Here is a 55,486-nt window from a genome sequence, read left to right as displayed (position 1 = left end):
AGTGCCGGGCCACATTCTGCGAAAGCGGTTCAAGTTGCCCAGGGAATCGATCGCGCCGATCGAGGCGGCGTTGCGGCTCGGGCGCATGTCGGCTCGTGGCGCCGACCGGGCGATCCGGGTCGCCTGGACGGTCTGTGATCTGCGCGAGGGCGAGATGCCCACCGTGCAGGACGTGATGGCATCGTTGAACTTTCGACAGCGAGGTGCGCAATGAGTGGGGTGCGTGCGGTCGGTGCCGGGGTGGATCTGGACGGCGAACCGGACGAACGACGGCTCGCCTGGGTATATCTGTCGCGGGTGGTGCAGGGGCCGTGCGCACCGCTGTCGGCACTGATCGCCTCGGTCGGGGTGTGTGAGGCCGCCCGTGCTGTTCGCGAGCACGAGCTGCCTGCCGCCTTGCGCGGACCCACTGCCTCGCGGCATGAAATCGACTCAGCGGCAAAGGATCTGGAAGCCATCGACCGCCTGGGTGGGCGGGTCATCACGCCCGATGACGAAGAATGGCCAGGCTGGCGGATGCTCGGACTCGACCAGCTCGACACCGAACGCGATCGTGAGGCGGCGGTCCCGCTGGTGCTGTGGGCGCGGGGTCCGCTCTCGCTGCATGCCGCATCCGAACGTGCTGTCGCGGTGGTCGGGTCGCGGTGCAGCAGCGGATACGGGCTGCAGGTGGCGAGCGAGATCGCCTGCGACCTGTCCGGCCGGGGCTGGACGATTGTTTCCGGCGCCGCCTTCGGTATCGATGCCGCGGCGCATCGGGCGGCACTGGCCGTCGGTGGGCGGACAGTGGCGGTCCTCGCCTGCGGCGTCGATCGCCCGTATCCGGCCCAACACGACAGACTGCTGGCCGCCATCGCCGAGAGTGGTCTCGTCGTCAGCGAATATCCGCCGGGCCTCTCGGCCCAGAAACACCAGTTCCTGGCCAGGAACCGATTGATCGCGACCCTGGGTGACGGTGTCCTGGTCGTCGAAGCGGGTCTGCGCAGTGGTGCCCGCAACACCGTGAAATGGGCACGCAGGCTCGGCAGGCCGGCCATGGCGGTGCCAGGACCGGTCGGATCGGCATCGTCCGCAGGCTGTCACCGAATGATCAGAGATGGCGAGGCACTCCTGGTTACCCGCGCCGAGGACATCATCGACGAGGCAGGCCCCCTCCGACTTCCCGTCGCCGAGGGCACAACCACCGACCCGGCCGCCCACCTGCGCGGCGCCGAAGCCGAAATCTACGCGGCTCTACCCGTCATCGGCTCCCGTCTACCTCGGGAACTGTCCCAACAATCGGGTCTGGACCTGGCCACCGTCCGCGCGGTCCTACCGAGTCTGGAACTGGCCGACCTGGTCGGCTGCGACTCCGACGGGTGGTTTCGGACGTCGAGTCGTCGGGCGAGTTGAGGTGCTGCCGGCGAGCGGGCGAGGTGGGTACGTCCGCGTTCTGGCGAGAGCGGGCCTGCTGCTACTCGGCACGATTCGAGCAGGTTCGTGACTGGCGGCTCGGGGTCGGCGGCGGCGTGGTGGGTTGCGTGGGGGACGGGGAAGGGTGACGGTTGGGACATGGATGTGTTGCCTGATGATCTGACCGCTTTGCTCACCGAGTTCGGGCGGCATCTGCGGTTGGGGCGGAACAGGTCGGCGCATACGGTGCGGGCGTATCTGGGGGATGTGCGGTCGTTGCTGGAGCATCTGTACGCGCGGTCGGCGGATTCGGCGGTGCGGGAGTTGGATCTGCCGTTGCTGCGGTCGTGGTTGGCGGAGCTCGCGGCGGCGGGAGTGGCGCGGACGACGCTGGCTCGACGGGCCTCGGCGGCAAGGACTTTCACCGCGTGGCTCACCGAAACCGGGCGACTCGAGGTCGACCCGGGTTTGCGCCTGCAGGCCCCGAAAGCGCATCGGGTACTGCCCGCGGTGCTCGGGCGCAATCAAGCCGAGCAGGCCATGGATGCGGCGGAATCCGGGGCGGCACAGCAGGATCCGATGGCGCTACGCGATCGGCTGATCGTGGAGCTGTTGTACGCCACCGGAATCCGCGTCAGCGAGCTGTGCGGTCTCGATATCGACGACATCGACCGGGAGCGGCGCCTCGTGCGTGTGCTCGGCAAGGGCAACAAGGAACGCTCGGTGCCCTTCGGCGGCCCCGCCGACACCGCCCTCGACGCTTGGTTGCGCGCGGGTCGCCCGTCCCTGGTCAACGACCACTCCGGCCGCGCCCTGCTCCTCGGTCAACGCGGCCGCCGCCTCGACCAGCGCCAAGCCCGCACCGTCGTCCACGACGTGATCGCCGCGATCCCCGGCGCCCCCGACATGGGCCCCCACGGCCTACGCCATACCGCCGCCACCCACCTGCTCGAAGGCGGCGCCGATCTGCGCGTCGTCCAGGAACTCCTCGGCCACGCCAGCATGGCAACCACTCAGCTCTACACCCATGTCTCCGTCGAACGCCTCAAACGCGTCCATGACCAGGCCCACCCCCGCGCGTGAACCCGGTAAGAGCCATCAGCTCGTCGGGTTCGCGCCGAGCTCACCCGGGCGTACATCGTGACTTCGAATGATTCGCGACCAGCACGATCAGGTGCCGGGTCGCCTCGCACGAGCCTGTAGTCGGACCACGGCGGACCGAGCGCAGCTCGGTGAGCGAGAGACGCGTGGCGCGGTGACATTGATCGGTAAGCCTCTTCCGCAGTGTGCGACTGTGCCGTCGAGACCGAGGAGATAGGACCGGCGGCGCCGCGCTTATGGCGGTCGCGGTCGGATCGGTCGATCTGGCGCATGATGGGACCAGGAGGTGGTGGTCGTGACGTTGCCCGAGGTCGGGGCCGAATCCGGGGACGGCGAGGAGGAGGTCGACTATCGGTTCACCCTCGCCAACGAACGCACGTTCCTCGCGTGGATCAGGACCGCGCTCGGTCTGCTCGCGGGTGGTGTCGCGGTGCATACCCTCGTGCAGCCGACCCGGCTGGCCGGATTCGCCGGACCCATCTCGATGATCTGCGTGGTCCTGTCGCTGGTCGTCGCCGTCATCGCCTTCTGGCACTGGCGCCGGGTGAACCACGCGATGCGCGCTGGGGGACCACTGCCGGGCACGCTCCTGGTGCCCGGCCTGTCGGTCGGTGTCGCGGTGGTCGCCGCACTCGCCTGTCTGGCGGTGGTGCTGTCGTGACCGCACCGAGTCTGGCCATGGAGCGCACCGCGCTGGCCTGGCGGCGCACCTCTCTCGCCGCGACGGTGTGCGCCCTGCTCTTCGCGCACGAGGCAACCACCGACAGTCGGCGGATGGTGGTGCTTCCACTCGCCGCCGCCACCGTTGCCCTGCTGCTGGCCTGCGTCGGCTGGTTGCGCGGCCACGCGCTCGACCGCGGCCACGCGGGCATCAGTGACCGACCTGTCGCGACCACCACCGTCGCCGTCGCGATCCTCGCGTTCATCGCCGTTCTCAGTGTGCTGTTCAACGGGTAGCGCGGAGCACGCCGCCGCATCACCCGTCCTGATTCCTCCCGTGCGTCGTGGTCCAACAGACGATCGGGATGTGTGGCGCGTCTACCACCGAACGCGAATTCGGTCGACGCTCCGCGGCACCGGAAATAGTGTGGAGGTCGTGACTTCCCTGCGTGAGCGGCTGCGTGCCGCGCTGAAGCCCGCGATGAAGGCCCGCGACCGTGACGCGGTCTCGGCGATCCGCTCGGCCATGGCGGCGATCGACAACGCGGAGGCAGTCGATGCCGGTGAGGTGAAAGCCGGTGCGCTGGAAGACAGTCCGGTCGGCCTCGGTGCGGCGGAGGTCAGTCGCCGCGACCTCACCGACGTCGAGATCGAAGCGATCGTTCGTCATGAGATCGACGAAAGACGCGTCGCGGCAACCGAATACGACCGACTGGGCGCGGTCGATCGCCGTGATCGGTTGACCGCCGAGGCAGACACGCTGACCGCACTGCTCTGACGGCCGGCGGCGTCAGTCGTTGGTGGGCAAGGTGTTCAGGTAGCGGTGGGTGAACCAGCGCTGGATCAACCGGACGACGGGGCCGCCGAGCCGGACATACCAGGTGCCCGGCTTGGAGAACGCGGTGATCAGGCCGTAGACGGTGTCGTCGGTCGGGTCGTACTCGACGGCGAACAATTCCTCGCCGACCTCGGGATGCCCGGGCAGCGTGCCGTATGCGAAGCCTCGCCGGTCGGGTTCGTCGAGGACGTAGACGACGCGGCAGGGCGCGTTGAAGGTCAGTGGTCCGATCTGGAGTGCGACCGTCAATTCGGTTCCGGGCTGCGCTGTTTCGGTATCGGAGTCGCGGAAGGTGCCGACGTCCTTCTGAATTCCGAAGTCGAGGATGTGTGAAGCCACGCGGTCGAACAGGTCGCGGCCGTGGCCGAGTGGCCGACGATTGCGGAACTTGTGGTAGCCGACGGGCATCGTGGTGCGGGTGGCACCGACCTCGGCGTAGGTGAAGGGCGCTGATTCCTTGGACACGTCTCGATTGTCGTCTCTGGGCGGTCGGTTCAGGGCCCAGGTGGTGGAGTGGTTCGTCACGTTATGTCTCCAGTGGTTTCAGGCGGACCGGCACCTCGTGCAGGAGTCCGAGCGGGTCGACGTATTCGCGCCGGTTGTGAGCGCCGGTTTCGCGGCGAGCGCCCCAGTGCAGGCAGGCGGCGGCCGGACACCCCTCGTGTCCGGCCAGCAGCGTGCCGATCGGCGTACCCCTGCTCACCCGGCTTCCCACCTCGACCTTCGCCTCGACCGGTTCATAGGTGGTGCGCAAGCCGCCCGGATGATCGACGGACACCACCGGTTTGCCCGCCACTTTCCCTGCGAACACCACGATGCCCTCGCCCGCCGCCAACACGGACTGCCCGGCGACACCCGCCAGATCCACCCCGCGATGCCCCGGGAGCCAATTCCGCTCCGGCTTGTCGAACCGGCGTTCCACCGCGGGCCGCGGCCGCAACGGCCAACCGAACGCCCCCGACTCCGCCGCGTCGGCAGGCGCCGCGTCGGCAGGCACCGCCCCGCTGAGCACGATCGCCACCAAGCACACGACACCCAGCACCCGACCGAGAGTCGCCCGCACCCTGCGCGCCGCGCGCCGCGATCTCGAGGGCTTGCTCGAATACTGCTCGCGATCGAGCATGCCCGGCCACACCACGGTTGCGGGCCCGGGGCGACTCACCTGATCTACGGAAGGCAGCTCCAGTGATGGTCGGGACAAGCGCGGATCGGACCGGCCGACGCGCGTCGGCCACGGTCTGGCGTCGAGCTGGTGCAGGTCGGGTCGTTGGGTGTATGCCGGCGACGGTCTGGTGTCGGGCTGGTGGGTGCGTGTCGGCCACAGCCTGGTGCCGGGCTGAGGGCGAGTTGCGCGCGGAGAACGACTCACCGCGTGGCGACCGGCCGTGAACCTGGTGGACACCGCGCCCTCAGCGGTGGGGTCGGGGCGTAGGAACGCGTTGCTGAGCGGCCACGGACTGCAACATCTCCCGTAGGACAGCGGGCAACTCCGCCGCCGACCCGGTCCCGCCCCCGGCCCGCACCACGATCGCGATCTCCGACCGAGCCCCCGCACTCTGATCCACGCCCTGAGGTCGGCCGGGCACTGAACCGAGGTCATGGGTCGTGATCTGAACCGGCACGGGCGCGGGAACGAGCTCACGCCGCGGCACCGTCACGGGCACGACGGCTGGTGTCCGGCCGCAAGAGCCCGCAGGACCGACACCGGATGCGCGATCAGGCGACGGTTCCCTCGCGCCGTCCTGCGTCGACCCGATCGAAAGCTGCACAGAAATCGCGACACGTGAACCGGTAGGTGGGGCCTGATCGCCTGTTGCGCGAGGTCCGTCTTGGGGGTTCGGCGGCGCTGACGGCACCGTGCCCGGGGCAGCCGCACGTTGCGGTGGCACACTCGGATCGGTGCTCCGTCGCGTCGGCGGGTGGGCGAGCACCACCCCACCGTCGGCGCATTTCGGCACCGGCTCGGCGGGCCGAGCGACCGCGGGAGACGCCCCCGAATCGGCCGGATTCGGATGCGCGGCCGCCGGTGCGGCAGCCACTCCCGCCGCGCAGAGCAGCGGGAACGTGGTGATCAGGGTGCGTGTCAGTGTGTTCATGCCCCCACTCTGGGCGTCGCATAACCCCAGTGGGACAACGATTTCGGGATTGTGGACAACTTTCCCATATGTGGATATCTCCTACTTCATCCACGAAATGGGCGGTCGATGCGCAGGGGCGATTTCGGCCCTGGCCCCTCTCCGCGTAGACTGAACAAGCGGTTTGTGCTCAGCAGCCATTGCGTGTGCACAGCACGGACCGACTTCGCGCGCCACCCGTGCTCGTCCATCCGGTCGTCGCTCGCAATGCAGACGGTCCGCGAGGGCATGTCAGCGCGAGTTCTCCGACGGATGAACAGGGAAATCGTCGGCTGGTCCCGGATTCTTCGAATCGGGTCCGGCGGTTTCGGTGGCGCCAGGGCAGTCGATCGCCGATCGGCTGCGTCAACCGGCAACGAAAGAGAGATACGAAGGCTATGCCTGTCGTAACTATGAAGCAGCTGCTCGACAGCGGCGCGCACTTCGGCCACCAGACTCGTCGGTGGAACCCGAAGATGAAGCGGTTCATCTTCACCGACCGCAACGGCATCTACATCATCGACCTGCAGCAGACGCTGACCTTCATCGACAAGGCCTACGAGTTCGTCAAGGAGACTGTCGCCCACGGTGGCACCGTCCTCTTCGTCGGTACCAAGAAGCAGGCCCAGGAGTCGATCGCTTCCGAGGCGCTGCGCGTCGGAATGCCCTACGTCAACCAGCGTTGGCTGGGTGGCATGCTCACCAACTTCTCCACCGTGCACAAGCGCCTGCAGCGCCTCAAAGAACTCGAGGCCATGGAGCAGACCGGTGGCTTCGAGGGTCGCACCAAGAAGGAAATCCTCATGCTCACGCGTGAGATGACCAAGCTGGATCGCACCCTCGGTGGTATCCGTGACATGGCCAAGGTTCCCTCGGCCATCTGGATCGTCGATACCAACAAGGAGCACATCGCCGTCGGCGAGGCGCGCAAGCTGAACATCCCGGTCATCGCGATCCTGGATACCAACTGCGACCCCGACCTGGTCGACTACCCGATCCCGGGTAACGACGACGCGATCCGTTCCGCCGCACTGCTCACCAAGGTCGTCGCTTCCGCGGTGGCCGAGGGCGTGCAGGCCCGCGCGGGCCAGGCTTCCGGCGACGCGAAGCCCGAAGCCGGCGCAGGCGAGCCGCTGGCCGAGTGGGAGCAGGAGCTCCTGTCTTCGGCGACCCCGGCCGCTGAGGTCGTCGAGGCTGTCGAAGCCGCCGAGACCCCGATCGAGACCCCGGCTGAGGCCGAGGCCGAGGTCAAGGCCGACCCGGCACAGCACACCCCGGCCGACTTCTGAGCTGACCGGTAGCTTTACGTTCACCTTGCCGGCCCTTCTGAATTCAGAAGCGGTCGGCAAGGTGGTGTTAACACCCAAGCACCCCACACACGAGGAGGGTCGCCACATATGGCGAACTACACCGCTGCTGATGTGAAGCGGCTCCGGGAGCTCACCGGCTCCGGCATGATGGACTGCAAGAACGCGCTGGCCGATTCCGACGGCGATTTCGACAAGGCCGTCGAGGTGCTGCGCATCAAGGGCGCCAAGGACGTCGGCAAGCGTGCCGAGCGTGCGACCGCCGAGGGTCTGGTCATCGCCAAGGATGGCGTCATGGTCGAGATCAACTGCGAGACCGACTTCGTCGCCAAGAACGCCGAGTTCCAGCAGCTCGCCGAGGCCATCGTGACCGCGGCTGCCGCGGCCAAGCCGGCCGACCTGGACGCTCTCAAGGCGCTCAAGCTGACCGACGGCACCGTTGACGACGCCGTGCAGGCGCTGTCGGCCAAGATCGGCGAGAAGCTGGAACTGCGTCGCGTCGTGTCCTTCGACGGCCCGGTCGCCACCTACCTGCACAAGCGTGCCTCGGACCTGCCGCCCGCCGTCGGCGTGCTGGTGGAGTACGAGGGCACCGGCGACGCCGCTGCCGATGCCGCGCGTGCCGCCGGCATGCAGGTCGCCGCGCTCAAGGCCAAGTACCTGACCCGCGAGGAGGTGCCCGCCGACGTCGTCGACGCCGAGCGTCGCATCGCCGAGGAAACCGCGCGCGAAGAGGGCAAGCCCGAAGCCGCGCTGTCGAAGATCACCGAAGGCCGTGTCAACGGCTTCTTCAAGGACGTCGTGCTGCTCGAGCAGGCCGCCGTCACCGACTCCAAGAAGACTGTCAAGAAGCTTCTGGAAGAGGCGGGCGTGAACGTGAAGCGTTTCGCTCGTTTCGAGGTCGGCCAGGCCTGATCCGCCTGACATGACGAAAAGCCTCTTCGGCGCGGTGTGATGCCGCGCTGGAGGGGCTTTCCTCGTGCACCGAGGTGACCCCACTTCTGGGTGACCGCAACCTGATAGGGCAGGATGGATGCCGCCTGCTCGCCCCACTCTCGACCTCGCCGAAGGAGACCGACACCCATGACGGACCCGGGTAACGACCGCCCTGGATACAACCGGGTGCTGCTCAAGCTGGGTGGGGAGATGTTCGGCGGCGGCGGTGTCGGCCTCGACCCCGATGTGGTGCAGACGGTGGCCGAGCAGATCGCCGAGATCGTCGAGACCGGCGTGCAGGTGGCCGTGGTGATCGGCGGCGGCAACTTCTTCCGCGGCGCCGAGCTCGAAGAACGCGGCATGGAGCGGGCACGCTCCGACTACATGGGCATGCTGGGCACCGTGATGAACAGCCTCGCCCTCCAAGACTTCTTGCAGCAGCAGGGCATCGACACTCGCGTGCAGACCGCCATCACGATGGGCCAGGTCGCCGAGCCCTACCTGCCGCTGCGCGCCAAGCGCCACCTGGAGAAGGGACGCGTCGTGATCTTCGGTGCGGGCATGGGCATGCCCTACTTCTCCACCGATACCACCGCCGCCCAGCGTGCGTTGGAGATCGGCGCCGAGGTGGTGTTGATGGCCAAGGCGGTCGACGGCGTGTTCGACGCCGATCCGCGCGTCGACCCCAACGCGAGCATGTTCACCGAGATCACCCACAAGGAAGTGATCGAAAAGGGCCTGAAGGTGGCCGATGCCACCGCTTTCAGTCTCTGCATGGACAACCAGATGCCGATGCTGGTGTTCAATTTGTTGATCGAGGGCAATATTGCCCGTGCGGTCGCCGGTGAACCCATCGGCACCCTGGTTCGGTCGTGACCCCGCATTCGCGGACGATGACGATGACGATGCTGTGGAGGATTCGGTCGTGATTGATGAAGCGCTCTTCGATGCCGAAGAGAAGATGGACAAGGCCGTCACGGTGGCGAAGGACGACCTGGGCAGCATTCGCACCGGTCGCGCCAACCCGGGCATGTTCACCCGCGTGCTGATCGAGTACTACGGCTCGCTCACCCCGATCACCCAGGTGTCGAGCATCACCGTGCCCGAGCCGCGCATGGTCGTGATCAAGCCCTACGAGCAGAGCTCGCTCGGCCTGATCGAGAACGCCATCCGCAACTCCGACCTCGGCGTGAACCCGACCAACAACGGGGACATCCTGCGCATCTCGGTGCCGCAGCTCACCGAGGAACGTCGCCGCGAGATGGTCAAGATGGCCAAGAGCAAGGGCGAGGACGCCAAGGTCTCGATTCGCAACGTCCGCCGCAAGGCGATGGACGAACTGGGTCGCATCCAGAAGGATGGCGAAGCGGGTGAGGACGAGGTCGGGCGCGCCGAGAAGGAGCTCGACAAGACCACCGCCAAGTACGTGGCCCAGGTCGACGAGCTGGTCAAGCACAAGGAAGCCGAACTGCTCGAGGTCTGAGCGCCAGATATCGCCAGTCCCGCTCGTGCGGGGGATGAACGGAACGACGAGTTGAGCGACGGGACAATCGTGGCCGAAGACGCCGCCGCCACCGGGGCGGCACCGGATCCCACGCCGGATGTGGAGGAGACTGCTGCCGCGCCGCAGGAGCCACCTGTTCCGACCTCACGGGCGGGGCGCAACCTGCCCGCGGCCTTGGCGGTCGGGCTGACGCTCGGCTTGTCGCTGATCGCGATCCTGCTCTTCGTCCCGAAGGTGTTCATCGCGGTCGCGGGGCTCGGCGTCGGGGTGGCGACCTGGGAGGTCACCAAGCGGCTGCGCGAGGCCGACGTGCTGGTGCCGCGGATTCCGCTGCTGGTCGGCGGCCAGGCGGTGTTCTGGCTCGGCTGGCCGTGGGGAGCGAGCGGGGTGCTCGGCGCGTTCGCCGCCACCGCGCTGGTGTGTATGGTGTGGCGCCTGTTCGACCACGGCCTCGGTACCGCACCGAAGAACTTTCTGCGTGACACCGCGATCGCGCTGTTCACCCTCACCTGGATCCCGCTGCTGGCCGCGTTCTCGACGCTGCTGCTGCTCGAACCCGACGGCAACCTGCGGGTGCTCACCTTCATGATCCTGGTGGTGTGCTCCGATGTCGGCGGCTATGTCGCCGGTGTGCTGTTCGGCAGGCATCCGATGGTGCCCGCGATCAGCCCGAAGAAGTCGTGGGAGGGGTTCTGCGGTTCGCTGGTGTTCAGCGTGATCGGCGGTCTGCTGACCGTCACGCTGCTGCTCGAGGCGAATTCGATGATCGGTGTGGTGCTCGGTGTCGGCCTGGTGGCCGTGGCGACCATCGGTGACCTGATCGAGTCGCAGGTCAAGCGCGAACTCGGCATCAAGGACATGGGCACGTTGCTGCCCGGGCACGGCGGGATCATGGACCGCCTCGACTCCATGCTGCCCTCAGCGTTCGTGTCCTGGCTGGTCCTCAGCGCGCTGATCTAGAGCGACTTCTTCGCCGCGTGGCGTAACTGCAGGATCCGGACCCCGCCGACCAGCGCCATCACCAGCGCGCCCGCGATCACCGACAGCAGTACGGTGATGCCAAGTGGCAGCTCGAAACTCCAGAACAGCAGCTCGGTGCGGACCTTGTCGAGGTTCTGGATGATGAAGACCAGCAGGACGATGCCGAGCAGGGCTGCGGCGATCAGGGCGATCCAGGTGTAGCCGGTGCGCGATCCGTGCACGGCGTCGTGCGTGACCGGTGCGGTCTTCGCGGGTTCGACCGCCTTGCTGTGCTTGTCGGTGTGTTCGGTGGTCGGCGGGTCGTGTTCGGCCGGTGACGCACCGGATTCCGCGTGTGTGCTCATAGTCCGATCATTGCCGACTGCTATCGCTCGCGCACGCAACTTCTCGATAATGTCGCCCGGCGTGGCGGGCCCGACGTGGCGTTTGGGACAATGGTGAAACTATGGCCACCTCCCTGCCCCTCGTGTTCGATGCCCCGCGCCGCGGTATGCCGCCGCGCCACCTCGCCGATCTCGATTCGGACGAACGCAAGGCCGCGGTGCAGGAGCTGGGTTTGCCGAAGTTCCGGGCCGATCAGCTGGCCCGCCAGTACTACGGCCGCCTGCAAGCCGATCCGGCGCTGATGACCGACCTGCCCGCCGACGTGCGTGACAAGGTTGCGGAAACCCTGTTCCCGCCGCTGCTGTCGGTGGTCCGCAACATCGCCTGCGACGAGGGTGACACCCGCAAAACGCTGTGGAAGGCCCACGACGGCACGCTGCTGGAAAGCGTGCTCATGCGCTACCCCGACCGCAACACACTGTGCATCTCCAGCCAGGCCGGCTGCGGTATGGCGTGTCCGTTCTGCGCGACCGGGCAGGCCGGGCTCACCCGCAACCTGTCGACCGCGGAGATCGTCGACCAGGTCCGCGCGGCCGCGGCCGATCTGCGCGACGGTGAGGTGCACGGCGGTCCCGGTCGGCTGTCCAACATCGTGTTCATGGGGATGGGTGAGCCCCTGGCGAACTACAAGCGTGTGGTGAACGCGGTGCGCCGGATCACCTCGCCCGCGCCCGACGGTCTCGGCATCTCGCAGCGCTCGGTGACGGTCTCGACCGTCGGCCTCGCGCCCGCGATCCGCAAGCTGGCCGACGAGAATATGTCGGTGCGCCTGGCGGTCTCGCTGCACACCCCCGACGACGAACTGCGCGACACCCTGGTCCCGGTGAACAACCGCTGGTCCATCGCCGAAGTACTCGACGCCGCACGCTATTACGCCGACAAGTCCGGTCGACGCGTGTCGATCGAGTACGCGCTCATCCGCGACATCAACGACCAGCCGTGGCGCGCGGACATGCTCGGCAAGAAGCTGCACAAGGCCCTCGGCCCACTCGTACACGTGAACCTGATCCCGTTGAACCCGACCCCGGGCAGCGAGTGGGATGCCAGCCCGAAGCCGGTCGAGAAGGAGTTCGTGCGCCGCGTGATCGCCCAGGGTGTGTCGTGCACGGTGCGTGACACTCGCGGCCAGGAAATCGCGGCAGCTTGCGGTCAACTCGCGGCCGAGGGCTAGGGACAGCCGGACCCTCATTGGCTTGGAGCCCGCTGTGAGTGGCTCTCGCGAACGGCCGGTTTGCTTGACCAGGCCACTGAGACGTAGCACAAGCACCTATAGCTGTCGACGCTCCGCGATTTGGCGTATCTGGACGAGGCTGGACGATGAGGCCTGCATCGGCGACGTCCCTTCGGGATCGTCTTCCCGCATCTACACGTGCCAATTTGGTTGCAGATCAATAGGATTGCGCCATGACACCACAACGTCAGATCGATTGGGCGTCCTTCGATGTGAACGTCAACATCTCCGCACCCGTGGTCGGCCATTACAACGATCCGGGGCTGATGCAGTGGACTGGGACTGCCACGTACACAGTCAGTTCCGTCGATGACATCCCAGCCGACGACGCACCGCTTGGCCTCTCTGTAGTTCACACTGACGAACGTGGCGAACCAGAGAAGCGATGGACGGTGCTGAGGATGCACGGTCTGCTGGTTGATCCGTACATCGTCGAGAGCGGCATCGTTGACCTTCTTGACGGCCTGTCGCAGGACTACTCGCATTTCGCACTTCTGTTCGGCGGCGACAATCGCTTCCATCCTGACCTAGATGAGATCATCGAAGGCGTGAACTCCGCAGCCGTCCTGATCGACCGGGTCTACATGGCGGAGACCTGGCGGGGTCGTGGCGGAGTGGGTCGCCTACTTATCAGTCGCATTCTTCGGCTCTTCGCTGAATCTGCCGGTGTGGTGGCCACTCATCCTTTCCCGATCGAGCTGTTGAAGGAGCGGGACGATCAGACTGGCCTGACCGAGCATCCGCGCTTCGAGGAAGAGCTGGCGAAGGTACGACGGACTTGGGAATCTCTGGGGTTTGAGCGGTATACCCCGCAGTGCTGGGTATTGGACCCCGCCATGCGGACGCACATGGATTCGGTAGCGCGACTTGAGAAGACGCTGTTCGTCGATACATAGCCAGGTCTGCCAACGCAGACGAGTCGTCGTAGTGCGTCGCTACTCGATGAAGGGCTGCGCCAGCGCGACTTGGTCGGGATATTCGGGTACGCGGGCATCGGGAGTCTCATCCTCGCGCAAGTGCCGGAACTGACGGTGAATGCTCTGCATACGATGACGGAGAAGGGCGAGGCCGAATACGGCGGATACACCGTAAGCCTGTTCAAGAATGCGACCAAGACGGAGCATCTCGCCAAGATGACTATCGAGGCTCTCGCCTAAAAGGGATGACCCGTAAGTTGTTGAGCAGCAACGGGTATCGTGTCGCCGGTGGTGGTCTCGGCGTCTAATTCGGTGATGGTCGAGTTGTTCTCCGTATTGTTCGCCCGTCTGATCACGTGGTTGCGGCGCGAGGGAGCTGACCGGCCGTTGCAAGGCCGGTAGAAACTGACACCACTCAGCGGGCAGCACCGACAGATCGCGCCGATTGCCTCAGCCGACGCAGGAACGCCGGCTTGTCGGCCTTGGCATGCACTGCGGCCTATGGCCGGGAAACTACGATCGAAATACCAATCCGAAGCCGCTCAGGCCAGCACTTCAGCCCCGAGAAGGATCGAGGCTAGGCCGACTCGGCATTGGGTTTGGGCGGGAAGCGGGTCTCCTTCCATAGCTGTACCAGCTGCTCCGCCTGATCTGCGGTGATTACGCCGCAGTTGCAACCGAGTTGAAGGAGCTCGTCAATACGATCGCCTGCGAGGTCATCCTCGATGACTCGAATTTTGTCGGAATGGTTCTGGTACCCACTGTGGCCGTAGAGAAGGTCGGCAGGTTCGACCCTAACTTGTTCGCCGGCCATATAGTGAGCACCGCTATCGATGACTACCTGAACATACTTTCGCCCGAAACCTGCCACGGCGCCGTGCTTACCGCGCCCTAAATGGGCGCGACCTGCAATCGCCCCAACCAGCGTAACTGGGTCTCCGATCGCAAGGTTGCGACCATCCGCATCGAGCCACAAAGTTGGCGACCTCCGACTGGTTGCTGGTTCGAGCCTATTCTTCTTGGATTGTAGCGGCGGATGCCTTGCGGTCTAGGCACCGATTGCCGTCAGCACTCTCTTCCTCCGGGCACCGCTTGCAGTATTGAGAGCTTTATGTCAGCCCCAGATGACCGTGCTGCGACGTTGTGCACTTGGCCGTTTCGGTCAGGGGCAGAGCTGGTCGACCTCGTTGAGGACGACAGCCTCTTGGATACCGTCCTTGACCGAGGAATAGGAAATGCCGCCGTTTCGTTTCCGCTGGATGCCGGATAGCGTCGCGGTCATGGGAGGCCGAGATGCATTGCTGTCACCTCGGTTTCGGATCCTGAACTTACCCCAACTGTAATAGCGTCTACTCGAATAGGATCTCGGTGAGTCCCGGATCGCTTCTAATCCATTGCCACCGAGGTGCATCGCCGAGGATCAGTAGCACGGTGTCGTGGTAGTTGAATGGGTCGGATTGCAGCCGACGCAATTTCTGTAGGTCATCCTGTATATCTTTAGCGGATTTCTTGATTTCCACTGCCAGCAGATTCGACTCATTGGTGCCGCGGACATGGATCACTAGGTCTGGTCTCTCGCCGACCAAGCCGTTACCGCAGATCATCTTCGGTCTTGTGCCCTTGCGGTTGTACTCTGGATCTACGCGCAGCCTGCTACCCGGCCGTTCGACTGAATTGGCGAGGCGTAGACCAATTCGGGAGCCGAGAGTTTGCTCGTGGACATTGGAGTCGATGAGTTCTCGATCGTCCCGATACAGTGCCAACACTGCGCTGTAGAGGTGTCTGTAGACATCCTCGTGCGTCGGGTAGCCAGCTTGGATGCGTTTCCTGTCACGGGACTCCACGGTTGATCGAAGTGCGTCGCCTGATGAACTCATGGATTTTGAAGATCCTGTCGCCAGATTGCGAATCGGCGGCGCATGGCAGTGGTGAATTCTGATGGCACGTCGTACTCAGCGAAGGCGTCGTCGGTAATCTGGGTGAGTGCGCCAAGTGCGTCTGCGAAGAGGTGGTCATCGAAACCACTGTCGGCGTTCTTGGCTAAGTCGAGCAGTCGGTTGTGGTTGTATCGGCCGCTGGTGATCGCGGCGTCGATGTCGAGGAAGTCGCGGGGTAGAGCTCGCCCGAACAGTGCACACATTTTGTTGGCTACGGCGTCATCGGGGTGAAGGACTGGCCCGACGTCGAGCAGGACCGGAGGGTGGGCTCGCCAGTCGGCCGACATCTCAAGTTTGTCGGGTTCTAGGTTGGGTTCTTTCGCGGAATGAACCAGCAGGCGGGCGAAGGTTTCGCCGGTCATCGCGGTAGTCACGACATATCCATGTTCTTCGAGAGCGGCGACTACGGCTTTGACAGCGCCGGGGAAGTCGGCTCTGCGATGCCAATCGGTGAAGAGGTCGACGTCGCCGCTCGGCCGGTTGCCCATGCCATGGGCTCGGATCGCGTAGCCGCCGGCCAACGCGAATCCGTGATCACCCGCGACGGACAGTGCAATTTCCGTGAGTCGACGGTGGCGTGGTTCCACGCGTCTACGCCGACGCCAGGCGGCTGAGTTCAGCAAGTTCAGGGAAGCTGACTTCCCAGGCGCACCTGGTTGCCGCAGGCAGCCAGATGTATGACCAAAGTTGTTTGAGCACCGCTTGATTGAGGTAGGTATGAAGATCGCTCGGACTCATGGCCTCGTTGATAACCGCGCGGTAGAGATCGACGATTCGACCTGGCCGGTCCAGGTCGTAGTCGGCGTTACCCGACCAATCGAGATGACTGGGAAGGTGCACGATCCCGCTGGTAGGGCCCTTGAGGAACCGCAGATTCTCCGGGATCACGACAGGCTTGCTGTACTTCCTGTCTGGCATTGCCTGCTCCTCGTCTTGTCAGTCGGCCGTTCGCATAAGCCTACCGTGCGCGAAGGCTGTTGAGCAGGGATGCGGCTGGTCAGAGCGTTTGTAAAACGAGGGGCATGGGCGAGCCCCTCGCGAACTACAAGCGCGTGGTGAACGCGGTGCGCCGGATCACCTCGCCCGCGCCCGACGGTCTCGGCATCTCGCAGCGCTCGGTGACGGTCTCGACCGTCGGCCTCGCACCCGCGATCCGCAAGCTGGCCGACGAGAATATGTCGGTGCGCCTGGCGGTCTCGCTGCACACCCCCGACGACGAACTGCGCGACACCCTGGTCCCGGTGAACAATCGCTGGTCCATCGCCAAAGTACTCGACGCCGCACGGTATTACGCCGACAAGTCCGGGCGCCGCGTCTCGATCGAGTACGCGCTCATCCGCGACATCAACGACCAGCCGTGGCGCGCGGACATGCTCGGCAAGAAGCTGCACAAGGCCCTCGGCCCACTCGTACACGTGAACCTGATCCCGTTGAACCCGACTCCGGGCAGCGAGTGGGACGCCAGCCCGAAGCCGGTCGAGAAGGAGTTCGTGCGCCGCGTGATCGCCCAGGGCGTGTCGTGCACGGCGCGTGACACCCGCGGCCAGGAGATCGCCGCCGCCTGCGGTCAGCTCGCCGCAGAGGGCTAGCTCGACTCTCAGACGATGCTGGTCGGCGTGACGAAATCGTCGTAGGGGAGTGGGCCTTCGACGAAGGCGTTGACGGACATGACGTTGAGGGTGATGTCGCCGCCGTGGTTGTCGAGGAAGGCGATGTCGGAGGCGTCGCGGCCGGTGGCGATGCGGACGAGGCTCGAGCGTGGTGCCAGGCCGGTCGGGTCGTAGGCTCGCCATCTGCCGTCGATGTAGGCCTCGCAGACGGCGTGGAAGTCCATCGGCACGCAGCCCGGCGCGTACACCGCTGCGACCCGGGCGGGTACGCCGACCGCGCGTAGGAGCGCGACCATCAGGTGGGAGAAGTCACGGCAGACGCCGGTGCCCGAGAGCAGGGTTTCCACCGCGCCGTCGATGGGCGTGCTGCTGCCGGGGACATAGGTGATCCGTCGGCCGATCCACGCCGCGACACGGTTGGCTACCTCGGGATCGGCTATGCCGTAACCGAATTCGGCCGCCGCGAAGCCGAGCAGCTTGTCCGACTCCGCGTAGCGGCTTGGCCGTCGATACAGCGCGAGGTCGTAGTCGGAGTGCGGTTCGATGAAGGCGATGCCGCGCACGGTCGCCTGATAGTCGATCCGCAGGGTGCCCGCGCGCACGTCGAGGACGTGGATCCTGGACCCGTGCGACCCGATGATCTCGCGAGGGGTGAGGAACTGCCCGTCCAGCGAGCAGGTCAGGGACTCGGACAGGTCCTGTCCGGGCGTGCGGGCCACCGCGATCTGACACTGCAGCACCGCATCGGCATGGACCGCGACCTCCAAGTGGGCGGAAACGTCACGTTTCACGCGACTACAGTGACAGGCGAACGTTGCCCGCGCGAACCGAATGGCTGCGGCTCAGACGTTATCGTCGCGGGACCGGATCGACGCCCGCGTTCGAGATCGTTGACTATGGCGCGCGAAACAGCCTCTGTCACAGTCACTCTCGAGCTCGAAGCGGGCAATGCCTCGCTGATGATCCTCGGCAAGATGCTCGGCCCCACCGGTGTCCCACCGTTCGAAGTCAAACGGCGCTACGACGCCGCCACCGCGGACAATCGCGGCGAGATCATCCCCGCCGTCATCACGATCGACGCCCGCAAACGCTGGACGATGAGGCTCAAAACCCCACCCACCGCGTCGCTGATCCGCAGGGCCGTCGGTCAGCCCGGCTCGCCACAACCCGGCCACAAACCGGTCGGGTCGATCAGCCGGGAGCAATTGCGCCGCATCGCAATTCGAAAACTGCCCGACCTGAACACCACCGATGTGGAGGCGGCGATGCGCATCGTGGCGGGCACCGCGCGGTCGATGGGCGTGCGGGTCGAGATCTGACCGCGGCGTGGCGAACTCAGGGGGCACGGTGTCGGGCCATTCGCGCTGCCGTCGTCTGTAGGCGTTAGGTTTGTCGGGGTCGGCATTCGCAGTCGGCCGGGGACCGATTCGACCGGACAACGGGGGACCATGCTGACGACGGGTGATGTCTTCGCCGGGTACGCGATCGAGCGTCAGCTCGGACGCGGCGGGATGGGATCGGTGTATCTGGCCCGCCATCCGCGCCTCCCACGGCAGACCGCGCTCAAGCTGCTGAACCCGGAGCTGTTCGCCGACAACGAGATTCGGGCGAGGTTCGAACGGGAGGCCGACCTCGCCGCGCAACTCGAGCACCCGAATATCGTCACGGTGTACGACCGCGGCGTCGACGACGGGCGCCTCTGGATCAGCATGCAGTTCGTCGACGGCGTCGACGCGGCCACCATCGAACACCCCGTCCCCGCCGACCGCACCCTGAACATCATCGAGGCCACCGCGGCAGCCCTGGACCACGCCCACCGCAACGGTGTCCTGCACCGCGACGTGAAGCCGGCCAACATCCTGCTCGCCGACACCGACGGCAAAGAACGAGTCCTGCTGACCGACTTCGGCATCGCCCGCCCCCGAGACGACGTCCACCACCTCACCCAGACGGGCTCGTTCACCGCGACCCTCGCCTACGCCGCCCCCGAACAACTCACCGGCGCCCACCTGGACCATCGCGTCGATCAGTACGCCCTGGCCTGCACCCTGTTCTCGCTGTTGGCCGGCGTGGCCCCGTTCCAGGCGACGAACCCCGTGCAGGTCATCCAGGGACACCTCCAGTCGCCGCCACCGTCACTGCGCGCCCGCAGGCCGGATCTCCCCGCGGCCCTCGACGCTGTCCTCGCCCGGGCCATGGCCAAACGCGCCGCCGACCGCTTCGACTCCTGTGCGGAGTTCGCTGCCGCCGCGCGACGGGCGCTGAGCGGAACCGGTGCGCAGCCCACTGTGTTCGCCGGGCAGTCGATGCCGCAGTTCCCGCAACCGAATCACTACCTGCCACACCATGCTGTGCCCCAACCGTCTTCGGGTTATGCGCCGCCCGTGTACGCCGCCCCCGCATCGCCGTACCGAGGTCGCCCGATGCCGGTGCGGCGAGGCAGCCGAGCGCCGATCGTCCTGCTTGTCGTGCTGGCACTGGTTCTCGGGCTCGGGTACTGGGTGTGGCAGGACGAGCAATCCGCGCTGGCCGACTTTCTGCAGCGATCACGGGGATACAAGGACTTGGACGCCCTGCACGAGGCCTTCCCGCAGATGACGCCCGCCGGCTACAGCTACGGGCGCGGCTTCGGGGGCCGAAACTGCTCGGCCACGGTGAAACCGCTCGGCTACGGCGATCCGTGGACGAAGACGTTCGACGGCTACGAGGCGAGTCGTAGCTGCTCCGACGAGAAAATGGTCGATACCCACTACGTGTTCTACACCTATCCGACGGCTGAGGCCGCCGCCGCGGTTGTCGCCCGGTTCCGTCGGGAAACGAAGGACCACGGCCAGGCGACGAGCGGTACTCGCACCGACGACCGCAGGGAACAGTCCGCCGATGGCCGGTACAACGGTTCGGCGATCATCTCGACGTTCGCCGAACCGGCCAGGGCCCGCTGGGTGCTGTTGTTCTATCGCGGTTCCGGCAGCAGTCCACACCCCGGCTTCACGGTGGAGGCGAACATGCCGATTCTGATCGCTGATGTGGCGAGCTTTCCGCTGGGCTGAGTTCACCCCCTCGCCGATGCGCGCGACGCCGCGACCGGCGCTTTGGTAGGGTCCACCCGTCGGACGACGAGCGAGATTCGGGGGTCAGAGAGATGGTTTCTGACGGGACGGTGTTCGCCGGCTACACGATCGACCGGCAGTTGGGTCAGGGTGGGATGGGGTCGGTGTATCTGGCCCGGCATCCACGCCTGCCCCGGTGGACCGCGCTGAAACTGCTGAATCGGGAGTTGTTCTCCGACAAGGAGATCCGCGCCAGGTTCGAGCGGGAAGCCGATCTGGTCGCCCAGCTCGATCACCCCAATATCGTGACCGTTTTCGATCGCGGGATCGAGGGCGATCAGCTGTGGATCAGCATGCAGTACATCGACGGGATCGATGCCTCCTCGCTGGATCCACACAGCCTGCCGCCGGACCGGGCGCTGCAGATCATCGGTGAGACCGCCGCCGCACTCGACTACGCGCACCGCGCGGGTGTGCTGCACCGTGACGTCAAGCCCGCCAACATCCTGCTGGCGCGTTCCAGCAGCCAGGAGCGGGTGTATCTCACCGACTTCGGCATCGCCCGCCTGCGCGACGACTCGGGCCACCTGACCGAAACCGGTTCGTTCACCGCGACTCTCGCCTACGCCGCGCCCGAGCAGCTCACCGGCGCCGCGCTGGATCACCGCGCCGACCAGTACTCCCTGGCCTGCACGCTGTTCACGCTGCTGACCGGCCACGCACCCTACGAATCGACCAGCCCGGCCGCGGTGATCACCGGCCATCTGCAATCGCCTCCGCCGCCGGTGAGTCCGCGCCGCGCCGGTCTGCCGCCGGTGCTCGACGCCGTGATGGCCCGTGCGCTCGCCAAGCGACCCGCCGACCGGTTCACCTCGTGTGAGGAGTTCGTCGAAGCCGCCCAGCGGGCCGTGCGCACCGGAACCACGGGTGCCCGCCCGCTCGCCAGGCCCACCTCCGGCGCGCACGCCCAGCCGTACGTCGGCATGTCGCCGATGCGTCCGGTGAGTTCGGCGGCAACGCCCATCCCGGCGTACAACCCGGTGCCGATGCCGCCGCGGATGCCGCAGCCGCAGTACGCGCCGCAGCCGCAGTACTGGCAGCAACCCGCTCCCGTTCCGCCTCCGCAACGCGGCGGCTGGGGGTCGGCGTTGGGCACCTACGCGGTGTTCCTGATCGTGGTGGTCGTGATCGCCGGAATGATCGCGCTGCTGGCCAACCTCTGATCGACCCGATCGGCGAGTGCCATATTCTGGTCAGAATGAGCGACTTCGACGTCACCGCCGCCGACACCATCGACCTCGACCGGTTGCGTCGTTTCGTCGCCGTCGCCGAGGAGCTGCACTTCGCGCGCGCCGCCAAGGCCCTGCGGATCCCGCGGCAAGCACTGAGCGCCACCGTGATCGAGTTGGAGGAAGAACTCGGCACCCGTGTGTTCGTCCCCGGCGCCTCGCCCACCCAGCTCACCGACGACGGCACCGCCCTGCTCGTGCGTGCCAGGGACCTGATCCGCGCGCAGGACCAGGCCGAGCGTGAGCAGAAGCCCGACGCGCCCGCGAGCCTGCGGGTGGGTTTCGTGCCCGGGGTGACGGTGTCGAAGTGGGCGCGGATCTGGGGCGATCGACTGCCGGACCATCCGCTCGAGGTCGTCGGCGTGGCGCAGGGTGAGCAGGAGTCGGTGCTGCGCGAGGGCCGGGTCGACCTGTGTTTCGTGCGGCTGCCCATCGACCGGACCGCGACGAACGCGATCCCGCTGTGGCAGGAGACGCCGGTCGCGGTCGTCCAGAAGGACGACGCGCTGTCGCTGCTCGACTCGATCACCCCCGCGGATCTGGCCGACGAAACGATCCAGGACACCGCCGATCTCGATCAGGCCGTCGACACCCTCGCCATGGTCGCCGCCGTCGGTGGCGCCGCGATCATGCCGCAGTCGATCGCTCGCCTGCACCACCGCCGCGACCTGGTCTACCGCCCGATCAGCGACACCGAGTTCACCGAGATCGCCCTGGCCTGGCCTGCCGGAACCGACACCGATCTGCTCGAGGAGTTCGTCGGTATCGTGCGCGGACGCTCGGCCAACAGCTCACGCGGCGGTGTGGCGGAACCGGAACAGCGCACCGCGGCGCCCGCGCGTAAACCGGCGGCGAAGAAGCCCGCGGCGAAGAAGCCTGCGCCGAAGAAGCCGGTCGCGCGCGGCCGCAAACCCGCCCGACGCGGCCGCTGACACACGAAAACGCCTGCGGCACAAGTAATTGCCGCAGGCGTTGACGTTCGAAAAGCTACTTCGGCATCCGCCGGGTGAGCGAGTCGACGATCAGGATGAGAGCCAGCAGACCGGCAAGGCCGACAAGGAACAGGTCCTCGACGTGGCCCTGGTGGTTGCCGATTGTCATGCCGAGCAGAGCCACGACGACGAACCATCCCGCGATGCGGAAGGTCTTGCGCGACTCACCGCTCCAGCCCCATGCTGCCGAGGGCACCTCGGCGGGGTCGACGCTGGTGGCGACGGCACGCTCGGTGCTGGCTTTATCGAGGTCCGTGGCTGCCACGATCGCTCCTAAGGGCTCGAGTTCTGGTTGGGCGAGTGAGCATATCGTGGCATACGACCGTCCGTCGTAGCCAGCAGCCCTGCCACAATGGGCCCGTGTCCCACCCCGCAACGCGTGCCGCGCACGACAGTTCCCCGTCCACCGATCGGGTGAAGGTGCTGCTTCTGGGCAGTACCGGTTCGATCGGTACCCAGGCGCTCGAGGTGATCGCCGCCAATCCCGACCGTTTCGAGGTGGTCGGCCTGGCGGCGCGCGGCGGCAATCCCGCCCTGCTCGCCGCGCAGATGGCCGCCACCGGCACCCGCAATGTCGCCGTCGCCGATCCCGCCGCCGCGCAGGCGCTCGATCTCGAACTCGGCGGGCCGGACGCGGCCACCGAGTTGGTCCGGCGCACCGAAGCCGATGTCGTTCTCAATGCGCTGGTCGGTTCGCTCGGCCTCGAACCCACGCTGGCCACCCTGCAGGCAGGTACCCGACTGGCGCTGGCGAACAAGGAATCGCTGGTGGCGGGCGGTTCGCTGGTGACGAGGGCAGCCGCACCCGGTCAGATCGTGCCCGTCGACTCCGAGCACTCCGCGCTGGCCCAGTGCCTGCGCGGTGGTCGCGCCGACGAGGTGGACCGCCTCGTGCTCACCGCCTCGGGCGGCCCGTTCCGCGGCTGGACCACCGAGATGCTCGAATCCGTGAACCCCGCCGAGGCCAAAACCCACCCGACCTGGTCGATGGGCCCGATGAACACCCTGAACTCGGCCTCGCTGGTCAACAAGGGCCTGGAACTGATCGAAACCCACCTGCTCTTCGGTGTGCCCTACGACCGCATCGACGTCACCGTCCACCCGCAGTCGATCGTCCACTCGATGGTCACCTTCACCGACGGCTCGACCCTCGCCCAGGCCAGCCCCCCGGACATGAAACTCCCTATCGCCCTGGCTCTGGGCTGGCCCGACCGCATCCCCGGCGCGGCCGCCGCCTGCGACTTCGGCACCGCCGCCACCTGGACCTTCGAACCGGTCGACGACGAGGTCTTCCCCGCCGTCCGCCTGGCCCGGCAGGCAGGCGAAGCGGGCGGCAGCGTCACCGCGGTCTACAACGCCGCCAACGAGGTCGCCGTCCAGGCCTTCCTCGACGGCAAGATCACTTTCCCCACGATTGTGCGCACCGTCACCCGTGCGGTAGAGGCCGCCGACCGGTGGCACGCCGAACCCGATACCCTGGACGACGTCCTAGCGGCCGACCGCTGGGCACGGGAGTATGCCGCGAAGATCATCGCGTCCTGACTCGCTCGTTCGGCCGCCAACAAACACGGCAGGGAGAACATGGTTTTCGCGCTTGGGTTCGCTCTGTTCGCTCTTGGTATCACGATCTCGATCGCGCTGCACGAGTGCGGGCACATGTGGGCCGCGCAGGCCACCGGCATGAAGGTGCGCCGCTACTTCATCGGCTTCGGGCCAAAGGTGTTCTCGGTCCGTCGCGGTGAGACCGAGTACGGGCTCAAGGCGCTGCCGCTCGGTGGTTTCTGCGATATCGCGGGCATGACGGCGCTCGACGAGCTCGAGCCCGAGGAAGTCGACCGGGCGATGTACCGGCAGTCGACCTGGAAGCGCCTGGTCGTGATGTTCGGCGGCATCGGCATGAACTTCGCGCTCGGGTTCATCCTGCTGGTCGTGCTGGCGATCGGCTGGGGTCTGCCGCAGCTCGAGCAGCCGCCTGCCACCGCCATGGGCACCATGGGCTGTGTCGCGCAGGAGACCCCGGAGAAGACCCTCGCCCCCTGCACCGGCGAAGGGCCCGCCCAGCGCGCCGGTTTGCAGCGCGGTGACGTGGTGAAGGCCGTGAACGGCGTCGAGGTGACCACCTGGGCGCAGTTCCAGGCCGAAACCCAGAAGCAGACCGGCACCTTCACCTACACGATCGACCGTGACGGTCAGACGCTCACGGTCCCGGTCACCCCGGAGCGGGTCGTGCGCTCGCCCAAGGAAGGTCCGAGCCGTGAGGTGAGCGCGGTCGGTGTCGGCCCCGACTACGCCGAGCCGCAGCAGTACGGCCCGATCGCCGCGATCCCGGCCACCATCTCGTTCACCGGCGACTTCTTCATCGAAACAGTGAAGTCCCTGGCCAAGATGCCGCAGAAGGTCTCGGCGCTGTGGGAGGCCGTCACCGGCGGCGAGCGCGACCCGGAGACCCCGGTCAGCGTCTACGGTGCCAGCCGCCTCGGTGGCGAGACCGCCGAGCGTGGCCTGTGGGGCATGTTCATCCTGATCCTGGCCAGCCTGAACTTCTTCCTCGGCGCGTTCAACCTGCTGCCGTTGCTGCCACTGGACGGCGGTCACATCGCCGTCGTGCTCTACGAGAAGGCCCGCAACATGATCCGCGGCTGGCTCGGCAAGACCCCTGCCGGCCCGGTCGACTACCTCAAGCTCCTGCCGCTGACGTATGTGGCGGTAGTGATCGGTGGTGCGTTCATGCTGCTCACCTTGGCCGCCGACATCGTCAATCCGATCACCCTGCGGTAATCTCGGCGGCTGGCGCCGCGGGTTTTCGGCCTCGTAACCCCGAATCCGAGGGGCGATACTGCGCCTGCGGCGTTCCGTCTCGCCCCTCGGATCCGGGGCGGCCGAAAACTGCACGGTATCCACTGTCGTGCCCCTCACAGGGCGCCCGGTCACCTTGCGCGACTAAGCTCGGCAACAACAAGCCCGGTCATTCCGCGAACCGTACGAAAGAAGGCAGCCGACCGTGACCAGCACCATCGGATTGGGGATGCCCGCCGCCCCCGCTGCTGTTCTCGCACCCCGGCGCAAGACCCGCCAGCTCATGGTCGGCAATGTCGGCGTCGGTAGCGATTCGCCCATCTCGGTGCAGTCGATGACCACCACCAAGACCCACGACATCAACGCCACCCTGCAGCAGATCGCCGAGCTCACCGCCTCGGGCTGCGACATCGTGCGGGTGGCCTGTCCGCGTCAGGAAGACGCCGACGCGCTCGCCACGATCGCGAAGAAGTCACAGATCCCGGTGATCGCCGACATCCACTTCCAGCCGCGCTACATCTTCGCCGCGATCGACGCGGGCTGCGCCGCGGTGCGCGTGAACCCGGGCAACATCAAGGAATTCGACGGCCGCGTCGGCGAGGTCGCCAAGGCCGCCGGTGCCGCAGGCATCCCGATTCGCATCGGCGTGAATGCCGGATCGCTGGACAAGCGAATGCTGGAGAAGTACGGCAAGGCCACTCCCGAGGCGCTGGTGGAGTCCGCGCTGTGGGAGGCGAGCCTGTTCGAAGAGCACGGCTTCGGCGACATCAAGATCTCGGTCAAGCACAACGACCCGGTGATCATGGTCGAGGCCTACCGCCAGCTCGCCGCGCAGAGCGACTACCCGCTGCACCTCGGCGTCACCGAGGCGGGCCCGGCGTTCCAGGGCACGATCAAGTCCGCGGTGGCCTTCGGCGCACTGCTCAGCGAAGGCATCGGCGACACGATCCGCGTCTCGCTGTCTGCCCCGCCCGCCGAGGAGATCAAGGTCGGCGGGCAGATCCTGCAGTCGCTGAACCTGCGCCCGCGCAAGCTAGAGATCGTGTCCTGCCCGTCGTGTGGCCGCGCCCAGGTGGACGTGTACACCCTCGCCGACGCCGTCGCCGCAGGTCTGGACGGTCTGGAAGTGCCGCTGCGCGTCGCCGTCATGGGCTGTGTCGTGAACGGACCCGGCGAGGCCCGCGAGGCTGACCTCGGTGTCGCCTCCGGCAACGGCAAGGGCCAGATCTTCGTCAAGGGCGAGGTCATCAAGACCGTGCCCGAGCACATGATCGTCGAGACCCTGATCGAAGAGGCCATGCGCATCGCCGAGGAAATGGGCGAGCAGCCCGGCGGCGAGCCGGTCGTCACCGTCAGCTGAGACGGCGGGCCGGAGGCGGCAGCGCAGCGTAACCACGTAGACCCTCGCGAAGCTGACAATCAACGCAGTCAGCTGAACCGACCCCCACTCACGGTCAGGCGTCGGATTCGGCGGACCCGTACCGCTCGGCGTGCTTTCGTGGCAGGCTGGTGCCGTGCGGAGTCTGCTGGAGCCGACGCGACGGTCGAAGACCGCTCCCGCGCGTCCGGTGGCCGTGCGAGATCTCGGTGAAGTGCTGCGCGTCCTCGACGCCGACCCGGTCGCCTCGTGCATGATCGCCGCCCGCGTGCAGGAATTCGGGCTCGATACGCGTACCGGTGTCGGTGAGCTGTGGAGCCGTGGCGGACCGGCCGACTCCCTGTGTTTCTCCGGCGCGAACCTGGTGCCGTTACGCGGTGACCAGCAGGCATTACGCGCGTTCGCCGACCGGGCAGGCCGCTGGCCACGGGTATGTTCCTCGGTGGTGGGCAGGCAGGAACTCGCCCTCCCGCTGTGGGAGATGCTGCTCCCAGCCTGGGGTCCGGCCAGGGAGTTACGTGCCGACCAACCCCTGCTCGCACTCGCCCAACCGGCCGCCGCGCGCGCCGACGGGGGAGTGCGCCGGGTCCGGCCCGACGAGATCGACCGGTACCTGAGCGCCGCGATCGCCATGTTCATCGAAGAGGTCGGCATCGACCCGCGCACCGGCGACGGCGGCCGCGGCTACCGGCGCCGGATCAAGAGTCTCATCGAATCCGGCAGGGCCTGGGCACGTTTCGAAGACGGCGAGGTGATCTTCAAAGCCGAGATCGGGGCGCTGTCGCGACGCACCGGCCAGATCCAGGGCGTCTGGGTACATCCGGAGCATCGAGGCGCGGGCGTCGGCACCGCGGGCACCGCGTCGGTCGCCAATGCTGTTGTGGCAACAGGCCGTACGGCGAGCCTCTACGTCAACGACTACAACAGCATCGCCCGCCGCGCCTACAGCCGAGTCGGATTCCGCCAGATCGCCACCTTCGCAACTGTCCTGGTGGACTGAAACTTTGGCGCGTGGCGCCGAGGTCAGCGGGCTGTTCGCCGCTACCATCGGTGCCGATGAGGACACGGATGCTCACCACGTGCGCGGTGGCCGCCCTCGCCGTCGCGGCGACCGCCTGTTCTTCCGGTGCCCAAGGCCCGGTGCCCGCCGCCGACGCCTTCGCCACGGCGTTCGCCGACCACGACCTCGCCGCGGCGGCAGCGCTCACCACCGCGCCCGAGAAGGCAACGGCGGCACTGACTTCGACGTGGGAGGCGTTACAGGCGGAGAAGTTGTCGATCCGCACGGGCGACGCGCGCGTGAACGGTGACACCGCGACCGTCGACTACACCTACGAGTGGACCCTGCCCAAGGGCCGCCAGTGGACCTACTCCGGCGAATTGCAGATGGGCCGCAGCGACGGACGCTGGCTGGTCCGCTGGAACTCCGCCGACATCCACCCCGAACTCGGCGACACCCAGAGCATGGAACTACGCACCCGCCCGGCCCCACGCGCCAGGGTGAACGAGTCGGCGGGCAGCGACGTGCTGGTTCCCGGCAAGGTCTCGCGCGTGAAGTTCACCGTGGCAGACGCCCCCGACCCGAACCGCGTGGCGGGTGCGCTCGCCGGCGCGCTGAGCCGCATCGACCCCGTCGCCTACACCCCGCAGTCGATCCTCACCGCCGCCCGCAAAACCGAGGGCGCGCACACCGTGATCCTGCTCAACGAGTACGAGGCCGAAACCATCGGCGGCGAACTGATCGGCCTGCCCGGTGTGACCCTGACCCAGGAGTGGGACATGGTGCCCACCGATCGCAAGTTCGCGCCCGATCTGCTCACCCAGGTGCGTAAGACGGTGATCGCCGAGGTCGACGGCAAGGCGGGCTGGAGCGTAGTCACCCGCAATGCCGACGGCGCCGATCTCGCGGTGCTGCACGAGGAAGCGGCCGAACCCGCGCCGTCGTTCGCGCTGAGCATCGACCGATTCGTCCAGAACTCCGCCCAGCACGCCGTCGACCTGCGCACCGAGCAGGCGATGATGGTGGTGATCCGCCCGTCGACCGGTGCGATTCTCGCGGTGGCCCAGAACAAGTTCGCCGACCGCGACGGCCCGGTGGCCACCAGCGGTCAGTACCCGCCGGGCTCGATCTTCAAAACGGTCACGGCCTCGGCGGCGATGGCGTCCGGGCTGGCCACGCCCGACACCGTGCTCGCCTGTCCGAGCAGCACCATCATCGGCGAACGCACCATCCCCAACTACAACATGTTCTCCGTCGGTGAGGTGCCGATGGCCACCGCCTACGAACGCTCGTGCAACACCACTTTCGCGAGGCTGGCCAGCAAACTCGAACCCGACGCGCTCACCCAAGCCGCAGCGCGCCTCGGCATCGGCCAGGACTACAAGGTCGAAGGTCTACCGACAATGTCCGGCTCGGTGCCGAAAGCCGAGGGCCTCGTTCAGCGCGCTGAAGACGGCATCGGACAGGGACGTGTGGTGGTGAGCCCGTTCGGGATGGCGGTGATGGCCGCGACGGTCGCCCACGGTGCCGCGCCGGTGCCGTATCTGATCGCGGGCAGGCCCACCGAGATCACCGGCGAGCGGCCCGCGATCGCGCCGGAGGTGGTCGAGGGGCTGCGGTCGATGATGCGCATGGTGGTCACCGGCGGCACGGCCGAACGCATCAGGGATCAGGGCGAGGTCTACGGCAAGACCGGGGAAGCCGAGGTCGACGGTGGATCGCACTCGTGGTTCGTCGGCTATCGCGGGGATATCGCGTTCGCGACCTTGCTGGTGAAGGGTGGCAGCTCCGACAACGCGGTCGCCACCACCCGGGATATGTTCGCCGCCTTACCCGCAGGCTACTGAGTCGCCAGCAGACCGCGCACCACCGCGAGCGAGGTGCTCTCGGTGTGGGAGGACGCCGTGTCGTGCAGCACGTTGTAGCTGACTACCGGCTCGGGTGCGGCGCCCATGGCCGCGCCGTCGAGGATGTCGATGGCGGCGGCGCCGCCGAGAATCATCCCCGCAGTGGTCAAGATCAGAGTGGAACGCCTCATATTTCGTCTCCCTCATTCAGGGTTTCGACGTGTTGGCGGGGTCTAACGATTGGCCGAGGATTAGCTGATGCATAACCGTAGAACGGCAGTTACTACGGCAACAGGCGACGGCAGTAAGCGACACACAATTGTTGCCCTATGTGCGGGCGTGTTCGAACACAACCGCTACCGCACCGTGATGAAAAGGTGAACTACCGGTTTTGCTCGCGTAAATGTGCTGATCAGAGGTGATGTTCGGGTAAATTGCCGAATTACACGTGACTCAGCCGCGTTGCAGAGTTGCGGCGAGATGATGCTGCAAAGATTCGCCGACGGCGGCCATCCGCAGCGTGTAGTCGATCACGTCGCCGGTCACATGGAACGAGCGGCCGACCGCGGTAACCGGCTTTGCCGATTCGCTCAGACCGATATTCGTCGAGTTGAATTCCAGCCGAATTCCGTCGACCGTTTCGGTGATCGTGCCTTCGCAGATCTCGGTGATTCCGGTCGGGTGGGCGAGAATCAGTTCGACCCGGCCGGGCGCCGGGCTGCGCAGGTAACCGGTCTCCGCGTGCAGCGGCCGACCGTCGGAGCCGGCCTTGGTCCGCTGCTTGTAGGTGAGGAACGGCCGACCGAGGTGCCCGAAGGTGACCTCCTCGACGTAGTCGAAGGATTCGATGGTCGGATATTCGCCGTGCCCCCGTCCGCGCCAGGTACCGAGTAGCGGTGCCAGAGCGGCGATGTCGGGATGCGGGGCGATGTCGGGGGAGGGTTCGACCACGGCCGACAGCTTAGACCCGTGGTTCGGAGTGCCGGTCACGGCACACCACCGCAGCAGCCACGATAAGGTCAGCCTCGCCTGAACGCCGTGCGGCGGAAGGTCGAAAGGACTACAGAACGTGAACGGACATGTGAGGGGTGCCCGCGGGGTGCGGTCCGGGCTGGTGCGCGGTGCGGTACTCGGTGCGGCAGTGTTGCTCGCCGCAGCGTGCTCGAACACCGAGCCCTCGACCGAGGTAGCCGCGCTGGACGGCAACCGTTACAGCCAGACCAACCTGGCCGCCGACAAGGACTCCTATCACGCCCAGTTCACGCTGCCCGGCATGGTCAACGCCTGGGGCTTGGCCGATCGGCCGAAGGGGGCGGGCGGGCACTTCTGGGTCGGCGCGGGCGGCAAGTCGTTCCAGTTCCTCGGTGATGTGCAGGAGTCGTCGGACCCCAAGCTGCAGAAGCTGACTCAGGACCAGCTCAAGCTCGTCGGCATTCCCGGCGCCGATGCCGACACCTCCGACAAGAGCATCGGCAAGGCCACCGGCGTCGTGTTCAACCCGGCGCCGATCACCTCGGACCTGTTCGTGGTGCGCGACCAGTGGGTCGATGTGGACGGCATGCCGATCCCGCTCGGCGGTTCCGCGCGCTTCATCTTCGCCACCGATTCGGGCAAGATCTCGGCCTGGACCGAGCAGGCCCCCGACGGCGCGATCGTGCGCCGCGACGGCGGCGCGAACCAGGTGTTCGACGGTTCCGCGCAGGGCATGGCCTTCTTCGGCATCGCGTTGGCCCCCGCGGGCGACAAGCTCCTCGCCGCCGATTTCGGCACCGACCCGCAGGTTCGCACCTTCGACAAGAACTGGCAGCCGGTCGCCACCACCGGTTTCGCCAACCCGTTCGCTACCGGCGAGGTGATCGACGCGTCCTCGCCGGAGAAGGGCAAGAAGGCAAAGCCCGGCGACCCGGCACCGTTCAACATCACCACGCTCGGCAGCCGAGTGTTCGTGTCCTACGCCGTCACCGCCCCCGACGAGAAGGACCAGAAGGCCTTCGACAAGGGCGAAGAAGTCTCCCTCGACGCCGACCAGGACAAGGCCTCCGACGGCAAGCCGGACAAGGGCAAGGTCGCCGAGTTCGACGCCGCGGGCAAACTGGTGCGCATCATCGACGACGGCGGCAGGCTCAACGCGCCATGGGGTGTGGCGATCGCGCCGTCGAACTTCGGCGCGCTCTCGGGCAAGCTGCTGATCGGCAACTTCGGTGGCCTCGGCCGCGTCCTCGCCTACGACGACACCACCGGCACCTTCGTCGACTACCTGCGCGACGGTGAGTCGAAGCCGGTCGAGATCGAGGGTCTGTGGGCCTTGATGTTCGGCAACGGCGAAAGCCTTGGCGACACGAACGCCCTGTACTTCACGGCAGGTCCGGAGGACGAAAAAGACGGCCTCTTCGGCAGCCTGCGCGTGCAGTAAGTAGGAGGCGGACAAGGTAGGCGTACCGGACAATTCGAATGTCCGGGGAGAAACCGCTTCCGCTGAGGGCATTGTGAGGGACAGTGGTGGCGGAATGGTTGCCGGGTGGGCGCGATCCGCGCGGGTTCGGGGCCGTTCCGTCCGCACGCGATGACACCTCCACCGGGGTGTCGTGCCCGAGCCGGAGGTGTGCCAGATGCAGGTTTCGCGCGTTGACGTCGGCGGCTCGGCGGGGGAGCGGTGACATGCGGCATTCGGCACGAGAGGCGATGCTGCCCGGCCGCGACGTTCTCCTTGCGGCCTTCCGCGGTTTGCCGCACGATGACCACCCCATCCTCGACGCCGCGGGCGAGTTGGCGGTGCTACACCAGTTGCGCGAGCGAACGCCGCTGAGCGAGTCCGAGCGGATCGACCGCCGTCGCGCCCAGTTGATGCGCGCGATCGACCGCTGGGTCATCCTCGCCGCCCCCGTGCCGCCCGACGCGGCCGACGAACACTGTGAAACCCTCGGCGGCCTGGTCGACCGCCTCGCCCAGCACTGCTCCCAAACCTTCGTCGCCCTGGCAGGCGCCCCCGAATCGGTCTTCTACGACGAGTGGATCCGCCTCGACGACCTCGCCGACACCTACGAACGCCTGATCGACGACCTGTGGTCAGGTGTACGCAGCCTCCCTGCGCACACCTATTGACGGCCACACGCACCTTTGCGGCCAGCACCGACGGAATCCACGACCTCACATGGTGTGCGAACCGTGTGTGGACTCGGATCGCCCACGGTGCGGGTGCCGCTCGAAACCCTTGGGTGGTTTTCTCGCCACCTGGGTGGGCGTGTCCGGGCCCCGGGGTTGGTTGGGGCCACGGCTGACCTGCGCGACAGTGGACTGCAACACCTGTTGTCGGGTCGGCGAAGGAGATTCGGATGCGAGGTCGGTCGGCGGCTGATGCCGCCGAAAGTGTTGGGCTGCTGGGAGTTTCGTACGACGTATCATTTGTTGTGCGCACTCGCGATGACCTGGCCGACCCGCCGTCCACGTGCGGGTGGACGCCAGACCGGCCCGATGTCTGTCCGGTCGAGTCCGACGACGAGCGCGCCGAATCCACGGCATCCGACATCGTGCTGCCGATCCGCCCGCGCAGCACCTATGTCGACGGCGAGCCCCTGTTCTGCCTGGCCGGCGAAGCGGTCCTGGCCTGGAACTACGCGGCCCTCGTCAGCCACCTCGATCCCCATATCCCGATCTACGGCCTGCAGGCGAGTACCGAACCGCGCACGATCCGCGAATACGCCACCCGCTACCTCACCGAGATCCGCCGCATCGCCCCGCACGGCCCGTACCAGCTACTCGGCTGGTCCGCAGGCGGCTTCATCGCCCACGAGATCGCCGTGCAACTCCGGGAGGCAGGCGAACACGTCCGCATCGTCCTCCTCGCCACCGATCCCGCCGCCCCCGAACCCACGCCGCTGTCCGTCGACGGATTCGCCCGACTGCTGGGCGCCGACCTCGGCACAACGGATTGCGAGGCGCCTGTAACGGCCACTGCTGTCAGCGCCGCGCTCGCGATCGACCTCACCGGTGGCGATCTCGACCGCCTCGCCGATCTGAGCGCCGCCGCCGCACACATGGTGCCCGGCTACCGCCCCGCCTGGCTCCCCGGCGAACTCGCCGTGTGCATCGCAGGCCGCGACCCCGACGGCACCGATCGCCCCGACCCCGGTGCCACAGTCCGCAACTGGCGCCCGTACGTCGAGGGCCCCGTCACCGGCTTCGTCCTCGACGCGACCCCCGACGAACTCACCAACCCTGATCTCCTCCCCGAGATCGCCCGAATCCTCACCACCCCGCCCGCGACATGCTGACCGAGTTCCCCGGCGCCACACCACCCATCGACCACGATGGGCACGTGCACACCACCGACGAGCCCGGCACCGACCGCGCCCCGACGGTGGCGCCCACGCAGTGGTGGGTGCTCGCGCAACGGCTGATCCGCCCGGCGTGGAGGACCGGCGAGATCTTCACCGCCCTACTGGCCCCCGCAGTCTTCACCATCGGCTTCTACGTGCCGCTCAACCTCGTGATGACCGTCTACGGGCACGGCCTGAGCAGCTACGCCCAGTTCCTGATGCCGATGATCGTCATGCAGGCGGTCGCGTTCTGCGCCATCGCCGCCGCGTTCCGCGCCGCCACCGACGCCCGCGACGGCCTCGACGTCCGTTTCGCCACCCTGCCGATGCCCCGCTGGGTGCCCTTCGCGGCCAGAATCACCGTGGCCGCCCACCGTGCGGTGATCGCGGTCGGCGCAGCGCTCGTCTGCGGCGCCGTCATCGGCTTCCGGTTCTACGGAAGCTGGTGGCACACAGTGGGTTTCCTCGCGTTCGCCCTGTTGATCGCGACTGCTCTGTGCTGCGGCGCCGATCTACTCGGCAGCATGTCGGCCAGCCCCGAGGCCACCACCCAGATCCTGGTCCTGCCCCAGCTGATCTTCGGCATGGTCTCCACCGGCTTCGCCCCCGCGAACCAATTCCCCAGCTGGATCCAGGGTTTCGTCCGCAACCAGCCCGTCTCCCAGTTCGTCGACGGCCTGCGCGCACTGGCGGGCGACTCCACCGGCAACGCGGGCGCAGTGGACATCGCGACCCTCGGACCAGGGCTGGCCTGGGCGTTGGGCATCCTGGTGGTCTGTGGCGGCCTGGCATGGCGCCACGCCGCCCGGCGGGCCGCATGACAACCATCACCATGCCGAAGGTCACCCGGCACACCGAGTCCCTGCGAATGCTGCTGCCGCAGACCATGATCCAGACCAAGCGGCTGCTGACCCGCTGGGCTAGAGACCCGCTGACAGTGATGCAGGCCCTCCTGTTCCCCGCGCTCCTGCTGGTGATGTTGAATGCCGTACTGGGTAAACAGGTCTCGTCCTTCGCGGGCGCCGACGCCCTCTACGGTTCGGTTCCGATGGTCTCGCTGGTCGGCGTGATGTCGGGTTCCCTGGCCGGCGCCGTCACCCTGGGCCGCGAGCGAGACGAAGGACTGCTGTCCCGATTCTGGGTACTGCCGGTCCACCGAGCATCGGGCCTGCTCGCGCGCGTCCTCGCCGAAAGCGTGCGAATCCTGCTGTGCACCTTGGTGATCTTCGCAGTCGGTGTCGCCCTCGGATTCCGTTTCACCCAGGGTGTACCGGCCGCGATCGCGCTGTTCACCATCCCGGTGCTGTTCGGCCTCGGCTTCGCGACCATGGTCACCGCATTGGCCGTCTACACCGCGAAAGCCACACTGGTGGAGGTCATTTCGCTGGCTTCGTCGATGATGATGTTCTTCAGCACCGGTTTCGTCCCGCTCATCGCCTACCCGGCGTGGGCGCGCCCGATCGTGGAACACAACCCGCTCACCCACGCCATCGACACCATGCGCGGACTCTCGCTCGGTGGACCCGTGCGCGGACCGTTGCTGGCCACCCTGGCGTGGTCGCTCGGCGCGGTCGCGGTCTTCGCGCTACCCGCCGCGCTCGGTTTCCGCCGCGCCAGCCGCTACTGAGCGGCCGCGGACTGCGTGATCGCGTCGCGTGCTTCGGTGATCAGCTTCGCCGAGTCACGCGGGCTCAACGCCATCGCCCGCAGCTGATCGAAGATCACACCGAACCGGCGGATCTCGGAGTGCCCCTCGACCAGATCGTGCACCGACATACTCTCCACGTACACCAGCTCGGGATCGACCGGATTACGGAAGTCGAGCAACGTGAACGAGCCCGCCATGCCGGGGTGCGCGCCCGCGTCGAACGGAAGTACCTGCAGGATCACGTTCTTGCGCTTGGTCTCGTCGAGCAGCCGGTCGAGCTGGCCTGCCATCGTCGCGGGCCCGCCGACCACCCGGCGGATCGCCGCCTCGTCCATCACCACCCACAGTTCCAGTGGGTCTTCCTTGGTCAGGTTGATGGCGCGATCCATGCGCGCCTGGGCTCTGCTTTCCATCACCGAGGCGTCGAGGCGCGGCATCGAGGTGTCGATCACGGCGGCGGCGTATTCGAAGGTCTGCAGCAGGCCGGGCACCGTCGAGGTCTGGTATTGCCTGGCCGACAATGCTTCCGCTTCGAAGTTGATGTAATTCGCGTACACCTCCGACACGGCGCCTTCGTAAGGGCGCGACATGCCGGGTTTCAGCGCGTCGGTCAGCAAGCTGAGTGCTTCCTCGCGCATTTTGTCATCGACCTGATACAGATCGAGCATGGCGCCGAGAGTGCGTCGCTGTGGACGCGCCTGTGCCATTTCGATCCGGTACAGCGTGGTGACGTTGATACCGGTTCGCGCGCTGACGTCTTCCTTGCTCAGCCCGGCGCTTTCACGCAACTCACGAAGCATGGCCGCGAGCCTGCGGAGCCGGACGGTCAGGGTCGTACGCTTGCCTGCCATGAATCGCATTATTGCGCTGCAAGGCCACTCTGTCACGCGTTCGGCGAAGACGGAGGCATAGGGCCTGTCATGGTGTTCGGCGCGTCAGCGCGGCTCGCCGGAAGACTGTGCGAGACTGCCGAAGTGACCCGAGATTCTGTCAGGGCGGGTTTACTGCAGGAGTGATAACGCAATCTTGCGTTTCGCCTTCTGGGCGAGCATGATCGGGGTTAGCCTGGTTGCGAACAATCCGAACAGAAGACCGGGATAACCGAATCGAGAGCCAATCATGTTGGTAGACAAATCTTGGGTGTCGGGTGAATTCGGGGCGTTGCGATGAGCGCGCCGGTGATGGGGGTACTGCCGACCGCTCCGCAATTGTTGTGCGCATTTCAGGGGCGGCGTTTTCAAGATCGTGAATTGTTGCGATCGGCGCACGCACTCGCTGAACTGCACGAACGGCGTGGGCAGGTGCGTGATACGGCATTGATCGCCGAGATCGATTGCCGTCGAAGTGAACTCGTCGACGACATCAACGACTGGTGTGTCCAGGAGATCCCGTTGCATCGCAACGGCGCCTCGCTGCACACCGAGAGTCTCGGTGCGGTCGTCGACCGGATGGCGCGTAGCTGGGTGGATGCCAACCAGGCCATCGACATCAACGGAGCGCGAAGCGACAACACGCACAAGCACTGGTATCACCTCGCCGAGCTTGTGGATGGTTACACAGATCTGGTCACGGATGTGGCCGGTGGACGGCGAAGGCTGCCCGAACAGTAAGGGCTACACCGGTTCAGGTGACAGCCTCGCCTCGAAGGCGATGCGGTCGCCGCGGTAGAGCGAGCGCACCCGTTCGACGGGTACGCCGTCGGCGTCGACACTGCGCCGGTGCAGCAGCAACATCGGTAGTGCGGTGGTGCATTCGAGTAGACCCGCCTCTCTCGGGGCGGCGAGTACGGTTTCGATGCGTTCGCGCGCACCGGCGAGTTCGATGCCGGTGGCGCGGATCGCGGCGTACAGCGACGTGGTGGGGTCATAGGTGCCGCGCAGGGTGGCGAAGCGGTGCAGGGGCAGGTAGGTGCTCTCCAGTCCGACGCGTTCACCGTCGGCGAGCAGTACCCGTTCCAGGTGCATCACCTCGGTGCCCACCTCCACCTCCAGATCCGCGGCGGTCGCGGCATCGGCGGCGATGTCTTCCCAGGCGACCAGAATGCGGCCGGGGGTGCGACCGAGACTGATCGCACCCTCGGTGTAGGAGCGCAGCGACAGCGGTTGCGTCAGCTTGGGCCGGGAGACGACGGTGCCGCGGCCCTGTCGCCGAATCCTGCCCTCTACCAGTAATTCTCGTAGCGCCTGTCGCACGGTTTCGCGGGCGACGCCGAAGCGGGTGGCGAGGTCGCGTTCCGAGGGCACCGGATCGCCCTCGGCGAGATCGGTCAGGATCAGATCGATTTCGGTGCGGACCAAGAACACCTTCGGAACGCGGGTCGTCTGCGGCGAATCCATGTCGTCCAGCCTACCCGGATTGGTCTATACCAAAATTTAACTTCCCGTTCTCGCGGCCCACACCTATCGGTCTAGACCATTTGCCACTATCGGTGGCATGCGATTGGTCATCATCGGTGGAGGGATCCTCGGCACCGCACACGCCTGGGCCGCGATAGCCCGTGGACACGAGGTCACCCACCTCGAACGCGAACGTGAAGCCCGCGGCGCGACGGTGCGCAACTTCGGTCTGGTCTGGGTCTCGGGCCGTTCGGCTGCCGAGCTCGAGCTGACGCTGCGTTCGCGCGAGCTGTGGGAGGAGATCGGCGGCCGGGTCGCAGGCGTCGGCTTCCGGCCCGCCGGTTCGATCACCCTCGTGCGCACCCCCGCCGAACTCGCCGTCGCCGAAGCCGCGGCCGCCGGTGACACCGCCGATGCCCGCGGATTCACCCTGCTCGACCCCGACCAGGTGCGCGCGATCAACCCGGCCGTGCGCGGCAAATACCTTGCGGGCCTGCACTGCTCGACCGACGCCGCGGTGGAGTCGCGTCAGGCGCTGCCCGCGCTGCGCGCCCATATGGCCGCGTCCGGTCGCTACACCTTCCACGAGAGCACCGAGGCCCGCTCGGTACTCGACACCGGTTCCGGCGCGGTCGTCGTCGACGATCACGGTCGTCGCCACGAAGCCGACCTGGTCATCCACTGCCCCGGCGCCGCCCACTCCGGCCTCACCCGCGAGCTCGTGTCCGACCTCCCGGTGCGCCGCGTGCGCCTGCAGATGATGCAGACCGCCCCGCTGGGCGAACCGCTCACCACCGCGATCGCCGACGGCGACAGCTTCCGCTATTACCCGGGTTTCGCAGGCCCACAGGTGGATTCGCTGACCGCCGAGCAGTCCCAGGCCGCCACCGCCGCCGAGCACAAGATGCAACTGCTGTGCGTGCAGCGCCTACACGGCGGCCTGACCATCGGCGACACCCACGAATACGTCGAGCCGTTCGCCTTCGACGTCGACGAAGCGCCCTACGACCATCTCACCGAGGTGACCGAGGAACTGCTCGGCCGCAAGCTGCCGCCGATCGTGCGGCGCTGGGCAGGTGTCTACAGCCAGAGCGTCGACCCCGGAGCCATCGTCACCCGGGTCCGGGCCGATACCAACGTCTGGGTCGTCACCGGCCCCGGCGGTCGCGGTATGACGCTGGGCCCCGCCATCGGCGAACAAACCATCGATCAGATCGGACCGTGATGTCGGACAAGAAGATTCAGCTCGCCGTCCTCGACATGGCAGGCACCACCGTCGCCGACGGTGGACTGGTGTTGCGCGCCTTCGAGAGCGCCGCCACCGCCGCCGGAATCGAGACCGAGGGCCCGCGCCGGGAACAGGCTCGCCGCTATGTCGTCGACACCATGGGCCAGTCCAAGATCGAGGTGTTCCGCGCCCTGCTCGACGGCGACGAGGCAGCTGCTCAGAATGCCAACCGCGCCTTCGAAATCGCCTACGACGCACTGGTCGACGAGGCCGATATCGCGCCGATCCCCGGTGCCGTCGAGGCGATCACCGCGCTGCGTGCGGCCGGTGTCCGGGTCGCGTTGACAACCGGATTCAGTCGCGGCACCCAGGACAAGTTACTCGCTGCTCTCGGCTGGGCCGACCTCGTCGACCTCACGCTGGCGCCGTCGGATGCCGGTCGTGGCCGCCCCTATCCCGACATGGTGCTCGCCGCCGCGTTGCGTCTCGGTGTCGACGCCGTCGACCGGATCGCCGTCCTCGGTGACACCACCAGCGACATCGCCACCGGCCTCGCCGCCGGTGCGGGCATCGTCGCGGGCACCCTCACCGGCGCGCACACCGCCGATCAGTTGCGCGCCGCCGGTGCCACTCACGTCGTGGCGTCGGTCGCCGAGTTCCCCGCGCTGGTGTTGGCCCGCTGAAACCTGCCGTCGCGGTAATCGCCGCGGCGTCGCCCTCCGATCCACCCGTCCCTGCGATTCCCCCGACATCTGAACGAAAGTTGCTGTAATCGTGCGTACCTCACTCACCAAGGCCGCGTTGCTGCTGGCCGGCCTCACCGCCGTCGCGTTCACCGGCGCCTGCGGTGGCACCGGCACCGAATCCGCGAGTGGCAAGACCGTCACCGTGTACTCCGCCGACGGTGTCGGTGGCTGGTACAAGAGCCAGTTCGACGCGTTCACCAAGGAAACCGGCATCGCGGTCAACCTGGTGGAGGCCGGTTCCGGCGAGGTCGTGAACCGCGTCGACAAGGAACAGTCCAACCCGCAGGCCGACGTGGTCGTCACCCTGCCGCCGTTCATCCAGAAGGCCAAGCAGTCGGGCCTGCTGCAGCCGAGCGGCATCGACACCGCCGCCATCCCCGCCGCGGCCAAGGACGCCGACGGCACCTACGTGACGATGGCGAACAACTTCCTGTGCTTCATCGCCAACCCCGCGGTCGACGCCTCGGCCCTGACCTGGGAAGACCTGCTGAAGCCGGAATACAAGGGCAAGCTGCAGTACTCCACCCCCGGCCAGGCCGGTGACGGCACCGCCGTCCTGGTGTTGCTGCAGCAGTTGCGCGGCAAGCAGGGTGCGCTGGATTACCTTGCCGCACTGCAGGCCAACAATGTCGGCCCGTCGTCGTCGACCGGCAAGCTGCAGGCCAAGGTCGACAAGGGCGAGCTGCTCATCGCCAACGGTGACGTGCAGATGAACCTGACCACGGTCAAGGAGAAGGGCTCCAAGTTCAACGTCTTCTTCCCCGCCGCCGACGGCAAGCGTTCCACCGTGGCAGTCCCGTACATGATGGGTCTGGCCAAGGGCGCCCCGCACAAGGACGACGCCACCAAGCTGATGAGCTTTCTGATGGCCCCGGCTGCCCAGGCGAAGCTCGGCCCCGAGGCGTTCGCCGTGTCGCCCCGCACCGATGTGCCCGCCCCGTCCGACGGTGGTCCGGCCGCGGCGATGACCGGAGTCGACGTCGTTTCGGTCGACTGGAACAAGGTGCTGACCGAGCTGGACGCCGATGTCGCGGCGTACCAGAAGGCAACCGGCAGCTGAATGCGGCTGTGACATAAGGGAGTTCGATGATGTCCGACGGTGACCTCCAGATGAAATCCGCCACCTCGGTGGCGGCAACCAACGAACCCGCGATCGTGTTCGACCGGGTCGGGGTCAGTTACGGCCGGGGCCGCAAGGCCGCCGTCGCGCTGGCCGATTTCACCCTGCGCGTCGCCGTCGGCGAGACCGTCGCGCTCCTCGGGCCCAGTGGGTCGGGCAAGTCGACCGCGCTCAAAGCGCTGGCAGGCTTCGTCCGACCCACCACGGGCTCGGTTCGCCTCGCGGGCCGCGACGTCACCGATCTCTCGCCCGCCAAGCGCGGGATCGGTGTCGTCGTGCAGTCCTACGCGCTGTTCCCGCACATGAACGTGCACAGCAATGTGGCGTTCGGCCTGAAATCGCATCGGGTGCCGCGTGCCGAGATCGCCACGCGGGTCACCGAAGCGCTCGACATGGTCGGCATGGGTGGTTACGCGAAGCGGCTGCCGCGTGAACTCTCCGGTGGTCAGCAGCAGCGCGTGGCGATCGCCCGCGCGCTGGCCATCAAGCCCAGCGTGCTGCTGCTCGACGAGCCCCTTGCGGCACTGGATGCGCAATTGCGTCACTCGATGCTCGGTGAACTGCAGGATTTGCGAAAAGCGTTGCCCGACACCGCGATGCTGTACGTCACCCACGATCAGGCCGAAGCTTTGGCCCTTGCCGACCGGATCGCGGTGATGCGCGACTCCCGTCTCGTCGACATCGACACCGCCGAAAACCTGTGGCAGCGACCGCCTTCCGACTTCACCGCAGGGTTCCTCGGTGGTGCGAACCTGGTGCCCTGCACCGTCAACCACGTCACCGGCACCGCAGCCCTGGTCACCGCGGGCACCAGCACACTCCGCGCCCACGCACCGCAACCCGGTGTTGGACTGACGGATTGGGCTCCCGATGACGAAGCCCTGCTGTGTATCCGTCCGCACACGATCACCGTCGGCAAACCCGGCGAGCGGGACGCCTTGCGCGCTACCGTCCGCACCTCGGTGTGGCGCGGCGCGACAACCAGAGTCGAACTGGCCGTCGACGGCCTACCCGGTGTGCTCGCGGCTGACGTGCCGGGGCACTTCACCGTGGAAGTCGGCGCCGTCGTCGGAGTGAAGCTCCCGGACCCGGCAGGGGTGCTCATCCCGCGCACGATCGGCGAGACATCGGCCATGGCAGCCGATTCCGTGCCTTCGGGCGGTGCGGTGTGAAGACAACACTCTCGACCCGGTCCCGAGGTGAACGGCTCCACGGCTCAGGAGTCCGTGTCCCCGATGCGCGCCCCAGTGATGCGCGACGCCGCGATATCGGGTTATGGCACGCCAGTCCGCGGCGGACTGAAGTCGGGGCACGGCGTGCCGATTCCTCTGGCCCGCTCTCCCCGGAAATGGTGCGCAAGTGGGTGATCGGCGAGGAGGCAGCCGATTCCATGGCAACGGCAGGCAGAAACTCCGCCGGTCGGATCATGTGTGAGCGGGGCATCAGCGGGGTGCTGCGATGAGTGCTGTCATTCTCGATCGACCCGATGTGTCGCCGCCGTCGAACGATCGCGCACCGCGTCGGTCGTGGCTACCGATCCTCTGGACGTTGCCGCCCGTCCTGGCGGTGCTCGGCATCGCCGGCTACCCAATTCTGCGGGTGCTGACCGAGTCCACCCAAACCCCGACCGGTCGCGGCACCGAGGTCTGGACGTCGGTGCTCGGATCGGAGTCATTCCGGGAAGCGTTGTGGCGCACCGTCTCCATCGCCGTCTGTGCCACAGCAGGCTGCCTGGTCCTCGGCACGTTCCTGGCGATCGTGCTGGCTTTCGTGCCGTTCCCCGGATCCGGGTTGGTCGGCAGGCTCATCGATACGATCCTGACGCTGCCCTCGTTCCTCATCACCCTCGCCTTCACATTCCTCTACGGGACCGCGGGCGCGGTGAACGCACTGATCGCCGAATTGACCGGTGCCACAACACCGATCATCGACTTCCTCACTACGCCGCTGGGCGTGATCCTGGCCGAGATCACCTACTTCACCCCGTTCGTGGTGCGCCCGGTGCTCGCGGCATTCGCCCAGATGCCGCGCGAACAACTGGATGTGGCAGCAAGTCTCGGCGCTTCACCGTGGCGGGTGCTGCGTCAGGTGGTTCTGCCCGAGGCGTGGCCCGCCCTGGCTGCAGGCGGTTCGCTGGTCCTGCTGCTCACGCTCAACGAATTCGGCATCGTGCTCTTCACCGGCGCGAAGGGCGTCATCACCCTGCCCGCACTGATCTACACCCGCGGCATCGTCACCTTCGACCTCCCCGGCGCCGCCGTGCTGGCCTCGGTACAGGTGCTGCTCTCGCTGAGTCTCTATCTGCTCTACCGGCTCGTGTTCGCCCGCTTCATCGCCCGCCCGAAGGGGGACTGATCGTGCTCGTCTGGACTCCCCGCGGAAAAGCCGTGGTACTGGGCATCTTCGCGCTCGTCGTCACGGTGGTCTTCATCGCCCCGATCGCCACCGTGATCGCCGCCGCCCTGGCAGGCAGCTGGACCGGCCCCCTGCCCTCTGACCTCGGCTTCACCAATATCGGCAACGCCCTCAGCGGCGAACAGGCCGCCAGCCTCTCGGTCAGCCTGCAAACCGCCCTCCTGGCAGGCGCGATCTCCCTCGTCCTCGGCACCTGGGCCGCCCTCGCCTCCCGCGAAGCACCCTCCTGGTTGCGCCGCCTGACCGACGCCGTCTTCCACCTGCCCGTCGCTGTCCCCTCGGTAGCGGTCGGCCTCGGCGTCCTCATCGCCTTCAACGAACGTCCGCTGCTGCTCGGCGGCACCAAGTGGATCGTCATCCTCGCCCACGCCGTCCTCGTCCTGGCCTACGCCTTCAGCGCGGTCTCCGCCGCCCTCGACCGCCTCGACCCCGCCTACCGTCAGGCCGCCGAATCCCTTGGCGCAGGACCGGTTCGAGTCCTCTGCCAGATCACCCTGCCCCTGCTGTTACCCGCCCTCGGCGCCGCCGCAGGCCTCGCAGTCGCCCTCTCCATGGGCGAGCTCGGCGCGACCATCATGGTCTACCCCGCCACCTGGAAGACCCTCCCCGTCAGCATCTTCGCCCAAACTGACCGCGGCGAAGTCTTCGACGCCGCCGCCGGAACCACAGTCCTCGTGGTGGTGACGTTGATCGTGCTGGTAGTCCTCGGCCGCGTACGAGGACGTGCCGCAGTCCGTTGATCCGGCTCGACTGCGGCGGCCCAGAGTTGCGTGCGCGGCGAGTCGGCCACGCTGAGCGCGCACTATTCGCGCGAATGGTGCGATTCTCGACCGAAATTCGAAGTTGTGGGCGCTCAGCGTGGTGTGCTTTACTCGAACGCCCCAGCAGCAACCGCGGTAAGCCCACCGTCAACGCGCAGGTCGTGGCCATTGACGTACGCGGAGTCGGCTGAGCCCAGGAATGCGACAGCGGCCGCCACGTCTTCAGAGGTGCCGACCCGGCCCGCAGGCGGCAAGCTCGCGACGGCACGCCTGGCGTCTTCGGGCATCTCCCGGTGGAAAGCGGGGGTGTCGATGTAGCCGGGGCTCACCGAGTTCACCCGAATTCGCCGTGGCGCCAATTCCGCTGCGAGAGTGCGGGTCAGGTTGTGGACCGCTGCTTTGCTCGCCGAGTACAGGGCTGAGCCGGGGACCCCGAGGTGCAAGCCGAACGAGGCGTTGATGACGATCGAAGCATGATCGGGGAGTAGCGGCAGAGTCTTCTGGATGGTGAAGAACGCGCCCTTGAGATTGCTGCCGATCACCTGGTCGAAGAGCGCCCCGGTGACCTGATCAATCAGCTGGAACGAACCGATACCCGCGTTGGCGAACAGCAAATCGAGATGACCGAAGCGGTCGGCAACCGCCGCGGACAGACTGTCGAGATCATCGAGATCGGTTGCGTCCCCGTCGATCCCGTACGCCTGGCGACCGAGGTCAGCGACAGCCGCATCGAGCCGCATCTTGTCCCGCCCGGTAACCACCACCCGAGCCCCCTCCGCGATCAACCGATGCGCGGCAGCCAACCCCATCCCACTACTCCCGCCGGTGATCAGTGCGGTCTTACCATCGAATCGAGAACTGTTGTGCGTCATGGGTTCAGCGTGGTGGAAGGCCTACCGAGTAGACAGTGCGCAGTTATCAGGGGTGCGCCAACACCAGGATCGCGGTGAGCATCGGCCAGCCGTCAGGCGGATTCGGACAGACGCAGCCGGGGAAGCCGCGCCAGGCGGTCTGCGGTATCGGTATTCGGCTTCGGGTTGTAGAGCACCAGTGACCAATTCGGGTGGTCGGCGACGGTGAGCGTAGTGGCATCGAAGTAGAGATCCCCGACCTCGGGATGCCGCAGCGCATTCACAGCTTGCAGCGGCGCACCGACGTCGTGCCGTTCCCAGAGTTCAGCGAATGCGGGCTCGGAATCAGCGAGTTCGCTTGCCACCCGCTGAAATTCGCTGTCGTGCGGAACGAGCGCCGCATCCGCGCGATAGGCGGCAACCACCCCGGGCGCGGCCTCAACCCACACCTCGGGCAACTCCCGGTAGCGAGGGCTGGTGAAGAACGTGACCAGACAGTTGTGCGGCTCACCGTCCTCGCACCCGAACACCCACCCCGCAATCCCATTGAACGCCAATATATTCCAGTACCGATCCCGCACAACAGCAGGCCCCCGCTCCCACCCATCGATCACCGCCCGAACCTCTGCGGTAACCTCCACCGCCGACCCACCAGCCACCGGCGGATTCAACCCAGCCAACACATAAAGATGACCCCGCTCCGGTCCGCTCAACCGCAACACCCCCGCCACCGCATCGAGCACTTCCCCCGAAACAGTGATATCCCGCCCCTGCTCCAACCACGTGTACCAAGACACCCCAACCCCGGCAAGCATCGCGACTTCTTCGCGTCGTAGGCCGGGTGTTCGCCGTCGGCCCGCCACCGGCAGCCCCGCCTCGCCAGGCCCGATCCGCTCCCGCCGCGAACGCAGGAAATCGCGCAGCGCTTCGCGCCGCCGAGCAGATGCCGCACTGATCATGAAGCCACGGTACAACCGGGCGGGTGGGACGCTGCTCGATCGCGGAGGGCGGTGTATCTCCGTGAGCCCGTTTGCGGGGCGCGACCTACGCCTGAACACCTTGATCATCGGCAAGCGCGGCACCAGCGAGAGCGACTGAGGAACAATCTATCCAGCGTGCGCGCCCTAGACTGACCCAGCAAGATCGGCACCGCACTGTAGGCGGTTGGAGTAGGAGCAGTGGTGATCCAGGCTGTTGTGTTCGATGTTGGCGAGACCCTTGTGGATGAGACTCGGGAGTACGGCACCTGGGCGGACTGGTTGGGCGTACCTCGCCATACCTTCGTCTCCGTGTTCGGCGCTGTGATCGCCCAAGGTCTGGACTACCGAGAGACGTTCCAGGTGTTCAAGCCAGGGTTCGATCTCGATCAACAGCGCCAAGCCCGCGCAGATGCAGGCAAGCCGGAGTGGTTCGGCGAGGAAGACCTCTACCCGGATGTCCGTCCAGCTCTGTCGGCGCTGCGCGAGATGGGTGTCTGGGTGGGCATCGTCGGAAACCAGACCGTCCGCGCGGGCGGCCTGCTGCGCGGTCTCGATCTGCCGACCGATTTCATCGCGACCTCCGATGACTGGGGCGTGGCAAAGCCCGATGTCGCGTTCTTCGACAAGGTTGTCGAGGTCGCCGGATGCCCGGCAGAACAGATCATCTACGTCGGTGACCGCATCGACAACGACATCACCCCGGCCACCAAGGTCGGGATGCGAACCGCCTACATCCAGCGCGGGCCTTGGGGATGGATCCACAAAGACCGGCAGGACGTCAAGGAGCTCTCGGACTGGCGAATCCTCAGCCTGTCCGAACTCCCTGACATTGTGGAGTCTGAGCGCTAGCCAGAGAGCGAGTTGACGGTTGTATGCCAGTCGTACAATCGCTCATCCAACGCCCGCACCTCGGGTAGCGAGTCCCACTTGCGCAGATCCTGCCGAACCACCTTGATCCGATCCAAAGTCGTTGCGTACCAGTGCTCGCCGATTCCGTCCAGCGCATCCTCAAGGAAGCCACACGCTTGCTCGGGCAGCTTCTCCAACACACACGCAGCCGCGGCATCGGCAAGGTAAACCGACCGCTGTTTCACCGACTCCGCGGGAAGGTCGTCGAGGACTTGCCGCAGGGTCGCCAGGGCCTCCCGGCCGTCTCCCGCGGAAATCAAAGTGTTGGCTTTGAAGCCCGCGAGCCGCGTCGGGGAGAACCAATCCAGCCACTGCGGCGACGGCTGTTCCTGCGGATCATGCAGCGCGTAAGACTGTTCGGCGTGCCGGATGAGGCTCAGTGCCTGTCGCGTATTGCCGAACCGCGTCTCGACTTCGGCCTCGACAGCATCGAGCCAGGCCGTCAGTTCGTGGTTTCCGTTGCCCCGCCGCGCGAATGCTCGGGCCGCTCTAACGCGCTCTCTCGCCTCCTCGGCCCTTTTCGCCTCGCCGGAGAATGCGGGAATGAAGGCCATGTGCGCGAGGACGGCGCAGCCGAGTAGTGCGTCTGCTGCTTCGTGGGCTGCCTGTAGCGCGAGGACGAAACTGGTCTGGGCTTCGTCGGGCTGCTGAAGATCGAAGAACTCGAGACGGCCTGCCAGCAGGGCTGATTCAGCGACTGCTCGTGCCAAGGGGACGGTGGCCCGTACGTCGATCTGCGGGATGAGATCGGCCCCCATCCGAGCGTGATACGAAACGGATCGGTGCAGTTGCTTCGCCGGCAGTGACCAGTACATGCCGCGATGGGCAACCGTGATCGCCACGTAGTTCTTCGCGACCGCTGCTGGCAGTTCCGCTCCACCCATCGCGCGTCGGTATCGGCCGGGTTTCTGAATCACATTGGCGCCCAACGCTTCTCTTGAACCTCGACCTTCCGAGCCGTTCGGCCAGGGAGGTGCGAACCCGAGTTCGGTAATCGGGCGTTTGAACAGCGCTTCCAGGGCTGCCGCATGCTCTGGATGCGGCCACGGCGGATCGGTCGACTCCCAACGCCTTACGGTGCGGGCTGCTACCTCGATGCGGAGTCCGATCGCACGTGCGGCGTCGGTCAACGCATCAGCCAACGCCGCCTGAGATCGATATCCCAGCGCCTGACGGGCCGCGCGAAGAGACGCATTCCCATTGTTTGCCATGCAAGCGAGAGTAGTCCGCTATCTGGACATTTGACGAGAGTGCCTTTTGTATATGGCCGCTCAATGTCCTCTTATTTGTCCTTCTTTCGACCTATGCGATGAGTCAATGTTGGTCTGGCAGAGCGAATCAGCTTGCGGTAGCGCGAAGGACGACACGGAGGAACGATGAACGAGCCAGACCCGTCAAGAGGTCAGCCAAATGCGGTCGTCACTGGGTGGCCCACTTCATCGGCGACCAGATGACATCCACCATCGAAACCGATGTCCTCGCCCTTCTCGCGGTCGGTGGACAGCTCACCGCCGACACGATCGCCCGCAATCTGAACCTGCCACCCCGACGCGTGGGGCGCGCCCTGCACTCGTTGCGCCGCAACGGCGACGTATTTCGAAACCGGCGCGCGGCGTGGCAGATCACAGCCGGACAGAATCGCACGGAACGGCAGACCGCGCGATGAGTCACCTCACCCCAGCCACGCCCGCGCCACAGCCATCGCTCACCCAACTCGCCCGAACGCTCGAAGCGATGTGCGAAGCCGGTTGGCTCACGAACGCACCCACTCCACAATCCGTCGATGCAACAGGGACGCGCATCCCCGCGACCGAGTTGCCCGAGGAATGCCGATGACGCAGACCAGGCCACCCGCCGCCTACGCAGAAACTCCCCGCTCACGCTGCGAGTTCTACCGGCACGAGTGCTCACTACCCACCGTGATCGACCCCGACACCGGGCGAATCACCATGAAGGCCGGGTTCGTCGGTGCGGTGATGATGCCCACCGACTTGGCGCAACGGGTCAAAACCGCCCTCGATATGCGTGGTGTTGCGCCGTTGCCGATTATCGGCCACCCCCGAGCCGGAATGTGGACATTCTTGGTGAGGTCCGACATTCGCCCGATCGGTGACGCTGCCGTCGTGGCACGCCTATGGCGTGCGCGGGTAGTGGTGATCCGTGAGGGTGATATCGCGTTGCCGTCACCGGTGCCGGACGCACTGATCGCCCGAACGTGGATCTCCCCGGCAATCAGTAAGTTCCGGCCATCCGGGGCAGTTGTCCTCGAATGCACCCGAGCGTGCTTACCGAGCCAGTTCCCCCGATGAAACCCGGCCGCCGATCGCCCTGTCCCGATGAGCCCGATATTCACCTCACTATCCAATTTGCCAGTGTACGAATGGATTTCGCCGCATGCCTGACTGCCGCACTCGTGTTCGTGCAAGACATGGCCGCACGCCGACCCTGCGCTGTCGCCGTCGATTCCGGCCACTGTGTCGGGCTCCCAAGGCTGCCCAACGAGCGCCTCTACCTGCTGCCCTAGCCGCACAACCGGCTCGCATCCCGACCAATTGAATGGCCTTCGACACACCCGGGTGAGGCCCCGAGACACCTCACCACGGCGCGAGCGAAGGCGGCCCCGGACTCGTTTCCCGGCGATATCGCGATGTCCGGGGCCACCCAAACTTTCCGTTCCGCACCCGCAAAGTGTGGGACCTGAGCGCAGACGCAGCGATCGGCCAACTGTGGCCGACTCGAACCAATCCGGGCGATCAAACCGGTCCGGTGACGAGCATGATCGTGGCGCACAACCCGATCTCGCCGTCCGCACAGGATCTCGCCCCGAACTCCCGACACCGCAGAGAAATCGAAAGGTCGAACCCATGATCCCCATGCCCCTCGCTGAGATCGCCCAAGCCGTCAACGGTCGGCTCGACGCCGTAACCGACGACCAAGTCGCCGTCACCGCACCGACCGTATTCGACTCCCGCCATGTCGAGGACGGTGGACTGTTCGCCGCGCTGGACGGCAACCGCGTCGACGGCCACGACTTCGCCACTGCCGCAATAGAAAAGGGCGCGGTCGCGGTCCTGGCATCCCGTCCGACCGGCACCCCGGCGATCATCGTTGAGGACGTGGTGACCGCGATGAGCGATCTGGCCCACGCCGTAGCTACCCGCTACACCGGCCGAGTTCTCGCGATCACCGGTTCGGCGGGCAAAACCTCCACCAAGGACCTGCTCACCCAGATCCTGTCCCGCCACGGCAGCGTCGTGGCCACCGAACGGTCGTTCAACAACGAGATCGGATTCCCACACACCGTACTGAGAGTCGAGGCCGACACCGACTTCCTCGTGTTGGAGATGGGTGCGCGCGGGCGCGGTCATATCAGCCACCTCGCCGCCATCGCCCGCCCACAGATCGGCGCGGTCCTGGGCATCGGCTCAGCCCACATCGGTGAATTCGGCAGCCGCGAAGCGATCGCGGTCGCCAAACGCGAACTCGTCGAAGCCCTCGACGCCTCCGGTATCGCCGTCCTCAACGCCGATGACCCGCTGGTAGCGGAGATGGCCGAGTACACCCGCGCCCAGGTCCTGCGCTTCGGCACCGGCCCGGATACCGACGTGCGTGCCACCGACATCGCCCTCGACGCCAATGCCCGTGCGCAGTTCACCCTGCGCCACGGTGACCATGCCGTACCGGTCACCCTCGGCGTGGTCGGCGAGCACCACCTGACCAACGCACTCGCCGCAGCCACGCTGGCGTTGAGCGCTGGCGTCGAATTCACCACTGTCGCTGAAGGTCTCGACGGCGCGAGGTTGGCGTCGGGCAGCCGGATGGAGGTCACCGAACGCCCCGACGGGATCATGGTGATCAACGATGCGTTCAACGCCTCGCCGGAGAGCGTCGAAGCCGCTCTGAGGTCGCTTGCCACGATCGCCGCGACTGAACGGCCCACCGTCGCGGTCCTCGGGGAGATGCGGGAACTCGGCGATACCGCACCGACCTTGCACGCAACGATCGGACGTCAGGTCGCTGACCTGGGTATCGGCACCCTGATCACCGTCGGCGGCCACCACGCCGAACTCATGGCCACCGCCGCCCGAGACGCAGGCTCGGCGCAGGTCACCCATGTCGAAACCAAAGACCAAGTGCTGGCAATACTCACCGAAGGTCTGCGCGGTCGCGACGTGGTCCTGATCAAGGGTGCCAACTCCGCTGGTCTGTTCGAAACCGCCGCAGCACTCGCCGCCGGTCATTGACCAGAAGAAGCGAAACACCATGAGAAGCAAAGACATCGTGGCATTGGCACGAGCGGCCTGCGCTCAGGCTCAGGTCGCCGCTGCCCGGATCGACCCAATTCGGTTGCGCGACAACGCTATGCTGCGGACGGATACCGAGACCATCATCCGTGTGCATCAGCGCGGGGAACTGGCGACGGCGGTCCGGGAACTGCGGGCCGCGGACTGGCTGCGTTCCCACCACGTTCGCGCACCCGAACCACTGGTGCCCGACCCGGTTGTGGTCGACGGGCGGCCTGTCACCTTCTGGGAAGACCTCGGATCGGGCGGACCCGCCGAGGCCGCCGAAACCGGGACGATGCTCGCACGGCTACACACACTTCGCGTGCCCAGCCACCTCGGGCTGCCCCGCTTCACCCTGCCCAACTTCACCGACCGCATCGACCAATGTCTCACCGACGACACGGAAAAGGCGTGGCTGCGTGGCTACGCCGAAGCCACCGCGGAACGGTGGCACGCGCTGGAGTGGCCGAGCCCTTGGTGTGTCATCCACGGCGACCCGTCCCCGGCCAACACCATGGCCGCAGCCACCGGAGGACACGTCGTAGACCTGGAACGCTGCTGCATCGGACCCCCACAATGGGACCAAGCCACCGTCGCCTTCCAGTCCGACACCCTCTCGGACCCCACAGCGAGGTGGGAACAGTTCGCCGACGCATACGGCTCCGACATCACCAACTGGGAGGGCTACCCGGTGATCCGCGACGTCCGATCCTTCGAACTGTGTCTGTTCGCACTACGCCACGCTGCGATCTCCGACCACGCACGCCACCAGGCCGACTACCGGCTGGCCTGCCTACGTGGGCACCAGGGCTTGCGGCCGTGGAAGTGGGTTGCGCCCTGAACGAGCGCCGAAGCCTGCGTTGTTAGGGAAATCTGTTGCGGCAGAGAAGTCCTCTCGCGGCGAGGTTGCTGCGGATCTGCTAATAATGCGTGGTCGCCTGGTCGGTCCCCGCTCGCAGGACCGCATCGCCCAGCCTTCGGTGGCTGCCTGTTCGTGGTCAGTCGCGTCCGCCACGATATCGCCGCACACTTCGGCTTCGCCGAAGCTCGTCGGACGGCGATCCAATCGTCTGGCGACCATGTTGGCGCACGAGGTGGCGATGCTCCGCGCCACCGGGGCCAGATCTAGTCGGTCGGCGAGAGGCTATCTTCCGAGAATCTTGTGCAGCACGCCGATCATCGCGATCCCGGTGCCGATTCCGAAGCTCACTTCGGTGAACGTACCAGCAGCCAAACCGCTTGCGCCCGCGGCTGCGAGAATCACGAACCACCGCAGCGGCAGCGGATCGGGACCGGGATCGGGATGCGAACCGGAACGGTTCGTATTGCTGGTTGCCATGTGGCGACGCCCTTCAATTTCGTTGTCCACCAAAGCGGTGCAGGCCATCGGCCGCCCGCTGAAGTCCAGCCTCCTGCCCGCATCGGGTCCTCGTCTACGATGAAGACTCTATCGATATGACAGGGGGTTATCATTTCCGACGATGATGTGCTGGCGATGCTCAGCGTCCCGCCGTTCGGTGGCCGACATGGCACCGGCGGCCAGGTGATCGCCGACGCCGACGGAACCCATCGGGTTGTAGTCACCTACGACGATGTGCCCGGCCCGTGGAAATACACAGCCGAAGGTCGCCTCCTGAACGGCACCCCGATGATCACGGAATTGCTTGTCCAACAGCGTGATCCGTCCAGGCCGACGGCGATCACTCAGACCCTCCTGCGCCGCGTGCAGATCGTGCTGATCTTCGACCGCATCAAACGCGCGCTACATGCCAATTGGTCAGATCGTGTGTCGCAGTTGCTCGGCGACGCCCGGACGCAGATGCCCAAGGCGGGAAGGTCATGGCATGCGGAGCACTTCATCCAGGTGGCATGGGCATATACCGAGGCCGAACAGCATGGACGCTCTCCCCGCAAGGCGATTGCCGACAAATGGAACGTTTCACTCGTCACCGCGAGCCGCTGGTTGAGCGAAGCACGAAAACGCGGCTATCTCGCGCCCTACGCGCCGGGCAGGAATTCGGACACTGAGGGTGATTTGTGGTCGCGACAACGCTTCGCTACGTCGGCTGTCGAATCATCGGTGGTCCGAGCGTTTCTTACCCGCACTGTGAATGACGCGATGAGGGCTTCTCCCGAAACCGCAGTAGCGACGATACTGGACACGCTATTTGCGCTGGGCGGCGATGCGATCTCTCGAAATACCGGGATCGAGCATGGAGATAACGTACTAAGCATCAGGGCGTTCACCAGAGAATTATTCGCCCTCGCGGAACCCGACCAGTCAGACGCGGTCCGCTCAGCTGCCACCGCCCTCATCGACGTGCTGGCGAGCGACGGCCAATCCGAACCACCTTCGTAGCTACATGCCATACCTACGATTCTGGCTGTTCAGGTTCGGGAATAGAAAATATGAGAACGACGAATTCGATATCACGAAACTTTGCGAACTAGCCAGTGGACGACGTTTTCGTTCCGCAAACTGATCCCCACTTAATTTCGATACCCTATTCGCGATTTTGATAGTATTCGTCTATCGGTAAATGCGTGAAAACTAGCCTTCTCTTCAGGCGCCAGGGGTCGTCGGGGTTCTGTTTCTGCAGTTCTTCAAGACCGTCTATCACTGCGCTCCAAGATTCTTTGATCATCTTCGGAGTGGCTGATTCGAGCGCTACCAGTGCGTACAAATGGGTAGATACGTCGCCTGTGCTTGTGCGGATTAAATCTTGTGCGGTCCACATCAGAATAGCTCGCCGATGTTGCAGAGAAAGGCCTTGCAGATCAATCGCTGCATCGTTGGCTATTCCTTCCTCGAGTCCTTCAAAGTCGAATTGTTTTCGAAGTAGCTCGTATGCGCCGACTAGATTCTTTGTGAGCTCGCTAATGTCGGCATGCATAGAGCGTGCAGTATTGGCTAGCGTCGACATGGCAATACGGAGATCATCTTCCAGCCTATTGCTCTTTAGGGAAACTTCGCGAGTATTGGAGTTATTGGAAAGTTGTGTGACCCGCTGGCCATCTCGATGGCTCATCGCGTCGTTTTCAGGCGCTGCTGGATTGGGAAATAATGGCATGTGAGCTAGATCTATTGAGTGTTGATCGGGTGTGTGAATTTCTGGCAGCGGAGCATTGTCGAACTGCGCCAGGTGTCGCCGGGCGAGTTTGCACAAGTGATCCATGCTCATTGCGCCATAACACTCGACGTCCCCCTCTTTGAGGAATTTGAGAATGGCATTCCCGAACATTGTTGAGTACCCGGATCTGTCCAGTTGGGCTGGATTTCTTGCGCTGGCAGCACATAGCAGGACGACGCCCCGTGCGTCGATGTCAATGAGTTCGCTATCTATCTTCTGGATGCTGATCTGCTGGACGTCACTTTGAAAATCCTTGAAGGCGGTTCCAGCAAAACAGGCATCAAGTATGATATATTGCGAACTCTTTGGTGCGCGGGATTTTAGTGCATTTGCGAGGTCTGCAACGCGTAGACTCGTCGCCGCAAGATGCGGTTCATGCGTATCCCGGAGCAGAAGACAGTACATTCGGTCGCGCCCGAAGAATGCGCCGTGTCCAATGTAAATAAGTATGATTGTTACGGTGACTCCACCGGGTGTTTGGAACTTGTTGAATCCTTCTTCCAAAAAGGCGTCTATTTGATCCAACTGGTTTATGGATCCCTCTGGGGAGTCGAATAGCCAAAGTAGATTTTCTGGCCGGATGTTTAATCCGGTTTGGCCAGTCAGATACCCACTTAATTGGTTGGCTGTGTTGCTGAACCCTTGGTTGGACTCGAAGTTTTCCAGTCTGGGCCAGCGGCTGGCTCCGCAGATTATGGCCAGTGTGCGGTGCTCTTCGACGGTTTCCAGTCCGGTCATATCTGCACCTAATCTGCGAAGAACTCGTTGATCAACTGTCCTGTCTGCCGTGCTCCCAGTCGGCCGTTGACGGTAACTTCAATTTCCTTGCCATCTAGGCCGATTCGTCGCATGTGCAACTTTGCATCCGATCGACGAGCCATCCATGTGGCAATGCCGCCAGCGAGCGTGACCATGAAAGGGGCTCCAACAATGGCCACGATCGTTGCCCCGAAGTCTTGGTTCTGCTTATTGGACCTGGTTCGTGTCACGGAAACCTCGGGAAGTTGATCGCGCAGGCTCTCGGTGAGGTCACCCGCCAGCGCGTCTGCCTCGGAGGCGTCGGAATCAGAGAACGAGAAGGTGATCGAGTGATCCGTCATGCAACAAGGTCCTTGTTCGGTTGTACTTGCTGGCGGTCGGGTTGGCTCGACGATCGTAGCGCCCCGCAGTCGATTCGCCGGCATACCCGACCACTCCCGTAGACACCGGCGGTTGTTCGAGAAGTTACGACCCACGCGCCCATCGGATTTCGGTAACAGCAGCTCGAGAAGTTCCCACTGGTTGTCCGTCAGAACCTGATGCTGATCACCGACAGTCTCCGCCACGGCGAACATGATGCCCGACCGGAGGATTGTCGGGCGAGAGCTGGGAACCCGCTTAGCAGACATGACCTAGTGGGTTGATTCCAAAGTTGTTGGACAGTAAACGATCTGATTGAATCGGTACGTGCGAGCTACCCCTCTGGTGTTGCGTGACGGTGACCGAGAGATCCTGC

Annotated in this window: 61 protein-coding genes and 1 pseudogene (1 of these 62 cut by a window edge); 42 read left to right on the top strand and 20 right to left on the bottom strand. The window is 65.9% G+C overall.

Annotation, left to right across the window (positions count from 1 at the left end; translation table 11 throughout):
- The 6 genes from ACFW6D_RS03430 to ACFW6D_RS03405 all read left to right on the top strand — a co-directional run.
- Positions 1-214, top strand: partial view of a YifB family Mg chelatase-like AAA ATPase gene (locus tag ACFW6D_RS03430; RefSeq protein WP_379324337.1) — the end only. Its footprint begins 1,295 nt before the window's first position; only the last 214 of its 1,509 coding nucleotides appear in the window; its start codon lies beyond the left edge, outside the window; its stop codon occupies positions 212-214.
- Entirely contained in the window at positions 211-1,392 is a 1,182-nt protein-coding gene (gene dprA, locus ACFW6D_RS03425; protein WP_379324335.1) for a DNA-processing protein DprA, read from the top strand. The genes ACFW6D_RS03430 and dprA overlap by 4 nt, the downstream gene beginning before the upstream one ends.
- Before the next feature lie 159 nt (positions 1,393-1,551).
- On the top strand, positions 1,552-2,475 hold the full coding sequence (locus ACFW6D_RS03420; RefSeq protein ID WP_379324333.1) for a tyrosine recombinase XerC: 924 nt from the start codon (positions 1,552-1,554) through the stop codon (positions 2,473-2,475).
- A 313-nt stretch (positions 2,476-2,788) separates the two neighbouring features.
- Positions 2,789-3,154, top strand: coding sequence for a YidH family protein (locus ACFW6D_RS03415; protein ID WP_379324331.1), 366 nt, complete (start codon positions 2,789-2,791; stop codon positions 3,152-3,154).
- Entirely contained in the window at positions 3,151-3,450 is a 300-nt protein-coding gene (locus ACFW6D_RS03410) for a DUF202 domain-containing protein (RefSeq protein ID WP_379324329.1), read from the top strand. The genes ACFW6D_RS03415 and ACFW6D_RS03410 overlap by 4 nt, the downstream gene beginning before the upstream one ends.
- 139 nt (positions 3,451-3,589) lie before the next feature.
- Entirely contained in the window at positions 3,590-3,931 is a 342-nt protein-coding gene (locus tag ACFW6D_RS03405) for a hypothetical protein (RefSeq protein ID WP_379324327.1), read from the top strand.
- 12 nt (positions 3,932-3,943) lie between these two features.
- Here ACFW6D_RS03405 and ACFW6D_RS03400 read toward each other — a convergent pair whose 3' ends face one another.
- The 3 genes from ACFW6D_RS03400 to ACFW6D_RS03390 form a co-directional block, all read right to left on the bottom strand.
- Complete coding sequence (locus ACFW6D_RS03400; protein WP_379324325.1) at positions 3,944-4,456, bottom strand: DUF1990 family protein; 513 nt, start codon at positions 4,454-4,456, stop codon at positions 3,944-3,946.
- Positions 4,457-4,517: 61 nt separating this feature from the next.
- Entirely contained in the window at positions 4,518-5,114 is a 597-nt protein-coding gene (locus tag ACFW6D_RS03395) for a M23 family metallopeptidase (RefSeq protein ID WP_379325019.1), read from the bottom strand.
- Between the two features lie 286 nt (positions 5,115-5,400).
- Positions 5,401-6,087, bottom strand: coding sequence for a hypothetical protein (locus ACFW6D_RS03390; protein ID WP_379324324.1), 687 nt, complete (start codon positions 6,085-6,087; stop codon positions 5,401-5,403).
- Positions 6,088-6,503: 416 nt separating this feature from the next.
- On the opposite strand from ACFW6D_RS03390, the gene rpsB reads away from it, so the two are divergent.
- The 5 genes from rpsB (at position 6,504) to ACFW6D_RS03365 (ending at position 10,812) form a co-directional block, all read left to right on the top strand.
- Complete coding sequence (gene rpsB / locus ACFW6D_RS03385; protein WP_379234810.1) at positions 6,504-7,394, top strand: 30S ribosomal protein S2; 891 nt, start codon at positions 6,504-6,506, stop codon at positions 7,392-7,394.
- 108 nt (positions 7,395-7,502) lie between these two features.
- On the top strand, positions 7,503-8,327 hold the full coding sequence (gene tsf / locus ACFW6D_RS03380; protein WP_379324323.1) for a translation elongation factor Ts: 825 nt from the start codon (positions 7,503-7,505) through the stop codon (positions 8,325-8,327).
- A gap of 168 nt (positions 8,328-8,495) precedes the next feature.
- Positions 8,496-9,224 (top strand): UMP kinase, encoded by a 729-nt coding sequence (pyrH, locus tag ACFW6D_RS03375; protein WP_379324322.1) that lies wholly within the window; start codon positions 8,496-8,498, stop codon positions 9,222-9,224.
- A gap of 49 nt (positions 9,225-9,273) precedes the next feature.
- The gene (gene frr, locus ACFW6D_RS03370) at positions 9,274-9,831 is read left to right on the top strand and encodes a ribosome recycling factor (protein WP_101468579.1); all 558 of its coding nucleotides are present in this window, start codon (positions 9,274-9,276) and stop codon (positions 9,829-9,831) included.
- 51 nt (positions 9,832-9,882) lie between these two features.
- Positions 9,883-10,812 carry a phosphatidate cytidylyltransferase gene (locus ACFW6D_RS03365; protein ID WP_379324321.1) on the top strand — a complete coding sequence of 310 codons (930 nt, stop codon included), beginning with the start codon at positions 9,883-9,885 and terminating at the stop codon, positions 10,810-10,812.
- Here ACFW6D_RS03365 and ACFW6D_RS03360 read toward each other — a convergent pair.
- Positions 10,809-11,177, bottom strand: coding sequence for a lipopolysaccharide assembly LapA domain-containing protein (locus ACFW6D_RS03360; RefSeq protein ID WP_379324320.1), 369 nt, complete (start codon positions 11,175-11,177; stop codon positions 10,809-10,811). The two genes, ACFW6D_RS03365 and ACFW6D_RS03360, sit on opposite strands and share 4 nt — an antisense overlap.
- 101 nt (positions 11,178-11,278) lie before the next feature.
- On the opposite strand from ACFW6D_RS03360, the gene rlmN reads away from it, so the two are divergent.
- The 3 genes from rlmN to ACFW6D_RS03345 all read left to right on the top strand — a co-directional run bounded on the left by rlmN (position 11,279) and on the right by ACFW6D_RS03345 (position 13,605).
- Positions 11,279-12,388, top strand: coding sequence for a 23S rRNA (adenine(2503)-C(2))-methyltransferase RlmN (gene rlmN / locus ACFW6D_RS03355; protein WP_379324319.1), 1,110 nt, complete (start codon positions 11,279-11,281; stop codon positions 12,386-12,388).
- A gap of 233 nt (positions 12,389-12,621) precedes the next feature.
- Complete coding sequence (locus ACFW6D_RS03350; protein ID WP_379324318.1) at positions 12,622-13,344, top strand: hypothetical protein; 723 nt, start codon at positions 12,622-12,624, stop codon at positions 13,342-13,344.
- A gap of 120 nt (positions 13,345-13,464) precedes the next feature.
- On the top strand, positions 13,465-13,605 hold the full coding sequence (locus ACFW6D_RS03345; protein WP_379324317.1) for a hypothetical protein: 141 nt from the start codon (positions 13,465-13,467) through the stop codon (positions 13,603-13,605).
- A gap of 337 nt (positions 13,606-13,942) precedes the next feature.
- Here ACFW6D_RS03345 and ACFW6D_RS03340 read toward each other — a convergent pair whose 3' ends face one another.
- The 4 genes from ACFW6D_RS03340 to ACFW6D_RS03325 form a co-directional block, all read right to left on the bottom strand.
- Positions 13,943-14,341: a hypothetical protein gene (locus ACFW6D_RS03340; RefSeq protein WP_379324316.1), complete on the bottom strand. Its 399-nt coding sequence runs from the start codon at positions 14,339-14,341 to the stop codon at positions 13,943-13,945.
- Positions 14,342-14,714: 373 nt separating this feature from the next.
- On the bottom strand, positions 14,715-15,242 hold the full coding sequence (locus ACFW6D_RS03335; RefSeq protein WP_379324315.1) for a hypothetical protein: 528 nt from the start codon (positions 15,240-15,242) through the stop codon (positions 14,715-14,717).
- On the bottom strand, positions 15,239-15,889 hold the full coding sequence (locus tag ACFW6D_RS03330; protein ID WP_379324314.1) for a nucleotidyl transferase AbiEii/AbiGii toxin family protein: 651 nt from the start codon (positions 15,887-15,889) through the stop codon (positions 15,239-15,241). Before ACFW6D_RS03330 ends, ACFW6D_RS03335 begins: the two co-directional genes overlap by 4 nt.
- A gap of 4 nt (positions 15,890-15,893) precedes the next feature.
- Positions 15,894-16,220 (bottom strand): hypothetical protein, encoded by a 327-nt coding sequence (locus ACFW6D_RS03325; RefSeq protein ID WP_379324313.1) that lies wholly within the window; start codon positions 16,218-16,220, stop codon positions 15,894-15,896.
- Between the two features lie 101 nt (positions 16,221-16,321).
- Between ACFW6D_RS03325 and ACFW6D_RS03320 the strand changes: the two are divergent.
- Positions 16,322-16,891, top strand: a pseudogene (locus tag ACFW6D_RS03320) (radical SAM protein); the annotation flags it as partial.
- Positions 16,892-16,899: 8 nt separating this feature from the next.
- On the opposite strand, the gene ACFW6D_RS03315 reads toward ACFW6D_RS03320, so the two are convergent.
- A complete protein-coding gene (locus tag ACFW6D_RS03315; RefSeq protein WP_379324312.1) occupies positions 16,900-17,703 on the bottom strand; it encodes a transglutaminase family protein in 804 nt (267 codons plus the stop codon).
- A 105-nt stretch (positions 17,704-17,808) separates the two neighbouring features.
- Here ACFW6D_RS03315 and ACFW6D_RS03310 point away from each other — a divergent pair, with 105 nt between their 5' ends.
- The 4 genes from ACFW6D_RS03310 (at position 17,809) to ACFW6D_RS03295 (ending at position 22,183) form a co-directional block, all read left to right on the top strand.
- Positions 17,809-18,231 carry an uL11 family ribosomal protein gene (locus tag ACFW6D_RS03310; RefSeq protein ID WP_379324310.1) on the top strand — a complete coding sequence of 141 codons (423 nt, stop codon included), beginning with the start codon at positions 17,809-17,811 and terminating at the stop codon, positions 18,229-18,231.
- A gap of 129 nt (positions 18,232-18,360) precedes the next feature.
- Positions 18,361-19,962, top strand: coding sequence for a serine/threonine-protein kinase (locus ACFW6D_RS03305; protein WP_379324308.1), 1,602 nt, complete (start codon positions 18,361-18,363; stop codon positions 19,960-19,962).
- A 92-nt stretch (positions 19,963-20,054) separates the two neighbouring features.
- Positions 20,055-21,185 (top strand): serine/threonine-protein kinase, encoded by a 1,131-nt coding sequence (locus ACFW6D_RS03300; protein WP_379324306.1) that lies wholly within the window; start codon positions 20,055-20,057, stop codon positions 21,183-21,185.
- A gap of 35 nt (positions 21,186-21,220) precedes the next feature.
- A complete protein-coding gene (locus ACFW6D_RS03295; protein ID WP_379324304.1) occupies positions 21,221-22,183 on the top strand; it encodes a LysR family transcriptional regulator in 963 nt (320 codons plus the stop codon).
- A gap of 55 nt (positions 22,184-22,238) precedes the next feature.
- Here the strand turns inward: ACFW6D_RS03295 and ACFW6D_RS03290 are convergent, their stop codons facing one another.
- Positions 22,239-22,508, bottom strand: a complete 270-nt coding sequence (locus ACFW6D_RS03290) for a DUF2631 domain-containing protein (protein WP_379324302.1) — start codon at positions 22,506-22,508, stop codon at positions 22,239-22,241.
- Positions 22,509-22,603: 95 nt separating this feature from the next.
- Here ACFW6D_RS03290 and dxr point away from each other — a divergent pair, with 95 nt between their 5' ends.
- The 5 genes from dxr to ACFW6D_RS03265 all read left to right on the top strand — a co-directional run bounded on the left by dxr (position 22,604) and on the right by ACFW6D_RS03265 (position 29,264).
- Positions 22,604-23,785: a 1-deoxy-D-xylulose-5-phosphate reductoisomerase gene (dxr, locus tag ACFW6D_RS03285; RefSeq protein WP_379324300.1), complete on the top strand. Its 1,182-nt coding sequence runs from the start codon at positions 22,604-22,606 to the stop codon at positions 23,783-23,785.
- Between the two features lie 39 nt (positions 23,786-23,824).
- Positions 23,825-25,021, top strand: coding sequence for a M50 family metallopeptidase (locus tag ACFW6D_RS03280; protein ID WP_379324298.1), 1,197 nt, complete (start codon positions 23,825-23,827; stop codon positions 25,019-25,021).
- Positions 25,022-25,244: 223 nt separating this feature from the next.
- Positions 25,245-26,399 carry a flavodoxin-dependent (E)-4-hydroxy-3-methylbut-2-enyl-diphosphate synthase gene (ispG, locus tag ACFW6D_RS03275; protein ID WP_379234846.1) on the top strand — a complete coding sequence of 385 codons (1,155 nt, stop codon included), beginning with the start codon at positions 25,245-25,247 and terminating at the stop codon, positions 26,397-26,399.
- Positions 26,400-26,562: 163 nt separating this feature from the next.
- A complete protein-coding gene (locus ACFW6D_RS03270; RefSeq protein ID WP_379325017.1) occupies positions 26,563-27,417 on the top strand; it encodes a GNAT family N-acetyltransferase in 855 nt (284 codons plus the stop codon).
- A gap of 56 nt (positions 27,418-27,473) precedes the next feature.
- Positions 27,474-29,264, top strand: a complete 1,791-nt coding sequence (locus ACFW6D_RS03265; protein WP_379324296.1) for a penicillin-binding transpeptidase domain-containing protein — start codon at positions 27,474-27,476, stop codon at positions 29,262-29,264.
- On the opposite strand, the gene ACFW6D_RS03260 is transcribed toward ACFW6D_RS03265, so the two are convergent.
- Positions 29,258-29,455, bottom strand: a complete 198-nt coding sequence (locus tag ACFW6D_RS03260) for a hypothetical protein (protein WP_379324294.1) — start codon at positions 29,453-29,455, stop codon at positions 29,258-29,260. The two genes, ACFW6D_RS03265 and ACFW6D_RS03260, sit on opposite strands and share 7 nt — an antisense overlap.
- A 262-nt stretch (positions 29,456-29,717) precedes the next feature.
- Positions 29,718-30,215 (bottom strand): peroxynitrite isomerase, encoded by a 498-nt coding sequence (locus ACFW6D_RS03255; RefSeq protein ID WP_379324292.1) that lies wholly within the window; start codon positions 30,213-30,215, stop codon positions 29,718-29,720.
- Positions 30,216-30,333: 118 nt separating this feature from the next.
- On the opposite strand from ACFW6D_RS03255, the gene ACFW6D_RS03250 reads away from it, so the two are divergent.
- From ACFW6D_RS03250 to ACFW6D_RS03230, 5 genes are all read left to right on the top strand, one after another.
- Complete coding sequence (locus ACFW6D_RS03250; RefSeq protein WP_379324290.1) at positions 30,334-31,677, top strand: TIGR03118 family protein; 1,344 nt, start codon at positions 30,334-30,336, stop codon at positions 31,675-31,677.
- A gap of 245 nt (positions 31,678-31,922) precedes the next feature.
- Entirely contained in the window at positions 31,923-32,366 is a 444-nt protein-coding gene (locus ACFW6D_RS03245; RefSeq protein ID WP_379324288.1) for a hypothetical protein, read from the top strand.
- A gap of 305 nt (positions 32,367-32,671) precedes the next feature.
- Positions 32,672-33,535: a thioesterase domain-containing protein gene (locus ACFW6D_RS03240; protein ID WP_379324286.1), complete on the top strand. Its 864-nt coding sequence runs from the start codon at positions 32,672-32,674 to the stop codon at positions 33,533-33,535.
- Between the two features lie 44 nt (positions 33,536-33,579).
- A complete protein-coding gene (locus ACFW6D_RS03235) occupies positions 33,580-34,401 on the top strand; it encodes an ABC transporter permease (RefSeq protein WP_379324284.1) in 822 nt (273 codons plus the stop codon).
- Positions 34,398-35,207, top strand: a complete 810-nt coding sequence (locus ACFW6D_RS03230) for an ABC transporter permease (protein ID WP_379324282.1) — start codon at positions 34,398-34,400, stop codon at positions 35,205-35,207. The genes ACFW6D_RS03235 and ACFW6D_RS03230 overlap by 4 nt, the downstream gene beginning before the upstream one ends.
- On the opposite strand, the gene ACFW6D_RS03225 is transcribed toward ACFW6D_RS03230, so the two are convergent.
- Positions 35,201-36,079 (bottom strand): helix-turn-helix domain-containing protein, encoded by an 879-nt coding sequence (locus ACFW6D_RS03225; RefSeq protein WP_379324280.1) that lies wholly within the window; start codon positions 36,077-36,079, stop codon positions 35,201-35,203. The genes ACFW6D_RS03230 and ACFW6D_RS03225 overlap by 7 nt on opposite strands.
- A gap of 399 nt (positions 36,080-36,478) precedes the next feature.
- Between ACFW6D_RS03225 and ACFW6D_RS03220 the strand changes: the two genes are divergently transcribed.
- The gene (locus tag ACFW6D_RS03220) at positions 36,479-36,838 is read left to right on the top strand and encodes a DUF4254 domain-containing protein (protein WP_379325015.1); all 360 of its coding nucleotides are present in this window, start codon (positions 36,479-36,481) and stop codon (positions 36,836-36,838) included.
- Between the two features lie 3 nt (positions 36,839-36,841).
- On the opposite strand, the gene ACFW6D_RS03215 is transcribed toward ACFW6D_RS03220, so the two are convergent.
- Positions 36,842-37,564: a GntR family transcriptional regulator gene (locus ACFW6D_RS03215; protein ID WP_379324278.1), complete on the bottom strand. Its 723-nt coding sequence runs from the start codon at positions 37,562-37,564 to the stop codon at positions 36,842-36,844.
- 97 nt (positions 37,565-37,661) lie between these two features.
- On the opposite strand from ACFW6D_RS03215, the gene ACFW6D_RS03210 reads away from it, so the two are divergent.
- The 6 genes from ACFW6D_RS03210 (at position 37,662) to ACFW6D_RS03185 (ending at position 43,813) form a co-directional block, all read left to right on the top strand.
- Positions 37,662-38,789, top strand: a complete 1,128-nt coding sequence (locus tag ACFW6D_RS03210; protein WP_379324276.1) for a TIGR03364 family FAD-dependent oxidoreductase — start codon at positions 37,662-37,664, stop codon at positions 38,787-38,789.
- The gene (locus tag ACFW6D_RS03205; RefSeq protein WP_379324274.1) at positions 38,789-39,475 is read left to right on the top strand and encodes a phosphonatase-like hydrolase; all 687 of its coding nucleotides are present in this window, start codon (positions 38,789-38,791) and stop codon (positions 39,473-39,475) included. The genes ACFW6D_RS03210 and ACFW6D_RS03205 overlap by 1 nt, the downstream gene beginning before the upstream one ends.
- Positions 39,476-39,566: 91 nt before the next feature.
- Complete coding sequence (locus tag ACFW6D_RS03200; RefSeq protein WP_379324272.1) at positions 39,567-40,598, top strand: 2-aminoethylphosphonate ABC transporter substrate-binding protein; 1,032 nt, start codon at positions 39,567-39,569, stop codon at positions 40,596-40,598.
- Between the two features lie 29 nt (positions 40,599-40,627).
- On the top strand, positions 40,628-41,830 hold the full coding sequence (locus tag ACFW6D_RS03195; protein ID WP_379325013.1) for an ABC transporter ATP-binding protein: 1,203 nt from the start codon (positions 40,628-40,630) through the stop codon (positions 41,828-41,830).
- A gap of 286 nt (positions 41,831-42,116) precedes the next feature.
- Positions 42,117-43,013: a 2-aminoethylphosphonate ABC transporter permease subunit gene (locus tag ACFW6D_RS03190; protein WP_379324270.1), complete on the top strand. Its 897-nt coding sequence runs from the start codon at positions 42,117-42,119 to the stop codon at positions 43,011-43,013.
- 2 nt (positions 43,014-43,015) lie between these two features.
- Entirely contained in the window at positions 43,016-43,813 is a 798-nt protein-coding gene (locus ACFW6D_RS03185; protein WP_379324268.1) for an ABC transporter permease, read from the top strand.
- Positions 43,814-43,941: 128 nt separating this feature from the next.
- Here the strand turns inward: ACFW6D_RS03185 and ACFW6D_RS03180 are convergent, their stop codons facing one another.
- Positions 43,942-44,706 carry an SDR family oxidoreductase gene (locus ACFW6D_RS03180; RefSeq protein ID WP_379324266.1) on the bottom strand — a complete coding sequence of 255 codons (765 nt, stop codon included), beginning with the start codon at positions 44,704-44,706 and terminating at the stop codon, positions 43,942-43,944.
- 92 nt (positions 44,707-44,798) lie between these two features.
- Positions 44,799-45,644, bottom strand: coding sequence for a helix-turn-helix transcriptional regulator (locus ACFW6D_RS03175; protein ID WP_379324264.1), 846 nt, complete (start codon positions 45,642-45,644; stop codon positions 44,799-44,801).
- 222 nt (positions 45,645-45,866) lie between these two features.
- Here ACFW6D_RS03175 and ACFW6D_RS03170 point away from each other — a divergent pair, with 222 nt between their 5' ends.
- Positions 45,867-46,514, top strand: a complete 648-nt coding sequence (locus ACFW6D_RS03170; protein WP_379324262.1) for an HAD family hydrolase — start codon at positions 45,867-45,869, stop codon at positions 46,512-46,514.
- Here the strand turns inward: ACFW6D_RS03170 and ACFW6D_RS03165 are convergent.
- The gene (locus tag ACFW6D_RS03165; protein WP_379324260.1) at positions 46,511-47,704 is read right to left on the bottom strand and encodes an XRE family transcriptional regulator; all 1,194 of its coding nucleotides are present in this window, start codon (positions 47,702-47,704) and stop codon (positions 46,511-46,513) included. The two genes, ACFW6D_RS03170 and ACFW6D_RS03165, sit on opposite strands and share 4 nt — an antisense overlap.
- A gap of 320 nt (positions 47,705-48,024) precedes the next feature.
- Between ACFW6D_RS03165 and ACFW6D_RS03160 the strand changes: the two genes are divergently transcribed.
- From ACFW6D_RS03160 to ACFW6D_RS03145, 4 genes are all read left to right on the top strand, one after another.
- Entirely contained in the window at positions 48,025-48,240 is a 216-nt protein-coding gene (locus ACFW6D_RS03160; RefSeq protein WP_379324258.1) for a helix-turn-helix domain-containing protein, read from the top strand.
- A 166-nt stretch (positions 48,241-48,406) separates the two neighbouring features.
- Positions 48,407-48,883, top strand: a complete 477-nt coding sequence (locus tag ACFW6D_RS03155) for a DNA-directed RNA polymerase subunit beta (RefSeq protein ID WP_379324256.1) — start codon at positions 48,407-48,409, stop codon at positions 48,881-48,883.
- A gap of 555 nt (positions 48,884-49,438) precedes the next feature.
- Positions 49,439-50,818 carry a UDP-N-acetylmuramoyl-tripeptide--D-alanyl-D-alanine ligase gene (gene murF, locus ACFW6D_RS03150; RefSeq protein ID WP_379324254.1) on the top strand — a complete coding sequence of 460 codons (1,380 nt, stop codon included), beginning with the start codon at positions 49,439-49,441 and terminating at the stop codon, positions 50,816-50,818.
- A gap of 19 nt (positions 50,819-50,837) precedes the next feature.
- On the top strand, positions 50,838-51,701 hold the full coding sequence (locus tag ACFW6D_RS03145) for a phosphotransferase enzyme family protein (protein WP_379324252.1): 864 nt from the start codon (positions 50,838-50,840) through the stop codon (positions 51,699-51,701).
- Positions 51,702-52,004: 303 nt separating this feature from the next.
- On the opposite strand, the gene ACFW6D_RS03140 is transcribed toward ACFW6D_RS03145, so the two are convergent.
- Positions 52,005-52,247 carry a hypothetical protein gene (locus ACFW6D_RS03140; protein ID WP_379324250.1) on the bottom strand — a complete coding sequence of 81 codons (243 nt, stop codon included), beginning with the start codon at positions 52,245-52,247 and terminating at the stop codon, positions 52,005-52,007.
- 108 nt (positions 52,248-52,355) lie between these two features.
- Here ACFW6D_RS03140 and ACFW6D_RS03135 point away from each other — a divergent pair, with 108 nt between their 5' ends.
- Positions 52,356-53,219 carry a hypothetical protein gene (locus ACFW6D_RS03135; protein ID WP_379324248.1) on the top strand — a complete coding sequence of 288 codons (864 nt, stop codon included), beginning with the start codon at positions 52,356-52,358 and terminating at the stop codon, positions 53,217-53,219.
- 145 nt (positions 53,220-53,364) lie between these two features.
- On the opposite strand, the gene ACFW6D_RS03130 is transcribed toward ACFW6D_RS03135, so the two are convergent.
- Both ACFW6D_RS03130 and ACFW6D_RS03125 read right to left on the bottom strand, forming a co-directional pair.
- Entirely contained in the window at positions 53,365-54,729 is a 1,365-nt protein-coding gene (locus ACFW6D_RS03130; RefSeq protein WP_379324246.1) for a hypothetical protein, read from the bottom strand.
- An 8-nt stretch (positions 54,730-54,737) separates the two neighbouring features.
- A complete protein-coding gene (locus ACFW6D_RS03125) occupies positions 54,738-55,316 on the bottom strand; it encodes a hypothetical protein (RefSeq protein WP_379324244.1) in 579 nt (192 codons plus the stop codon).
- Positions 55,317-55,486: the final 170 nt, after the last annotated feature.

This window comes from Nocardia sp. NPDC058705 (assembly GCF_042749305.1).
GTDB lineage: Bacteria > Actinomycetota > Actinomycetes > Mycobacteriales > Mycobacteriaceae > Nocardia.
The sequence above is the reverse complement of the archived record's forward strand: the minus strand, read 5'-3'. Positions and strand labels throughout refer to the sequence as shown.

Bases quoted from the DNA above. Each gene is read 5' to 3' on its own strand.
- ACFW6D_RS03350 (WP_379324318.1), top strand. From the start codon at position 12,622: ATGACACCACAACGTCAGATCGATTGGGCGTCCTTCGATGTGAACGTC.
- ACFW6D_RS03265 (WP_379324296.1), top strand. From the start codon at position 27,474: ATGAGGACACGGATGCTCACCACGTGCGCGGTGGCCGCCCTCGCCGTC.
- rlmN (WP_379324319.1), top strand. From the start codon at position 11,279: ATGGCCACCTCCCTGCCCCTCGTGTTCGATGCCCCGCGCCGCGGTATG.
- rpsB (WP_379234810.1), top strand. From the start codon at position 6,504: ATGCCTGTCGTAACTATGAAGCAGCTGCTCGACAGCGGCGCGCACTTC.
- dprA (WP_379324335.1), top strand. From the start codon at position 211: ATGAGTGGGGTGCGTGCGGTCGGTGCCGGGGTGGATCTGGACGGCGAA.
- ACFW6D_RS03155 (WP_379324256.1), top strand. From the start codon at position 48,407: ATGACGCAGACCAGGCCACCCGCCGCCTACGCAGAAACTCCCCGCTCA.
- ACFW6D_RS03335 (WP_379324315.1), bottom strand. From the start codon at position 15,242: ATGAGTTCATCAGGCGACGCACTTCGATCAACCGTGGAGTCCCGTGAC.
- ACFW6D_RS03395 (WP_379325019.1), bottom strand. From the start codon at position 5,114: ATGCTCGATCGCGAGCAGTATTCGAGCAAGCCCTCGAGATCGCGGCGC.
- ACFW6D_RS03160 (WP_379324258.1), top strand. From the start codon at position 48,025: ATGACATCCACCATCGAAACCGATGTCCTCGCCCTTCTCGCGGTCGGT.
- ACFW6D_RS03245 (WP_379324288.1), top strand. From the start codon at position 31,923: ATGCGGCATTCGGCACGAGAGGCGATGCTGCCCGGCCGCGACGTTCTC.
- ACFW6D_RS03280 (WP_379324298.1), top strand. From the start codon at position 23,825: ATGGTTTTCGCGCTTGGGTTCGCTCTGTTCGCTCTTGGTATCACGATC.
- ACFW6D_RS03190 (WP_379324270.1), top strand. From the start codon at position 42,117: ATGAGTGCTGTCATTCTCGATCGACCCGATGTGTCGCCGCCGTCGAAC.
- ACFW6D_RS03260 (WP_379324294.1), bottom strand. From the start codon at position 29,455: ATGAGGCGTTCCACTCTGATCTTGACCACTGCGGGGATGATTCTCGGC.
- ACFW6D_RS03180 (WP_379324266.1), bottom strand. From the start codon at position 44,706: ATGACGCACAACAGTTCTCGATTCGATGGTAAGACCGCACTGATCACC.
- ACFW6D_RS03140 (WP_379324250.1), bottom strand. From the start codon at position 52,247: ATGGCCTGCACCGCTTTGGTGGACAACGAAATTGAAGGGCGTCGCCAC.
- ACFW6D_RS03310 (WP_379324310.1), top strand. From the start codon at position 17,809: ATGGCGCGCGAAACAGCCTCTGTCACAGTCACTCTCGAGCTCGAAGCG.
- tsf (WP_379324323.1), top strand. From the start codon at position 7,503: ATGGCGAACTACACCGCTGCTGATGTGAAGCGGCTCCGGGAGCTCACC.
- ACFW6D_RS03130 (WP_379324246.1), bottom strand. From the start codon at position 54,729: ATGACCGGACTGGAAACCGTCGAAGAGCACCGCACACTGGCCATAATC.
- ACFW6D_RS03390 (WP_379324324.1), bottom strand. From the start codon at position 6,087: ATGAACACACTGACACGCACCCTGATCACCACGTTCCCGCTGCTCTGC.
- ACFW6D_RS03230 (WP_379324282.1), top strand. From the start codon at position 34,398: ATGACAACCATCACCATGCCGAAGGTCACCCGGCACACCGAGTCCCTG.
- ACFW6D_RS03325 (WP_379324313.1), bottom strand. From the start codon at position 16,220: ATGCCAGACAGGAAGTACAGCAAGCCTGTCGTGATCCCGGAGAATCTG.
- pyrH (WP_379324322.1), top strand. From the start codon at position 8,496: ATGACGGACCCGGGTAACGACCGCCCTGGATACAACCGGGTGCTGCTC.
- ACFW6D_RS03215 (WP_379324278.1), bottom strand. From the start codon at position 37,564: ATGGATTCGCCGCAGACGACCCGCGTTCCGAAGGTGTTCTTGGTCCGC.
- ACFW6D_RS03225 (WP_379324280.1), bottom strand. From the start codon at position 36,079: ATGGCAGGCAAGCGTACGACCCTGACCGTCCGGCTCCGCAGGCTCGCG.
- ACFW6D_RS03295 (WP_379324304.1), top strand. From the start codon at position 21,221: ATGAGCGACTTCGACGTCACCGCCGCCGACACCATCGACCTCGACCGG.
- ACFW6D_RS03195 (WP_379325013.1), top strand. From the start codon at position 40,628: ATGTCCGACGGTGACCTCCAGATGAAATCCGCCACCTCGGTGGCGGCA.
- ACFW6D_RS03145 (WP_379324252.1), top strand. From the start codon at position 50,838: ATGAGAAGCAAAGACATCGTGGCATTGGCACGAGCGGCCTGCGCTCAG.
- ACFW6D_RS03420 (WP_379324333.1), top strand. From the start codon at position 1,552: ATGGATGTGTTGCCTGATGATCTGACCGCTTTGCTCACCGAGTTCGGG.
- ACFW6D_RS03175 (WP_379324264.1), bottom strand. From the start codon at position 45,644: ATGATCAGTGCGGCATCTGCTCGGCGGCGCGAAGCGCTGCGCGATTTC.
- ACFW6D_RS03360 (WP_379324320.1), bottom strand. From the start codon at position 11,177: ATGAGCACACACGCGGAATCCGGTGCGTCACCGGCCGAACACGACCCG.
- ACFW6D_RS03210 (WP_379324276.1), top strand. From the start codon at position 37,662: ATGCGATTGGTCATCATCGGTGGAGGGATCCTCGGCACCGCACACGCC.
- ACFW6D_RS03135 (WP_379324248.1), top strand. From the start codon at position 52,356: ATGCTCAGCGTCCCGCCGTTCGGTGGCCGACATGGCACCGGCGGCCAG.
- ACFW6D_RS03305 (WP_379324308.1), top strand. From the start codon at position 18,361: ATGCTGACGACGGGTGATGTCTTCGCCGGGTACGCGATCGAGCGTCAG.
- ACFW6D_RS03205 (WP_379324274.1), top strand. From the start codon at position 38,789: ATGTCGGACAAGAAGATTCAGCTCGCCGTCCTCGACATGGCAGGCACC.
- ACFW6D_RS03300 (WP_379324306.1), top strand. From the start codon at position 20,055: ATGGTTTCTGACGGGACGGTGTTCGCCGGCTACACGATCGACCGGCAG.
- murF (WP_379324254.1), top strand. From the start codon at position 49,439: ATGATCCCCATGCCCCTCGCTGAGATCGCCCAAGCCGTCAACGGTCGG.